Here is a 57,671-nt window from a genome sequence, read left to right as displayed (position 1 = left end):
GGGGCCGCCCTCCAGCGGTACGCCCGGGCCCGCGCTCCCGGCCGCGTCCCACAGGTGCGCGCCCTGGCCGTAACCGGCCGCCATCAGCCACACGCTGCCGCCCCAGACGTATCCGGCGAGGCCCCGGTCGCCCTTGGCGGTGGCCCACTCGTAGAGCGGCAGGACCGGTTCGTCGGGGCTGCCGAACAGGCGGCCGAACTCGGCCCGTACGTCGATCGCCTGGAGCGCGCCGGGGTTGGTCGGCATGCGCTGGGCCAGTTCGTAGAGCCTGCTCGGGGTGGAGCGGTCCAGCGCCAGCAGGTCGGGCTCGATGTTCGCGGTGAGGTGGTCCATGATCTCGGCGCGGGTCAGCTCGCCGAGGGTGACGACGGTGCCCAGGCTCGACGGGTCGCGAACGCCGTCGAGGGAGGCCACGGTGAACAGCACGGAGCCCCGGCCGTACGGGGGAAGGCATCCCTCCAGCGCCTCGCGCAGGCCCTCGCCGTAGGACCGGACCCGGTCGAAGATCAGCAGCCAGTCGCGGTGTGCGCCCAGGCGTGCCCACAGGTCCGTGGGGGGCGCGGAGCGGTGCTCCCGGTCCGGGGTGAGCGCGGACTCCAGCGCGGTCAGCCCTTCGCGCAGGCTCTGCCGGGTCCGTGCATCGATCCGGTGGACGAAGCTGTGCCGGGGCCCGTACTTGCGGACGTACTCCTGCACCAGGCGGGTGCGGCCCGACCCGTTCGCGCCGACGACGACGGCCACCGAGGGCATGCTCCAGCCGCGGTCCGCCGTGCGGTCGGCGGGGGAGGGTCGCAACGTCCTTTTCAGGGTGTCCAGTTCGGGGGCGCGGCCGATCATCCGCTCGGGATCGGGCGGGGTGGTGACCGGCGGGACGGGGAGGAGGTGTTCGGGGTGCGGGACGGTGGAGGCGTGCGGCGTCGCTGCCGCCCCCTCGTGCGGCCCGGCGTCGAGCACGTCCAGGGCGCGTCCCTCGGCCGCTGCCGTCAACTGCCGTGCCAGCGCCCGGTGCTGGCCGCCCGCGCCGCTGAGGACGGCGGCGGCGACCTCGGCGAAGGGGAGGCTGCGTTCGGGCAGGAGCCGGCTGGAGGCGCCGTTCTCGGGGGCCGCCGCCGGGGCCGAGGCGGCGTCGACGGCCAGGGAGGCCAGCGCCCGGAAGTCCAGGGTGCCGCCGAAGGTCGCGGCGACGCGGCCGGAGACGCGCGCGAGGACGTCGTCCAGGACGTGCAGGGATTCGGTACGGGTCAGCTCGGCGAGCAGCGCGTCGCGGACGCCGGGGGCGAAGTCGTAGACGACCTCGTCGGGGTCGGTGGGCGGTGCGGGCGCGGCAGCGTCATCGGGGGCCGGGCCGCGGCGCTCGATCAGGCCGGAGAGGAAGAGTTCGGCGAGGTCGGTCTGGCCCGAGCCGGGGACGGTGGCCTGCTGGACGAGCCGCATGACGGGCAGGCTCAGCGGGGCCGCCGCGAGGTGGCAGGCGAGGCGGAAGGCGTCGGGGGAGCAGCCGGAACGGAAGCGGGCGACGCGCTCCGCGGGGCCCGGCGGCTCCGAGGGGGCGGCGGCGCGCGCGGGCCGGGGCGCGCCGTGTACGGGCGCCGCCAGCATCGGGGACCAGCCGGGCACGCGGCCCGCGACCAGACCGGCCCAGGGTGCCAGCCAGGCGCCGTCCACCTCCATCACCGGCAGCCAGCGCACGCCGTGCGGGCGGGCGCCGCGCGGCAGGCCCGGCACGGCGGCGGCCGTCCGTACCTCGGCGACCGGCCGCGCCGCGTCGGGCACCCGCAATTCGACGGGCGCCGTACGCAGCGCGGTGCGGTGCCACAGCCTGCGCGGCAGGACCTGGAGCGCGGCCACCGGGCGTTCCCGGCCCGCGCGGGCCAGGAATTCGGGCAGCTCGTCGCCGTACCAGGCGGGGCCGACGCCGTCGGTGAGCACGAGCAGCAGCGTCCGGCCGGTGGGGTCCTCCAGGGCGCGGCTCCAGCGCGGGCCCGCGGGACCCGCCGGGGCCGCCGGGCGGGCGGACTTGCGGCGGCGGAAGGGGGACAGGCGCGGCGCGGGGCCGTCGGTCGACAGCGACCAGCACCGTACGTCGGCGAAGGCGCCGTGCCGCTCCAGCACTGTGCACAGCTCGGTGGCCAGGCGGTGCCAGACCGCCATCGTGGCGCCGGTGTCGATCAACAGGTCGACGGAGAACCGGCGTTCGCTCGCCGGCCGCCAGACCGGCAGCAGATACTCCGCCTCGCCGGTCGCCTGGGCGGTGGCCTCCTCGTCGAGGACCGCGGGTCCCGGCGCGGGCACGGACTGGCGCAGCGGGCGCAGGGCGCGGGCGAGGTCCAGGGAACCGCTGAGCGCAGGCGGCTGGGTGACCCGCACGACATGCGCGGCGGGGCCGCCGGGCGCGGGCGCGGCCTTGGTGAGCGAGTGCAGGCCGACGCGCGGGGAGGGGGTGGCGGGCGCGGCCGGTGGGCGGCGCGGTCCGGGTCCGGGGTCCGGTGCGCGCTCCCGCTCCGCCGGTTCGGGGCCCGGCCGTACGGGGTCCGGTTCCGGTGCGACCGCCCGCGACGGCTCCTCCGGGCCGCCGTCCACCTCGTTGGCCCCGTCTTCCGCCGTCAGTCCGGCCAGCCGTGCCAGCCACACCACATCGGCCATTTCGACAGCCGTGGGGCCGTCCTCGTGGCCGCCGAGGAGCCCGGCCAGTACGGCCCTGAGCCCGTCGGGGTGCTCGGGTGGCCGCGGCGGTGGGGGTGGGGGTGGGGGCATGGCGGGCGCGGGTCAGGACTCGTTGAGGGGGCGGAGGAGGACGCTCTCGATGAACTCGCGGTCCTGCCGGCCCGACCACAGGCCGCGGTCGGCCATCAACAGGGCGTTCAGGAGCTGGTCGTTGGCAAGCTCCGCGCCCTCCTCGCGCTGGCGGCGCAGGAACTCCGCGATGACCGCGGCGCGTTCGGCCGCCGCGCCGGGGGCGCCGGGTCCCAGGTGCGCGGTGACCATCGCGGCGAGCCGGTCCGCGTCCGGCGGCTGGATCTCCAGTCGGACGCAGCGACGCAGGAACGCGGCCGGGAACTCCCGCTCGGCGTTGCTCGTCAAGACGGTGAAGGGGAACTGAGCACAGCGCACCGTCCCGCCAGTGACGGTGGCCGTCCGCGCACCGTCCGCGGTCATGACTTCCTGATCACCCGGCCCCAGCCGGGCGAGTTCCGGAATCCCGAATTCGCCTTCCTCGAAGACGTTCAGCAGGTCATTGGGCAGATCGAGATCACTCTTGTCGATCTCGTCGATGAGCAGCACCCGCGGGTGCCGCCAGGGCAGCAGCGCCGTACCGAGGGGACCGAGCCGCAGATAGCGGCCGACGGGCGGCGGCTCCTCCCTGCCGGTGCCGCCCCCGGTGCCGTCCCTCCCCGCGCCGCCCGTGCTCCCCGCCGGACCGCGTCCCATGCCCGCGTCGTGCAGACGGCCGATCGCGTCGTACGCGTACAGGCCGTCGCGCAAGGTGGCGCGGCTGGTGATCGGCCAGCGCAGCACGGGACCGAGGCGCAGTTCGTGGGCGACCGCGTAGGCGAGTGTCGACTTGCCGACTCCCGGCTTGCCCGTGATGAGCAGGGGGCGGCGCAGGTGCAGGGCCAGGTTGACGAGCTGCACCTCGCGCCGGTCGGCTTGATAGGCGACGGCCTGGCGGTCGCGGCCGAGCCGCCGGGCGGTGGCGCCGTCCGCGCCCGGTCCCGTGCCGTCGGCGGGCGGCGGGGGCAGTTCGCCGGGGTCGCCGTACTCGGTGCCGAAGGCCCGCCAGGCGGGGGCCTCCGGCAGGCCGTCGATGCCGTCGTGCGGGGTGCCGGTACCCCGGTACACCCACCAGTCGTCGCCGTTCGCCGTCACCGCACCGCTCCTTGTCCTCTGCGTCCTGTGCGTCCTGTGCGCGTCGTCCGCATGTCAGGCCATCCCCGCGTACGGCGTGTCCTGGTCGGCGTCCACGCTGTCCGGGTCGTCCCAGAGCAGCGTGATGTTGTTCCGCACGTCGTCGGCGCCCGCCGTCCTGCCGTACTTGCGGCAACGGTGCACGGTCTCCGGCAGGTCGAGCAGCCGGGCCGGGGGGTGGGCGCGCAGCGCCGTCACCAGCTCGCGCGGGTCGCCGGGGTCGCGCCGCCACAGCATGACGGGCACGCCCTCGGTGTACAGCGCGTCCTTCACGGCCGCGAGCAGGTGCGCCGAGAGCCGGTCGTACGGCACGGTCAGGCCGAGGCAGGCCAACTCGGGCTGCCGTACGAGGGATTCGGTCAGCTCAGTCGCGGCGGACCGCCCGTGCAGCCGGGGCCAGGAGATCCTGCCGAGCGCGTCGTCCGCCGGGTCCGGCTCCCGAGCCCCGGTTCCGGCCGTGTCGCCGTTCCCGCCGCCGAGCGGGGCCGCCGCCGCTCGCTGCGGGTCCCGGCGCAGGTGCTGCCAGCGCTGCCGCCACGCGCCGATGACCCAGGAGTCGGTGTACCGCTCCAGGGACCGTACGACGACAGGGTGGTGCTGGCCGAGCGGGGTACGGGTCGGCCCGGCCGACCACAGCTCGGCGCTGTACCCCAACAGGGCCTCGGGCAGCAGGAATTCGACCCGGACACCGCCGCCCGCGCCGCGCACCTCGCGGGCCAGTTCCGTCCACGCCGACATCCGCGCGCTGCCCGCGCCGGTCAGCTCGCTGCGGCGGAAGGGCTCGCTGGGCGGCAGCGCCGCCACCCGGCGCAGCGGGCCGCCGTGCACGGCCTGCCGGTAGTAGGCGCCGCGCAGTTCGTAGCTGCCGTCCTCGACATGCTCGGGGCCCGCGGCCTCGACGCGGATCTGCACGATCAGCCGGTCGGCGGCCTCCGGGCTCTCCGCTCCGCCGCCGGCCGTCCCGGTGTCCCCGGCCCGGCCGCCGCCCAGCGCGCCGAGCAGGTCGCGCAGCGCCGCCCAACGGGCGTACGCGGCAAGGTCGGTGTCGGCCGTGACGGAGCCGAGGAAGCGCAGCAGCGGTACCGCCCGGCCCGCGTCGCCGCCGGGGCCGCCGCCCCGTAGGTCGGACAGGCGCACCAGGATCTCCGGCAGGGTCTCGCGGCCGGTGAGCAGCGCGGTGCCGGGCGCGCCGTGCGGGACATGGCGCGCGAGCTGGGCGGGGGAGGGGAGATGCGGGAGGTCCGCGCGCAGCGCGGTGAGGACGGCGAGCGAGGCGTCGGGCGGCAGGGGCGCCGCGCCGGTCAGGCCCAGGACGGCCAACTCCAGCCACGGCAGGGCCTTGTCGTACGGCGCCTGACCGCGCAGCGCCGCCCGCAGCGCGTCCAGTGCCGCGTCGGGGTCGGGGCGGGTCTCGATCGCGCCGACGAGATTGCGCAGGTGGGCGCGGGCGACGAACTCCTCGCGGACGTCGAGCCGGAAGCGGGCCCGGCGCGCGCCCCGCACGCCGCCCGGACCGTACGGCCGCGGCTCGTGGCGCTCCGCCGCCTCGTCCATCCGCTGGAGCAGGTCGAGCCGGTCGCCGTGCCGGGACAACTGCGGGAAGTCCTCCAGCAGTTCACCCAGCAGCTCGGCCGCACCGACCGGCCACGGACCCCCGTCGGCCGCCGGACCGGGACCGTCCCCGGCCCTGCCGACCTTGGCCAGCAGGCGCTTCGCCGTCCACTTCCCCTCCACGGAACCCATCGCGCTACGCGTCCCCCCAGCCGCCGATCGCCCGCCCGACCAGGTCGCGCAGCCGCTCCAGGGCCCGGTCGTCCGGCACGATCTCCTCCATCGCCGTGAACAGGGCACGCCACGCGGCCCCCTCGTCCCGGAACCGGCGGCAGCTCAGCACCAGCCGGAAGAGGTGGTCCCGGCGGCCCGGCCGCTCCTCCACCTCGAAGGAGTACGGCAGGCCGAGGTGGTCGCCCATCCGGTCGAGCAGGTCGTAGCGGTTGTCCGCGCGTCCCAGAGAGGGGAACGCCAGCAGGGCGTCGACCAGTTCCATGTCGGTGGGCGGCGGGCCGGGCGCGGCGGCCGTCGCGGCGGAGCCGGCCGGGGCGTCGGCGATACCGAGGAGGCCGCGCAGGGCCGAGACCGGGGTGCACCAGCCGCCCCGGTCGTCCCGGTACGAGCGGCTGCCCTTCACCACACCGACCACGAGACCGGCCCGGTCGAGCAGCATGCTGCCGCTGAAGCCCTCGCGGACGCCGTCGCCCAGCACCCGGAAGAAGTCGCCTGATCTGGCTCCTGTGCGCAGCGCGAGCGAGTCCGGCTGGACACCGGGGGAGGGGGTGAACTCCGAGTAGCCGAGCGCCGTCACCTCGGTGCCCGGCTCGGGGTCGCTGGTCGCGAGCGACGCGACGGGGTGCCCGGACCACCCGGCCACGGTCAGCAGCGCCAGGTCCGGATACGGGTGGAAGCGCCCGCCGTCGCTGTGCGGAGGCACCGCCCGTACGCCGTCCGCCGCCACGGGACCACCGCCGGACGGGTGACGTACGACGATTCCGGCCGCTCCGGCCACCACGTGCGCGGCCGTGACGACGAGCCCGTCCCGTACGAGGAAGCCGCTGCCCCGGAAGGTCCCGCCGATCTCCAGCCACACCGCGCGTAAGTGCGCCTCGCCGCCAAGCGGCCCGGCGCCCCACCAGGCGACGGCCCCAGCGCTCACGGCTGTCCGCCGGACCCGGAGCCCGTGTCCCCGGCCGGGCCGGTCCCGTCCGCGGCGGCTCCGACCACCGCCGTGACGGCCGCCCCAGCCGCCACGGCCGCCTCAGCCGCTTCCGCGCGGGCTCTGCGCGCCGCCAGGTCCCAGGAGAGCCGTACGGTCAGGCTGGCCTCGCTGCCCGCCTCCGCGATGATCCCGAAGAGCTGGCCGGACTTCACGGCCAGATTGAGGCCGAATTCGACCTCGAAGGCGTCGGGGGAACCGGCGGCGCCGCCCTCCGTCACCGTTTCGGCCGCCCAGCGGCCGACACTGCGGACGGTGTCGCGCACCTGGCCGAGGCTCAGGGCGACGGCCGAGCCCAGCGCGGCGGCGCGGCGGCCGACGTCGACACCGACGTCGCCGTACGCGTCGGCGCCGCCCGCGCCGGAGGCGGCCTCACCGGGCTGCCGGAAGGTGAGGTCGCCGATGACCTCGGCCTCCACCGTCGAGCCGTCGCCCAGGTCGATCGTCACGGTCTCCGTCATGGTGTTCCCTCCCCGTCCCGCCAGCAGGATAGAGGCGCCCGAGGGCACGCCGTGCGGCTTTCCCCACCTGCCCCCCCGACCGAAGCCGCTGCCGCCGACCGGCCGTACCCCGGCCCTCCTGGGGCCGTACCCGACGCCGTCCGCCCGCGCGGCCCCTGGCCGGAGACTCACCAGCCGCCGCCGAAAGCTTCCCGTCGCCCCGCCGGGCCGCTGCCGAACGCGGCCGGTCCCCATAAGCCCGGCCCCTGCCGTCCCCGGCACCGCCGCCGCCGGCCCCCGGCGGTCCACGTAAGCCCGGACCCCCTCGCAGCGCCGGGCCATTCCGGCCATTACGGCGCGCGTCAGTGGGCACGTACTACGTCGTGGACAACGTGCGGTGTCCGCGGGCGCGCCTACCGTGAGAGACGGGACGGCAGCACAATCGAACTTCTGAAGGGCGGGACCCACCGTGACAACGACAGGCGCAGCCGCGTACGCGTTCTGGCTGGCGGGCCGTGAGGCCACCGGTACGGACACCTTCGATGTGACCAGCCCGTGGGACGGCGCGGCGGTCGGCCGGGTGAGCGTGCCGACGGACGCCCAGGTCGAGGAGGCGGTGGCGGCGGCAGCGGCGGCGCAGGACGCGTTCTCGGCGACGCCCGCCCATGTGCGCGCGGCGGCGCTCGACCACGTGTCGAAGCGGCTCGCGGAGCGGTCGGAGGAGGTCGCCCGGCTGATCACGGCGGAGAACGGCAAGCCGATGAAATGGTCGCGCGGCGAGGTCGGCCGCGCCGTGTCCGTCTTCCGCTGGGCCGCGGAGGAGGCCCGCCGCTTCAACAGCGGCGAGGCGCAGCGGCTGGACACCGACGCCGGCGGCATCGGGCGGCTCGCGCTGACCCGCCGCTTCAGCCGCGGCCCGGTGCTGGGCATCGCGCCGTTCAACTTCCCGCTCAACCTGGTGGCCCACAAGATCGCCCCGGCCATCGCGGTCGGCACGCCGATCATCCTCAAGCCCGCCCCCGCGACCCCGCTGTCCGCGCTGCTGCTCGGCGAACTCCTCGCCGAGACCACCGGCCTGCCCGAGGGCGCCTGGAGCGTGCTGCCGGTGGCGAACGACCGGATGTCCTCGCTGGTCCAGGACCCGCGGCTGCCGGTGATCTCCTTCACCGGCTCCGACACCGTCGGCTACCAGATCATGGACTCCGTGCCGCGCAAGCACGTCACCCTCGAACTCGGCGGCAACGCCGCCGCCGTCGTCCTCGCCGACTGGTCGTCCGAGGCCGACCTGGACTGGGCGGCGAGCCGGATCGCCACCTTCGCCAACTACCAGGCGGGCCAGTCCTGCATCTCGGTGCAGCGCGTCATCGCCGACACCGCCGTCTACGACGCGCTCGCCGAGAAGATCGTCGCCAAGGTGCGCGCGCAGGCGGTCGGCGACCCCGCCGACGACGCGACCGACGTCGGTCCGCTGGTCAGCGAGGCCGCCGCCGAGCGCGTCGCCTCCTGGGTCGACGACGCCGTCGGCAAGGGCGCCAAGCTGCTGACCGGCGGGGTGCGGGACGGCGCGAGCTACGCCCCGACCGTCCTGGCCGACCTGCCCGCCGACGCCGTCCTCGCCTCGGCCGAGGCATTCGGCCCCGTCCTGTCGCTGCACCGGGTGAACGGCACCGACGAGGCTTTCGCCGCCGTCAACGACTCCCGCTTCGGCCTCCAGAGCGGCGTGTTCACCCACGACCTCCAGGCCGCCTTCCGCGCCCACCGCGAACTGGAGGTCGGCGGCGTCATCATCGGCGACGCGCCCTCCTACCGCGCCGACCAGATGCCGTACGGCGGTGTGAAGGACTCCGGCACCGGGCGCGAAGGCGTCAAGTACGCGATGGACGACTACACGTACGAGCGCGTGCTGGTCCTCACCGGCCTGGACCTTTAAACACAGGACCTCCAGACACGGAACCTCCAGGCGCGGGACCTCCAGACACGGGACCTCCAGGCACCGGCCTCCGGGGCCCGAGGGATTCGGCCGACCTCGCGCCGCGGATGGTCGGGTCGGCCGGATTCGGGTAGTACGGACAAGTAGCACCGGTTGGTAACCGGCTACCCGGAGGTGACGCAACCGTGTCCGCACCCACCGCACGCAAGGTCTCGGAGCGCGAAGCACGTCAGGTGGCGGAGGCCGCCAGAGAACAGGACTGGCGCAAGCCCAGCTTCGCCAAGGAACTGTTCCTCGGCCGCTTCCGCCTCGACCTGATCCACCCCCACCCGCTGCCCGCGGCCGAGGCGGTGGAGAAGGGCGAGGCGTTCCTCGACCTGCTCAAGGGTTTCTGCGAGACGAAGGTCGACGGCGCCAGGATCGAGCGCGAGGCGCGGATTCCCGACGAGACGATCGCGGGCCTGAAGGAAATCGGCGCCTTCGGGATGAAGATCGACACCGCGTACGGCGGCCTCGGCCTCACCCAGGTGTACTACAACAAGGCGCTGGCCCTCGCCGGTTCCGCGAGCCCCGCGATCGGCGCGCTGCTGTCGGCCCATCAGTCGATCGGCGTACCGCAGCCGCTGAAGATGTTCGGCACGCGGGAGCAGAAGGAGAAGTTCCTGCCGCGCTGCGCCCGTACCGACATCAGCGCCTTCCTGCTCACCGAGCCCGACGTCGGCTCCGACCCGGCGCGGCTGGCCACCAGCGCGGTCCGCGACGGCGACGACTACGTACTCGACGGCGTGAAGCTGTGGACCACCAACGGCGTCATCGCCGACCTGCTCGTCGTCATGGCCCGGGTGCCGAAGCCGGACGGCGGCGCCGACACCTACGAGGACCACAGGGGCGGCATCACCGCCTTCGTCGTGGAGGCCGACTCCCCGGGCATCACCGTGGAGAACCGCAACGCCTTCATGGGCCTGCGCGGTCTGGAGAACGGCGTCACCCGCTTCCACCAGGTCCGGGTCCCGGCAGCGAACCGGATCGGCGCCGAGGGCGCGGGCCTGAAGATCGCGCTGACCACCCTGAACACCGGCCGCCTGTCACTGCCCGCCATGTGCGCGGGCGCGGGCAAGTGGTGCCTGAAGATCGCCCGCGAGTGGTCGGCCGCCCGTGAGCAGTGGGGCAAGCCGATCGCCGAGCACGAGGCCGTCGGCGCGAAGATCGCGTACATCGCCGCCACCACCTTCGCGCTCGAAGCCGTACTGGACCTGTCGTCCCAGATGGCGGACGAGGACCGCAACGACATCCGGATCGAGGCCGCGCTGGCCAAGCTCTTCGGCTCGGAGGCCGCCTGGCTGATGGCCGACGAACTGGTGCAGATCCGCGGCGGGCGCGGCTTCGAGACCGCCGACTCGCTGGCCGCCCGCGGCGAGCGCGCCGTCCCGGCCGAGCAGATGCTCCGTGACCTGCGGATCAACCGGATCTTCGAGGGCTCCACCGAGATCATGCACCTGCTGATCGCCCGCGAGGCCGTCGACGCCCACCTGTCCGTGGCGGGCGACCTCATCGACCCCGACACCACCCTGGGCGACAAGGCCAAGGCGGGCGCCAAGGCAGGCGGCTTCTACGCCCGCTGGCTGCCCAAACTCGTCGCGGGCCCGGGCCAGCTCCCCCACGCGTACGCCGAATTCGGGCCGCTCGCCGGACACCTGCGGTACGTGGAGCGCAGCGCGCGCAAGCTGGCCCGCTGCACCTTCTACGCGATGTCGCGCTGGCAGGGCCGGATGGAGACCAAGCAGAACTTCCTCGCCCGGATCGTCGACATCGGCGCGGAACTCTTCGCGATGAGCGCCGCCTGCGTCCGCGCCCAGCACCTTGCCGCGACCGGCGACCACGGCCGGGAGGCCCGCCGTCTGGCCGACGCCTTCTGCCACCAGTCGCGCATCCGCACCGAGGAGCTGTTCGCCCGGCTGTGGACCAACACCGACAGCACCGACCGCCGCCTCACCCGCTCCGTGCTCAACGGCGACCTCACCTGGCTGGAAGCCGGAATCGTCGACGCCAGCCGCGAGGGCCCGTGGATCGCGGAGGCCGAGCCCGGCCCGTCGCGGGCGGACAACGTCCGCCGACCGGTGCACTGACAGCCGCCACGGCAGGACAGAATGGCCCCATGACGGACGCTCTCGCAGACCCGCACTACCGCCCGTACACGACCGGAGAGGCGGCGGCCGGCGGCCGACGGGACATCGTGATCCTCGGCTCGACCGGCTCTGTCGGCACCCAGGCCATCGACGTGGTGCTCCGCAACCCGGACCGCTTCCGCGTCGTGGCCATCTCCGCCGCGGGCAGCCGCGCGGAACTGCTCGCCGAACAGGCGCACCAGCTTCAGGTGCATACGGTCGCGGTCGCGGACGAGGCCGCCGTGGAGCCGCTGCGACAGGCCCTGACCAGGCACTTCGGCCCCGGCAACGGGCCGGAGCTGCTGGTCGGCCCGGAAGCCGCCACCCAGGCCGCGACCCTGGAGTGCCACGCGGTGCTCAACGGCATCACCGGCTCGATCGGCCTGCGGCCCACGCTGGCGGCGCTGGAGGCCGACCGGGTGCTGATCCTCGCCAACAAGGAGTCGCTGATCGTCGGCGGCCCCCTGGTGAAGGCCGTCGCGAAGCCCGGCCAGATCGTGCCCGTCGACTCCGAGCACTCCGCGCTCTTCCAGGCGATGCTCGGCGGCAGCCGCGCCGAGGTCCGCAAGCTCGTCGTCACCGCCTCCGGCGGCCCCTTCCGCGGCCGTACCCGCGAGGAGCTGGCCGACGTCAAGCCCGCCGACGCCCTCGCGCACCCCACCTGGGACATGGGCCCGGTGATCACCATCAACTCCGCGACCCTGGTCAACAAGGGCCTTGAGGTCATCGAGGCGCACCTGCTCTACGACATCCCGTTCGAGCGGATCGAGGTCGTCGTCCACCCCCAGTCCTACATTCACTCGATGGTGGAATTCGTGGACGGATCGACGCTCGCCCAGGCCAGCCCGCCCGACATGCGGATGCCGATCGCGCTGGGTCTCGGCTGGCCGGACCGGGTCCCGGACGCCGCACCCGCCTTCGACTGGTCGAAAGCCTCGACATGGGAATTCTTCCCGCTCGACGACGACGCGTTCCCGTCCGTCGCATTGGCGCGACATGTGGGTAGCCTCGGAGGCACCGCGCCCGCGGTGTTCAACGCGGCCAACGAGGAGTGCGTCGACGCCTTCCTCGCCGGCCGGCTGCCGTTCACCGGGATCGTGGACACCGTCGCGAAGGTCGTCGAGGAACACGGCGTGCCCGGGACGGGAACTCGACTGACCGTCGAGGACGTCCTCGAAGCGGAGGCGTGGGCCCGTGCCCGTGCCAGGGAACTCGCGAACGTGAACGGGAACAACGGGAGTGCGGACGTGAACGGGAACGTGAACACGAGCGCGTCGACATCGGAGGCAGCAGGCGTATGACCGCTCTCATGACGGTCCTCGGCATAGTGGTCTTCGCCGTGGGCCTGATGGTCTCCATCGCCTGGCACGAGCTGGGCCACCTCTCCACGGCCAAGCTCTTCAAGATCCGCGTGCCGCAGTACATGGTCGGCTTCGGCCCGACGATCTGGTCCCGGCACAAGGGCGAGACCGAGTACGGCTTCAAGGCCGTGCCGCTCGGCGGCTACATCCGCATGATCGGGATGTTCCCGCCGGGGGCGGACGGCAAGGTCTCCGCCCGGTCGACCTCGCCGTGGCGCAGCATGATCGAGGACGCCCGCTCGGCGGCGTACGAGGAGCTCCAGCCCGGCGACGAGACGCGGATGTTCTACACGCGCAAGCCGTGGAAGCGCGTCATCGTGATGTTCGCCGGACCGTTCATGAACCTGATCCTGGCCGTCGCGCTGTTCCTCGGCGTGTTCATGGGCTTCGGCATCAGCATGCGCACCACCGTGGTCAGCCAGGTCAGCGACTGTGTGATCTCGCAGGCGGACACCGCCAAGCGCGACGTGAACAACCCGTGCCTGCCCTCCGACCCGGTCGCGCCCGCCAAGACCGCGGGCTTCAAGGCCGGCGACAAGATCGTGGAGTTCAACGGCCACCCGGTCGGCGACTGGAACGCCCTGTCCAAGGACATCCGCGACGGCATCGGCCCGGCCAGCGTCGTCGTGGTCCGCGACGGACAGCGGCTCACCCTGCACCCCACGATCACCACCAACACCGTCGCCAAGACCGACAGCGACGGCAACTACGTGGACGGCACGGTCAAGGCGGGCTTCCTCGGCTTCAGCCCGGCCAGCCACATCCAGCCGCTGGGCTTCACCGATTCCGTGAACCACATGGGCGATATGGCCAAACAGGGCGTGAATTCTCTGATCAGCCTGCCCAAGCGGATTCCCGACCTGTGGAACGCGGCCTTCAACGGCGCGCAGCGCAAGCCGGACTCCCCGATGGGCGTCGTCGGCGCCGCCCGCGTCGGCGGCGAGGTCTTCGCGCTCCAGGAGCCCGCCATCAACCGCGTCATGACCATGGTCATGCTCGTCGGCGGCTTCAACCTCTCGCTGTTCCTGTTCAACATGCTCCCGCTGCTGCCGCTGGACGGCGGCCACATCGCGGGCGCGCTGTGGGAGTCCGTCCGGCGCAAGGCCGCCAAGGTCTTCCGCAAGCCGGACCCCGGCCCCTTCGACGTCGCCAAGCTCATGCCGATCGCCTATGTCGTGGCCGGAATCTTTGTGTCCTTCACCTTGCTTGTCCTGATCGCCGACGTGGTCAACCCCGTCAAACTGAGTTCGTAATGGGATGAGGGGCGTGTGGGTCGTGGGCGGGGTGCCGTAACCTCGGTTATCGGAGCCCGCCCACGCGGGACCTCGATCCACACCTTGGGGATGCCACGCAATGACCGCGATTTCGCTCGGGATGCCAGATGTTCCGATCAAGCTCGCCGAACGCCGCAAGAGCCGTCAGATCCAGGTCGGGTCGGTCCCGGTGGGCGGGGACGCGCCTGTTTCCGTCCAGTCGATGACGACGACCCGTACTTCTGACATCGGTGCCACTCTTCAGCAGATCGCGGAGCTGACGGCTTCGGGCTGTCAGATCGTGCGGGTGGCGTGTCCGACGCAGGATGACGCCGACGCGCTCGCGACGATCGCGAAGAAGTCGCAGATTCCGGTGATCGCGGACATTCATTTTCAGCCGAAGTACGTGTTCGCGGCGATCGATGCCGGGTGTGCGGCGGTTCGGGTGAATCCGGGGAACATCAAGCAGTTCGACGACAAGGTGAAGGAGATCGCGCGGGCGGCTTCGGACGCGGGGACGCCGATCCGGATCGGTGTGAACGCGGGGTCGCTGGACGCGCGGCTGCTGAAGAAGTACGGGAAGGCGACGCCTGAGGCGCTGGTGGAGTCCGCGCTGTGGGAGGCGTCGCTGTTCGAGGAGCACGGCTTCCGGGACATCAAGATCTCGGTGAAGCACAACGACCCGGTCGTGATGGTCAACGCGTACCGGCTGCTGGCCGCCCAGTCGGACTATCCGCTGCATCTGGGTGTGACGGAGGCGGGTCCGGCGTTCCAGGGGACGATCAAGTCCGCTGTGGCGTTCGGCGCTCTGCTGTCGGAGGGTATCGGGGACACGATCCGGGTGTCGCTGTCGGCTCCTCCGGCGGAGGAGGTCAAGGTCGGGATCCAGATTCTGGAGTCGTTGAATCTGCGGCAGCGGCGGCTGGAGATCGTGTCGTGTCCGTCGTGCGGGCGTGCGCAGGTGGATGTGTACAAGCTCGCGGACCAGGTGTCGGCGGGTCTTGACGGTATGGAGGTCCCGCTGCGGGTCGCGGTGATGGGCTGTGTCGTCAACGGTCCGGGTGAGGCCCGTGAGGCTGATCTGGGTGTGGCGTCGGGCAATGGCAAGGGTCAGATCTTCGTCAAGGGTGAGGTCATCAAGACCGTGCCGGAGTCGAAGATCGTCGAGACGCTGATCGAAGAGGCGATGAAACTCGCCGAGCAGATGGAGGCCGACGGCACCATGTCAGGCGAACCGCAGGTGAGCGTCTCCTGACTGCCGAGCAGCCCGCGCGACCGGCCGCCGGGCCACGCCCGAGCCCCGCGCCCGCCGCCCACCGGTGGCCGGACGCGGGGCGCGGCACGGCCCCGCGCGGTAAAGTGCGCAGATCATCCCAAGCCTGCTGCTCAAGCCAAGCCTGCTGCGGCCCGTACGGTGAGGCACCCACGTGTTGACCACATCGACTGCCAAGGTCCTCGAACCGGGCGACCTCGACGCCGCCCTCGCCGTACTCAACCGCGACCCGGTGGCCAACGCCTTCGTCACCTCCCGGGTCAATGTCGCCGGGCTCGACCCCTGGCGGCTCGGCGGCGAGATGTGGGGCTGGTACAGCGGCGGCAGACTCACCTCGCTCTGTTACGCGGGCGCCAACCTCGTACCGCTGTGCGCCACTCCCGAGGCCATCCGCGCCTTCGCCGAGCGCGCCCGCCGGGCCGGCCGCCGCTGCTCCTCGATCGTCGGCCCCGCGGAACCCACCGCCGACCTGTGGGCGCTCCTCGAACCCCACTGGGGCCCGGCCCGCGAGGTCCGCTCCCACCAGCCGCTGATGACCACCCGCGCGCTGCCCGCCGACATCACGCCCGACCCGCTGGTCCGCCGCGTCCGGCGCGACGAGATGGACGTGATCATGCCCGCGTGCGTGGCCATGTTCACCGAGGAGGTCGGCGTCTCCCCGCTCGCGGGCGACGGCGGCCTGCTCTACCAGGCCCGCGTCGCCGAACTGGTCTCCACCGGACGGGCCTTCGCCCGCATCGAGGACGGCCGGGTCGTCTTCAAGGCCGAGATCGGCGCCGTCACCCGGCACACCTGCCAGATCCAGGGCGTCTGGGTCGCCCCCGAACACCGCGGCAAGGGCCTGTCGGAGACCGGCATGGCCGCCGTCCTGCACTACGCCTTGCGCGATGTCGCCCCGGTCGCCAGCCTCTACGTCAACGACTTCAACGCCCCCGCGCGGGCCGCCTACCAGCGGGTCGGATTCTCCGAAGTCGGCGCGTTCATGAGTGTGTTGTTCTGACCGCGCTCGAAGGCCGCGGGCGCTGGGGGTAGTGTCCCGGCCCATGGAGAACGTGGTGGTCGGACCTGTCGACCTCGGCGCGCGGGTCGACGAAGCCCTCGCCGTACAGGCGCTCGCCTTCGGGCTCGGCCCCGGCGAGGTCGCCATCCGGCGGCAGATCGTGCTCCGGCACCTCAACTACCCCGGTGCGCGGGCCCTCGGCGCGCAGACCGACGACGGACGGCTGGTCGGCTTCGTCTACGGGCTGCCCAACGACCGCGGCCACTGGTGGTCGAGCGTCGTCCAGCCGTACCTGCGGCAGCGCGGCACCGACGGCTGGCTCGACGACTCCTTCGTCATCACCGAACTGCACGTGCTGCCCGACTTCCAGGGCCACCGGGTCGGCCGCCGCCTGATCACCGAGATCACCGACACCGCCACCGAGCCGCGCAGCATCCTCTCCGCGATCGACGGCGACAGCCCCGCCCGCCGCCTCTACCACGCCCTCGGGTACCAGGACCTGGCCCGCCCGGTGCACTTCCCGAGCGCCGCCCGCCCCTACGCCGTGATGGGCGCGCCGCTGCCGCTGCTGCGGTAGAGCGCGGCGCGGGGCGGGCGCGTGTGGGGGAAAAGGGTTGTGCGGGCGCCCGGCGGCCCGGCTACCCTCGCCGCACCCCCGACCTTCACGGAGAACGCCATGGTCCTGCGCATGTCCCGGCTGATGCTCAAGACGCTGCGCGACGCCCCGGCCGACGCGGAGACCGCCAGCCACAAGCTGCTGGTCCGCGCCGGATACGTGCGCCGCTCGTCCGCCGGGATGTGGACCTGGCTGCCGCTCGGCAAACGCGTCCTGGACAACGTCGCCCGCGTCGTACGCGAGGAGATGGAGGCGATCGGCGGCCAGGAGGTGCTGCTGCCCGCGCTCCTGCCCCGCGAGCAGTACGCGGCCACCGGGCGCGCCGACGAGTACGGCGACCTGCTCTTCCGGCTCACCGACCGCAAGGGCGCCGACTATGTGCTCGGCCCCACCCACGAGGAGGTCTTCACGCAGATCGTGAAGGACCAGTGCACGTCCTACAAGGACCTGCCCCTGACCCTCTTCCAGATCCAGACCAAGTACCGCGACGAGGCCAGGCCCCGCTCGGGCGTGCTGCGGGGCCGCGAGTTCCAGATGAAGGACGCGTACTCCTTCGACACCGACGACGAAGGGCTCGCCGCGTCGTACCGGCTGCACCGGCAGGCGTACATCCGGATCTTCGAACGCCTCGGCTTCGACTTCCGCGTCGTCTCCGCCGTCTCCGGCGCCATGGGCGGCTCCGCCTCCGAGGAGTTCCTGGCGCCCGCCGCCGCGGGCGAGGACACCTTCGCGGACTGCCCCGCCTGCGACTACGCCGCCAATACGGAGGCGGTCACCTTCACGGCCGCGCCCGGTGACGCGGCTGCCGCTGAGCACGGCCCCGTCGAGGAGCTGGACACCCCTGACACCCCCACCATCGAATCGCTCGCCGCCCGCCTCGGCGTGCCCGCCTCCGCCACACTCAAGAACCTGCTGGTCACGGTGGACGGCGAGATCACCGCGGTCGGCGTCCCCGGCGACCGCGAGGTGGACCTCGGCAAGCTCGCGGAACACCTCGCGCCCGCAGCCGTCGCACTCGTCACCGCCGAGGACTTCGCCGACCGGCCCGATCTCGTACGCGGCTACGTCGGCCCCCAGGGCCTGGGCGTCCGCTACCTCGCCGATCCCCGGATCGCCCCCGGCACCGCGTGGGTCACCGGCGCCAACAAGCCCGGCAGGCACGCCGCCAACGTCGTCTGCGGCCGGGACTTCACCGTCGACCGCTACCTCGACGTGGTCACCGTCCGCGCCGGTGACCCCTGCCCCCGGTGCGGCACCGGGCTCCGCCTCGACCGGGCCATCGAGATCGGCCACATCTTCCAGCTCGGCCGCAAATACTCCGACGTCTTCCAGCTCGACGTCCTCGGGCGCGACGGCAAGCCCGTGCGCGTCACCATGGGCTGCTACGGCATCGGCGTCTCGCGCGCCGTCGCCGCCCTCGCCGAACAGACCGCCGACGACGCGGGGCTGTGCTGGCCCGCCGAGGTCGCCCCCGCCGACGTCCACGTCATCGCCGCGGGCAAGGCCGAACAGACCGCTCTCGCGGAGGAGGCCGCCGCCGCGCTGCACGCCGCGGGACTGCGGGTCCTCCTCGACGACCGGCCCTCCCTCTCGCCCGGCGTCAAATTCACCGACGCCGAGCTCATCGGCGTCCCCACCCTCCTCATCGCCGGCCGCCGCGCCCGCGACGCCGTCGTCGAGCTCAAGGACCGCCGCACCGGCACCCGCCGAGAGCTCCCCCTCCCCGAAGCCCTCGCCCTCCTCACCACCCCCCACTGACGGCTCGCCGCCGTGGCTGATCGCGCGGTGACGGCTCGACCCCGCCGTGCGGTCGGCGCGCCGCCGCCGTGGCTGGTCGCCCGGTTGGGGCACGACCCCGTCGTGCGGTCGGCGCGCCATCGTCGTGGCTGGTCGCGCAGTTCCCCGCGCCCCTTCGGGGCTCGAACCCGCCGTGCGGTCGGCGGTCGCGCCGGTCCCCGCACCCCTGGAAAGGCGGCTCCTTGCGCGATCAGCCCCACCCCCCCGACTCAGCCCGTCCGGCGATTGAGGACTTGCGGGGAGGGGCGGGGGGCTAGAGCCAGGAGGCGAATTCGAGGAGGAGCTCGGCGGCTTCGCGGTCGCCGACGGAGAGGTACCAGACGCCGGCCTCGACGGCACGGAAGAGGGCCCAGCCGCGAAGGCGCTCGGGCTCGACCTCAAGAGAGGCGGCGAGCTTGGCGAGCCGCCGCCGGGCCGCGGCCCGGGAACCGGGCTGGGCGGCCAGGGTCGGAAGCCGGTCACGGACCAGCCACGCGAGATCGTAGGCCCGCTCACCGACCAGCGGCTTCGGGTCGATGGCCAGCCACGCCATCCGCTCCCCGGCCAGCACATTGCCGTGGTGATAATCCCCGTGCAGCAGCACCTCCTCGGCGCCCGAGGCGACCAGCTCCGCGTGCACCGACAGCGCCTCGTCGACGAGCCCGACCGCCTCGGCCGCCCAAGGCCGCTCCCGCCGCTCGCGCAGCAGCGCCACCAACGCACCGGTGTAGTCGGCGACCGACGTGAAGGGATGCCCCTCGGCCGGCGGCACCCAGAGCCGCTGAAGAACCCCGGCGGCCTCCAGCATCGCCTTGGGCTCGGCGAGCGACCGCAGCGACACATCCGCCTGAAGCCGCTCCAGCAGCATCGCCCCCTCGCCGGGATCGGCGTCGAGGAGGCGTACGGCGCCCCGCCCGTCCCAGTGCGCGAGCGCCGCGTGCTCGTGCTCGGTCTCCCGCGTGACCATGCCGACCTTCAGCACCGCCGGCACCCCGTCCGCGGTGCGGACCAGCACGATCATGCTGATCTGGCCCCCGGCCGCGAAGACCCGCTCGACGGTCAGCCCCCACCGCTCCAGGAACCGCGCCACCCGGTCGGGGAGTTCGGCCAGCCACACCCGGCCCGCCTCGCCCTCCCAGGCCCCGACGGTGCGGACCAGCCGCTCCGGCGGCTCCAGCCGTACGCCTTCCGGCCCCCCGTGGTGCGCTGCTGAAGCCATCCCTGTGCGTTCCCTCCGTGTCGTGTGCGGCGGGGAACGGTGATCAGCTCCGTTCCGCCAACCCCGGGAAGGCTACGCTGCCACCGCGCCACCGCACGGCACGCACCGCCGCCTCGCGCATGGCGCCCGCCGCGTCCCGCCTGATGTCCCCGATCGCGGACCGCACCACGTCGCCGTAGGCGCCCGCCACCCGCTCCTCCAGATACGCCGCCAGCCGCAGCGCCGCCGCCGCGTCCGCCACCGGGAACGGCAGCTGGTAACCCGCCGCCGCCGTCACCGGCACTCCGCCCAGATCGCGCACGGTACGGCCCAGCACGTCCCGCCGCGCGCGGTGCGCGTCGTACGCCTGCCGCGCCTCGGGCCGGCGGCTCCCGCCGATCAGGCCGCCCACGACGCCGTAGCCGTACACCGCCGCGTGCTCGGCGGCCAGCGCCGCCTGCGCCGCGTCCAGCACCGCGCTCATCGCACCGCCCCCTTCGTCCCGAGCAGCGCCACGTGCCCGGCGCCCGCCGCCGCCACCGACGCGAACAGCCGGGCCGTCTCGCCCGGCACATTGAGCAGCGCCGTCGCCCGGCTGTCGGCGAGCCGCCGCTCCTCGTCCGCCAGGGACTTCAGGGCCGCGGACGGCGAGGAGGCCGGGGGAGCGGACGGCGAGGAGGCGGGGGTCGCGGCGGACGTCGCGCCGGGGGACGGCGAGCCGGTCGGTACGGGCGCCGCCCGGCCGCCGAACGCGCCCACGTGCAGGGCCACTTCGGCCCGCAGCGGCGCCAGCCGACCGGCGAGCGCCGGATACGCGGCGGCCACCGCGTCGTACCGCGCCAGCAACGCCGCGCTGTCGCGGACCGCCTGGCGCAGCGCCAGCTCGCCCGGTTCGGGCAGCGTGGCCTTGTGTCCGGCCCCGTCCGAGCCCGCTGTTCCACCACCTCCGGAACACCCGGCACTGACGACAACGGCCGCCACCGCCACCACACTCCGCCTGCTGAGCCGAGGCACGTCCGGGATCATTGGGCGAGTGTAAGGGTGCGCGGGAGGGCGCTCGGCGCCGCCTCCCGGCGGCCCGCGATGGCGCGGCGACGTGTGGAAACTCGGGTAATCTCTCCTTTACACGCGACCTTCCACCACAACAGCACACGCGGCCGAGGAGTCACCCGGATGAGCACCACCCAGAGCGAGAGGCTGCGCGGGCTGCTTGAGCCGCTCGTCGTGAGGACGGGACTGGATCTGGAAGAGGTCACGGTGACGGCCGCGGGCAAGCGGCGGCAGTTGCTGGTCGTCGTGGACTCGGACGAGGGCGTGCAGCTCGACGCGGTCGCGGCGCTGAGCCGGGAGATCTCGCAGGCGCTGGACGCCTCGGACGCGATGGGCGACGCGGAGTACGTCCTGGAGGTCACCTCGCCGGGCACCGACCGGCCGCTGACCGAGCCCCGGCACTTCCGGCGCAACAGCGGCCGGCTGGTGAAGCTCCAGCTCAAGGAGCGCGGCGAGCTGATCGCGCGGATCATGACGGTGGACGACGCGGGTCTCGACCTGGAGGTCCCCGGCGTCAAGGGCCGCAAGCCCAAGCCCGCCCGCGCGGACTTCGCCGAGATCGAGAAGGCCCGCGTGGAGGTCGAGTTCAACCGCAAGAACGCGGCCGGTGACGACGTGCACGACGAAGACGAAGACGTACACGACGTACACGAAGACGACGAGAACGACGAGAACGACGAGGAGGCGTAGCCGTGGACATCGACATGAAGGCCCTGCGGGGTCTGGTGCAGGAGAGGCAGATCTCGTTCGACCTGCTGGTCGAGGCGATCGAGTCGGCGCTCCTCATCGCGTACCACCGCGAGCCCGGCAGCCACCGCAAGGCCCGCGTGGAGCTGGACCGCACCAGCGGACACGTGACCGTATGGGCGAAGGAGGACCCGGAGGAGGTCGCCGAGGACGCCGAGCCGCGCGAGTTCGACGACACCCCGACCGGCTTCGGCCGGATCGCCGCGTCGACCGCCAAACAGGTGATCCTCCAGCGGCTGCGCGACGCCGAGGACGACATCACCTTCGGGGAGTACGCGGGCCGCGAGGGCGACATCGTCTCCGGCCTGGTCCAGCAGGGCAAGGACCCGAAGAACGTGCTGGTCGACATCGGCAAGCTGGAGGCGATCCTGCCGGTCCAGGAGCAGGTGCCCGGCGAGGACTACCGGCACGGCACCCGGCTGCGGGCGTACGTGGTCCGGGTCGCCAAGGGCGTACGCGGCCCGTCGGTGACCCTGTCGCGGACCCACCCCAACCTGGTGAAGAAGCTCTTCGCGATGGAGGTCCCGGAGATCGCGGACGGCTCGGTGCTGATCGAGGCCATCGCCCGCGAGGCCGGACACCGTACGAAGATCGCGGTCCGCTCGACCCGCTCGGGGCTGAACGCCAAGGGCGCCTGCATCGGCCCGATGGGCGCGCGGGTACGGGCCGTGATGGCCGAGCTGAACAGCGAGAAGATCGACATCGTCGACTGGTCGGACGACCCGGCCGAGATGGTGGCGAACGCGCTGTCCCCGGCCCGCGTCTCCAAGGTCGAGGTGGTCGACGCCGGTGCCAGGTCGGCGCGGGTGACCGTGCCCGACTACCAGCTCTCGCTCGCCATCGGCAAGGAGGGGCAGAACGCCCGCCTGGCCGCCCGGCTGACCGGCTGGCGGATCGACATCCGCCCGGACACCGAGCAGCCGCAGAGCTGAGGGCCGGGCCCGGAACACGGACCGAAAGCGGTCGGCGGCGGGCGATGCATGCCCTCCGCCGACGGCGGGCAGGAAACGAACAACCGTGCGTCGGCACACTCGAAGGAGTGAGGTCGGTGCGGGGAGGTAGACTAAAGAGTGTCTGGTCGGACGCGAAGCCCAGCATGCCCGGAGCGAAGTTGCATCGGCTGCCGGGAGCGTGCGGCCAAGAGCGAGCTGCTGCGTGTGGCGGTGGACGGTGACACCTGTGTTCCCGATCATCGCGGTACGCTGCCCGGTCGGGGTGCGTATCTGCACCCCGCCCTTGCCTGTCTGGACCTGGCGGTCCGCCGCCGGGCGTTCAACCGGGCCTTCAAAGGCCCGGTGACGCCCGACACCGCGGAGTTGCGCCGGTTCGTCGAGCAGGCAGCCCCGTAAGAAGTAGGAAGAACGGCACGGGTCACCGTGCGGTCAGGTACCTCGCGAGATGGAAGTAGGTCGAGATTGCGATGAGCACTCGATGAGTACGCGATGAGTACGCCCATGAAGTAGCGACGGTCCGGCGGACGATCACCCCGGACCTAAAAGGAGCGAAGTGGCTAAGGTCCGGGTATACGAACTCGCCAAGGAGATGGGAGTCGAGAGCAAGGTCGTCATGGCCAAGCTCCAAGAACTCGGCGAATTCGTCCGTTCGGCGTCCTCGACGATCGAGGCGCCGGTAGTCCGCAAGTTGACTGACGCTTTCCAGGGGCCCGGTGGCAACACCAAGTCCGCTGCGAAGCCCGCGGCGCCGCGCAAGAGCGCGCCCGCCGCCAAGCCGGCCGCGCCCACCCCGGGTGCGCCGGCCCGTCCCGCTGCCCCGGCGCCGAAGCCGGCCGCCGGCGGCCCCGTGACCCCGGCCGCGCCCGCGGCCCCGGTCGCCCCGAGCGCCGGCCCGGCCGCCGGTGCCGGTACCGCACCGACCCCCGCGGGCTCCGGCCCGCGCCCGGGTCCGAAGCCGGCCCCCGCCGCGCCCGCCCCGAAGCCCGCTCCGGCGGCTCCGGTGCCCGCGGCGGAGTTCCAGGCACCCCCGTCGGCGCCCGCGGCCCCGGCCGCGCCGCGCAGCGGTGGCGCCACCCCCGGCCCGCGCCCGGCGCGCCCGGCCCCCGCCCAGAGCGGCGGCACCGGCCAGCGCGACACCCGTGACGGCGGGGCCCGCCCCGCGCGTCCCGCCGGTCCCGGCCAGGGCGGTGCCCGCCCCGGCGGCGCCCGTCCCGCGGGCCCGCGTCCCGGCAACAACCCCTTCACGTCCGGCGGCTCCACCGGAATGCAGCGCCCCGGCGGCGCCCCGCGTCCCGGCGGCGACCGGCGTGACGACCGTCCCGCCCGCCCCGGCGGCCAGGGAGCCCCGGGCGGCATGCCGCGTCCCGGCGGCGCCCCGCGCCCCGGTGGTCAGGCAGGCGGTCCCGGCGGACAGCGTCCGTCCCCCGGCGGCATGCCCCGCCCGCAGTCCTCGGGCCCCCGCCCGAACCCCGGCATGATGCCGCAGCGGCCCGCGCCCTCCCCGGGCGGGCGTCCCGGCGGTGGCCCCGGCGGCCGTAGCGGTGGTCCCGGCGGCCGTCCCGGCGGCGGCGGTCCCGGCGCGCGTCCCGGTGGCGGCGGCGGTTTCGCCGGCCGTCCGGCGGGTCCCGGCGGCGGCGGTCGTCCCGGTGGCGGCGGTGGCGGCTTCGGCGGCCCGCGCCCCGGTGGCGGTGCTCCCGGCGGTGGCGGCGGCTTCGGTCCCCGTCCCGGCGGCTTCGGCGGGCGTCCCGGCGGTCCGGGCGGCCGTGGTGGCACGCAGGGCGCGTTCGGTCGCGGCCCCGGCGGCCGTCCGGCGCGCGGCCGTAAGAGCAAGCGTCAGCGGCGCCAGGAGTACGAGGCCATGCAGGCCCCGTCCGTGGGCGGCGTGCTGCTGCCCCGCGGCAACGGCCAGACCGTGCGCCTGTCGCGCGGTGCCTCGCTCACCGACTTCGCCGAGAAGATCAACGCCAACCCGGCGTCGCTCGTTCAGGTGATGCTCAACCTCGGTGAGATGGTCACGGCGACCCAGTCGGTCTCCGACTCCACGCTGGAGCTGCTCGCCGGCGAGATGAACTACGTGCTGGAGATCGTCAGCCCGGAGGAGGAGGACCGCGAGCTGCTCGAGTCGTTCTCCATCGAGTTCGGTGAGGACGAGGGCGGCGAGGAGATGCTCGTCTCCCGCCCGCCGGTCGTGACCGTCATGGGTCACGTCGACCACGGTAAGACCAGGCTTCTCGACGCGATCCGCAAGACCAACGTGGTCGCGGGCGAGGCCGGTGGCATCACCCAGCACATCGGTGCCTACCAGGTCGCCACCGAGGTCAACGGCGAAGAGCGCGCCATCACCTTCATCGACACCCCGGGCCACGAGGCGTTCACCGCCATGCGTGCCCGCGGCGCCAAGTCCACCGACATCGCGATCCTGGTGGTCGCGGCCAACGACGGTGTGATGCCGCAGACGATCGAGGCGCTGAACCACGCCAAGGCGGCCGACGTGCCGATCGTGGTCGCGGTCAACAAGATCGACGTCGAGGGTGCCGACCCGACCAAGGTGCGCGGACAGCTCACCGAGTTCGGTCTGGTGGCCGAGGAGTACGGCGGCGACACGATGTTCGTCGACATCTCCGCGAAGCAGGGTCTCAACATCGACTCCCTGCTGGAGGCCGTGGTCCTGACCGCGGACGCCTCGCTCGACCTGCGGGCCAACCCGGAGCAGGACGCGCAGGGCATCGCGATCGAGGCGCACCTCGACCGCGGCCGCGGCGCCGTGGCGACCGTCCTGGTCCAGCGCGGCACGCTGCGGGTCGGCGACACCATGGTGGTCGGCGACGCGTACGGCCGAGTCCGCGCGATGCTCGACGACAAGGGCGAGAACGTGGAGGAGGCGACCCCGTCGACCCCCGTCCTCGTGCTCGGTCTCACCAACGTGCCCGGCGCGGGCGACAACTTCCTCGTCGTGGACGAGGACCGCACCGCCCGCCAGATCGCCGAGAAGCGGGCCGCGCGCGAGCGCAACGTCCGCTTCGCCCGCAAGGGTGTCCGGTTCTCCCTGGAGAACCTGGACGAGGCGCTCAAGGCCGGTCTGGTCCAGGAGCTCAACCTCATCATCAAGGGCGACGCGTCCGGTTCGGTGGAGGCTCTCGAGTCCTCGCTGCTCCAGCTCGACGTCGGCGACGAGGTCGACATCCGGGTCCTGCACCGCGGTGTGGGTGCGGTCACCGAGTCGGACATCGACCTGGCGACCGGCTCCGACGCCATCGTCATCGGCTTCAACGTCCGTGCGGCCGGCCGTGCCGCGCAGATGGCGGAGCGCGAGGGTGTCGACGTCCGCTACTACTCGGTGATCTACCAGGCCATCGAGGAGATCGAGGCGGCCCTCAAGGGCATGCTCAAGCCGGAGTACGAGGAGGTCGAGCTGGGCACCGCGGAGATCCGCGAGGTCTTCCGCTCCTCCAAGCTCGGCAACATCGCCGGTGTGCTGGTCCGCTCCGGCGAGGTCAAGCGCAACACCAAGGCCCGTCTGCTCCGCGACGGCAAGGTCATCGCGGAGAACCTCAACATCGACGGCCTGCGCCGCTTCAAGGACGACGTCACCGAGATTCGTGAGGGTTACGAGGGCGGTATCAACCTCGGCAACTACAACGACATCAAGATCGACGACGTCATCGCGACGTACGAGATGCGCGAGAAGCCGCGCGGCTGACGCGGCTGCCCGGCCGTGCGGTACGCCGTACGGCCGGGCGACGGTCCGGGGCCGGGGCCGGTCGGCGGGAGAAATCCCGTCGATCGGCCCCGGCCGTCGGCTGTAACGTCGTACCCATGTACGCAGGCACGCTGTGCTTCGACCTGCTCCTGGGTGACGTACGGTCCCTGAAGGAGAAGCGGTCCCTCGTCCGTCCGATCGTCGCCGAGCTGCACCGCAAATTCGCGGTGAGCGTGGCGGAGACCGGCGACCAGGACCTCTATCGCAGGGCCGAAATAGGAATCGCGGTGGTGTCGGGAGACCTCGGACACCTCAAGGACGTACTCGACCGGTGCGAACGCTGGATGATCGCCCGTCCCGAAGTGGAACTGCTGTCCGCACGGCAGCGTATCCACGGCGACGACGAGTGAGCAGAACGCCCAAGGACACAGAGAGAAGAAGACGATGACCGACACCGCGCGGGCGCGAAAGCTGGCCGACCGCATCCGGGTCGTGGTCGCGGAGACCCTGCAACGGCGGATCAAGGATCCGCGGCTGGGGTACGTGACGATCACCGACACCCGGGTCACCGGCGACCTGCGGGAGGCGACCGTCTTCTACACGGTCTACGGAGACGACGAGGAGCGGGCGGCCTCCGCCGCGGCCCTGGAGAGCGCCAAGGGTGTGCTGCGCTCCGAGGTCGGACGGCAGACCGGGGTGCGGTTCACCCCGAGCCTGGCCTTCGTCGCCGACGCCCTGCCCGACAACGCCAAGACCATCGACGACCTGCTCGCCAAGGCCCGCGCGGCCGACGAGGAGGTCCGCAAGTCCGCCACCGACGCGCAGTACGCGGGCGAGGCGGACCCGTACCGCAAGCCGTCCGACGACGAACTGGACGACGACGACCTCGACGTCCCGGCCGCCGCCGACCCGGACACCCGGCCCGACTCCGAGGGCGGTCCGGCAAGCGCATGACACATACCGGCTCTGAGCGACCGGAGGCGAGCCGGGCGCGGAAGGGGGCCCCGTCCGGGCTTGTCGTCGTCGACAAGCCCGGCGGGCTCACCTCGCACGGGGTGGTGTCGCGGATGCGGCGGCTGGCGGGGACCCGGCGGGTCGGGCACGCGGGCACGCTGGACCCGATGGCGACCGGGGTGCTGATCCTCGGCGTCGAGAAGGCCACCCGGCTGCTCGGCCACCTCGCGCTCACCGAGAAGGAGTACGTCGCCACGATCCGGCTCGGCCGGACGACGGTGACGGACGACGCCGAGGGCGAGATCACCGCCGTCGCCGACGCCACCGGGGTCACCAGGGAGAGCGTCGACGCCGGGATCGCCGCGCTGACCGGCCCGATCCAGCAGGTCCCCTCCAAGGTCAGCGCGATCAAGGTGAACGGCGTGCGGTCGTACACCCGGGTCAGGGAGGGCGAGGAGTTCGAGCTGGCCGCCCGGCCGGTGACGGTCCACTCCTTCACCGTCCAGGACATGCGCCGGGTCGACGAGCCCGAGGACGCCGTCGGCGCCGTCGACCTCGACGTGACCGTCGTCTGCTCCTCCGGCACCTACATCCGGGCCCTCGCCCGCGACCTGGGCGCCGGGCTCGGCGTCGGCGGCCATCTGACCGCGCTGCGCCGCACCCGCGTCGGCCCGTACGGGCTGGACACCGCGCGCACGCTGGAGCAGTTGGAGGAGTCCTGCACGGTCATGCCGATCGAGCAGGCGGCCGACGCGGCCTTCCCGCGCTGGGACGTGGACGCCGACCAGGCCCGGCTGCTGGCCAACGGCGTCCGCATCAAGGCCCCGGCGCTGCCCGACGGGCCGACCGCCGTCTTCGGCCCCGACGGCCGCTTCCTGGCCCTGGTGGAGGAGAAGGACGGCCAGGTGAAGATCGTGGCGGTCTTCCCGGAATAGCCGTCCGTCCCCCCTGCGTCCGTGCCCGGCCCGGTGTGACCGGGCCGGGCTCTGGACACCGTGGAGCGCGGCCGTCTGTCCCCTGAGCGGCCCCGCTCCACGATCCCCCTCGGTCCCCCCTCACGTCTCCCTATCCATCCGGAACCCGGAAATCACCCCAATGGGCGGGCGCTCGGAGTGAAGCGAGGGAGCACAGGGGGGCGCTTTTCCTCCGCGATCTAGGCGGGAGATCATCGGGCACCTACCGTCGAAGCGGGACGAAACGGGGCGCGGCGGTGGGGGAGGTGCCCGATGGCGGTACGCGGGGCCGACGTGGACGACGCGTTGGTGCGGGTCTGTGACCTGGCGGGACGGCCACGCGGGACGGGTTTCCTCGCGGACGCCGACGGCACGATGGTGACCAGTCACGAGGCGGTCGACGGGCTCGCCCGGCTGGTGCTGCACGCGCCGGGGGACCAGGTGTGCCTGGTCGAGGCGGAAGCGATCACCGTACTGCCCGAAGCCGGGCTCGCGCTGGTCGCCACCGAGGGGCTGAATCTGCCGCCGCTGCCGATCGCGCCCCGCGGCCCGGCCCACCCCGAGCGACGGGTACGGCTGAAGGTCCCGCAGTGGACCGACGGCGTCGTCCTCGGCACCGCGTCCGTCACGTACACCGCCACCGACCGCTTCCACCTGCTGGAGGAGGTCTACGAACTGGGCCTCGGCGCCACCGACATGAGCCGGGTCGCGCCCCAGTCCTCCGGCGCGCCGCTGATCGACGCGGCGACCGGCGCGGTACTCGCGGTCGCGGTCACCGCGCTGCACGCGGGACACCGGGCGGCCGGTTTCGCCGTACCGCTGCGGGCCGGACCCGGCACGCCGGAACCGCTGGCCGCGCTGCTGGCCAGGAACGCGGCGACGGTGCCCGCCTACGGTCCGCACCTCAACCTCGCGGGCGCGCTCCAGCTCACGGGTACGTCGGTCGGCTCCGCGGCCGGGCCCGGCCAGTGGCGGGAGCCGGTCGCCAGGCCCGAAGTCGCCGACGCGCTACGGGACTTCCTCGCGCCGCGGGGCGAGACCGCGCCGCTGGTGCTCGGCCTGGTCGGCGACCCCGGCAGCGGGCGCAGCACCGAACTGGCCGCGCTGGCGGCCCGCCGGGCGCGCGGCGCGGAACCCGCGCCGACCGTCTGGCTGCGCGGCGCCGAACTGCGGCCGGGCGACGGCGGGATCAAGGACGCCGTCGAACGCTCGCTGCGGACCGCCGCCCGGATCGTGTGCGCCGCCGCCGGGCGCGGCGGCGCTGTGGGCGGCGACCCGCCGTTCGCCTCGCCCGACGCCGTCGCGGCGCTCGCGCGGGCCGCGGGACGGCCGCTGCTCGTCCTGCTCGACGCGCCCGAGGAGATGCCCCCGGTCCTCGCGCACGCGCTCGCCGACTGGACGGCGGGCACGGCGAGTTGGCTGCGCGCGGGCGGGGTGCGGCTGATCGTCGGCTGCCGCCCGGAGTTCTGGGAACAGGCCGGGTCGCTGCTGCCCGCGGGAATGGCGTACGCGCCGCCGCCCGCCCCGTACGTCGCCGTCCGCGCCCTGCCGCCCTGCCTGCGGCTCGGCGACCTGACCGACGTCCAGGCGGTCCGCGCGCGGACCCGCCACGGCCTGGCGCCGGACGCCCTGCGGCCCGCCGACGCCGCGCACCCGCTGGCGCTGCGCCTGCTCTCCGAGATCCAGGCGTCGCTGCCCGGCGGCACCGCCACGGACGGCGCCGCGCCGACCCGCGCCGAGATCTTCGCCGCCCACCTGGACCTGGTGTGCCTGCGGATCGCGGTCCGGCTGGCCGCGAGCGCCGAGCGGCCGGTACGCGGCAACGGCGTACGGCGGCTGGCCACGCGGGTGGCCGGGCAGGTGCACGAGGCGGCGCGGCGCTGTCTGGGGCCGGGGCAGGGGGAGTTGGACCGCGAGTCCTTCGAAGACCTCTTCCCGTGGCGTACGGGGTGGGCGTCCGCCGTCCTCACCGAAGGGCTGCTGGTGCCCGCGGGCGCCGGATACCGCTTCGCGCACGAGGAGGTCGCCGACTGGCTCCAGGGCCTCCACCTCGACCTGGACGCGGCCCTGCACGCCCTGGTCCACCGCTGGTTCGCGGCACCGGCGGGCGGCACGGAGGCGCCGGTACGGCTGCCGCAGCGGCCCGCCGCCGTCCACGCGGGCGAGCCGCCCGTCCCGCCCGCCCCGGCCGTCGCCCCGCCCTCGGGGCCGCGCTCCCTCCCCGTCCCGCGCCACCGCCTCGGCCCGGTCCTCCAGGCCATGCTCGCCACCGACCCCGACACCCTGACCCGCCATCTGCGCCACCTCATCCACCGCCTCGACCACCAGGCCATCGCCCCCACCCGCCATGTCAGCGCCCCGGACCCGGACCCGGCCGCGCCGCCGCGCCGCTCGGCCCCCGTGCGCCGCCCCGCGTGGGACGCCTGCACGGACGCCTACCTCGACACCGAGACGGTCCCGAACCCCCGCTCCCGCCAGCGCCCCCGCCCGACGCCCGCGGGTCCGTGCCAGGGAGGCGGGGGCGGCGGAGGCGAGGGGGTGCCGGACGGGGATACGGGCGGGGGCGTTGGCGGCGGGCCGGTGGGGTTGCTCGCCGGGAGCGCGGGAGCGCCGGGCGGGGGAGCGGGCGTGGTGCCCGCTGGCGGTGCGGGAGGCGGTGCGGGGGTGTCCGGCGGCGGTCCTGCGGGGTGGTCGGTGGCGTGCGGCGGGTGGCCGAGTGGCGGCGGCGGTACGGGCGGGGCCGGCGGTGGTGTCGGCGGGCAGTGGGTCTCCGGCGGCGGTCCCGCGACGGTCGGTTCGGGGCAGCGGCTGGACGGCGGAGACAGCGCGCCGGGTCGGGGGCCGTGCGGGGGGCCGGACGAGGGCGGGGGCGCGGCGTGGGGGCACTCCTCGTGCGAAGGCGGAGGACCGTCGTACGCGAGCGGGCCGCGGGCCCGGCGCGGGGACGGGGTGTCGGCGCGGCGGGGGGATGCCGTGTGGTGGGCCGCGCATCTGGTGGGAGAGGTGGTGACGCGGCTTGGGGACGCGCGGAACTACCGGGGCGTGCTGCGGCTGTTGGCCGAGCGGGTCGCGGTGCGGTCGGTGGAGCGCGGAGGGTTCACGCCCGAAGGGCTCGGCGGGCTGGGCGAGTTCGGCCCGGCGTTCTGGCGGCGGGTGCCGTTGCCGCTGGGGGAACGGCTCGAACTGCTGCGGCTGCTGCTGCCCGCCGACCGGCCGCCCGTACCCGGTGAACCGGCCGACCCCGAGACCCGATTCCTGCCCGCCGTCGCGGAGCTGCTGCGGGAGGCGCCGGCCGAGGCCCTGGCGGCGGTGTGCGGGTGGTTCGACGACGACCGGCCGCTCCAGACGGCGCCGGGCGCGGACGGCCCCCGGCTGACCGTCGCGTCCGCCGCGCAGGCGCTGCTGCACACCCACCGGCGGCTCGCCGTGGACGAGTTGACCGAGGCGCTGGTGGCCGCAGGGCACCCCGGCGCCGACGAAGTGCTCGCCGCGCTCGCCGAGGACGAGCCGTCCGCCGTGTGCAGGGCCGTCGACCGGTGGGCGCACGACCCGCGCCCCGACCGCCATGTCGCGGCAGCCTCGTACGGCCGCCGCGCCGCCGCGTTCGTACGCTCGGAGGCCGACCGGGAACTGCTGCGGTACGCGGCCCTCGCGATCCTGGCCCGCCCCGGCGACTGCACTCTGCACGGCGCCGCGCTCGGCCTGCTGGTACGGGATTCGGTGACGCGTTCCCGCCATCTCGACGCGGCGCTGCGGCACTTCGCGGCGGGCGATCCCCACCTGCCCGCGGGCGCACTGGCGGCAGCCCTCGGCACGCACCCCGAACCCGTACTCGCCGCCTTCCAGACCCGGCTGCGCGCCCCCTACCCCGACGGGGGAGCCGCCGAGGTGCTGGACGAACTGGCCGGGGTCACCTCGCCCGCCCTCGCCCGGCGCGCCGCCGCCCTGGCCCAGGACCATCTGCTGCACCACCCGGACGGCGCGGCCGACGTCGCCCGCTTCCTGGACCGGCGGCTGGAACAGGGCCCCGGCGTCCGGGCCGTCCTGCTGCCGCTGGCCGCCGCGCTCATGACCGACCACCCGCCGGACGTCCGCCGCACGCTGCTCCCGGTTTTCGCCGCCCCCGGCACCCACCTGTCCCGGCCGCTGCGTCAGGAACTCCTCGACATGGCGCTCGCGGCGGAACGCGACCCCGGCGTCCTGGACGCCCTGCTCGCCGCCGCGGCCGACGGCTGCCACCGCAGGCCGACCGTCCTCACCCGCGACCTGGTCCACCGCGTCGGCCTGCTTCTCGGCCGTACGCCGGAGGGCGCCGCGCAGTTCGACCGCCGGGTCGTCGAACTGGCCGCTTCCTGGCCCGACTTCGGCCGCCTGGTGCGCGAATGGCTCAAGACGGGCGGCACATGGGACGCGGTGATCGGCCCGAGCGCGAGACGCCGTCTGGAGGCGGCGGCCTGACGGGAACGGCCGGGGATCTCCGCAGCGGCCACCTCGGATCGCCGGCCCATGACCGCCCGTCACCCTCTGGCGCTGGGGGGACAGCCTGCGCAGCCCGTCAGCGCGTCAACTGCCCGGTGACCGGCCGCTGTCAGGGCGGCCGGAAACCGCCGTTTCGAGGGTAGGCGGTCACCTATGAGGCGTTCCTCACGTCACGTTGGTGGATGGGGAAGGTCTCCAGGGTGAAGGGACGTTGTAGTCGAGGAGGCGCGTCCGCCGCGGGCCACGAGCCCGGCGGTGCACGCCTACCCGGGCGGCAGCCGCGGAAGGAGCGCAGATGCGCGTCGACGCTGAAGAGCTGGCAGTGGTGCCCTTGGAATCACCCTTGGCCCACGAGGCCGCGCTGGCCGGGGCCAAGGCGGCGAATCTGGCCCGGGCGGCGGCGCGGGGGCTGCCGGTGCTCCCCGGCTTCGCCCTCGTCCCGGCCGCCCGCGCGCCCGGTGCCCCGGCCGGGACGGCGGCTCTGCGCCGCGCCTGGCAGGAGCTGGGCGGACCGGACGGCGCCGCGCTGGTGGTCCGTTCCTCCTCCGCGCACGAGGACACCGCCGAGTCGTCCATGGCGGGCCGCTTCGAGTCCGTCCTCGACGTACGCGGCTGGGACGCCTTCACCGACGCGGTGCGGGCGGTGCTGGACTCCGCCGCGCGCGTGCCGTCGCCGCCCTGGCCGTCCGCGGAGGACATCTCCGGAACTGGACCCGGAGCCGGAACTGGACCCGGAACTGGACCCGGACCCGGAACCGGAACTGGAGCCGGAACTGGAGCCGGATTAGGAAGCGCGCCAGGACAGGGGCCCGGTCCTGGGCCAGGACGGGACGCCGACGACGCGGCCGAACCCGCAGTCCTCCCCGGAGACATGGCCGTCCTGGTCCAGCCCATGCTGCGGGCCTCCGCTGGCGGCGTCATGTTCGGCGCGGACCCCGTCGAGGGCCGCTACGACCGCGTCCTGATCAGCGCGGTCCCCGGCGGCCCCGACCGCCTCGTGGACGGCAGCACGCAGGGCGTCCGCTACCAACTGACCCGCCGTGGACGGCTGTTGCGCACCGAACCCGCGCCCTCGGGGCACGGCCGGGTGACCCGGCTGCTCGCACGGCCGCTGCCCGGCCGTCGGGAGCGGCGGCCGGAGCCGGGGACCCTCACCGCGCGGGAGCGGCAGCCGCTCACCCGGCGGCAGTTGGTCCGGCTCGTGCGGCTGGCCCGGCGCGCCGAGCGCGTGTACGGCGGGCCGCAGGACATCGAGTTCGGCTTCGCGGACGACGGGCGGCTGTGGCTGTTCCAGGCGCGGCCGATCACCGCGATGGCGGCCCGACCGCCGCGCGGGGCACGGCTGTTGGGGCCGGGACCGGTGAGCGAGACGCTGCCCGGTGTGCTCCAGCCGCTGGAGGAGGACCTGTGGCTGGCGCCGATGGCGCACGGGCTGACGCTGGCCCTGGACATCGCGGGCGCCGCGTCCCGGCGGCGGCTGCGCAAGCTGCCGGTGGCCCGTACCGTCGAGGGCCGCGCCGCCGCTGACCTGCGGCTGCTCGGCGTGACACCGCCCGCGCACCCGGTGCTGCACTTCATCAACCCGGCCCCCGGCGCCCGCCGCGCCGCCGCGGCCTGGCGGGTCGGACGGCTGCGCGGCGCGCTGCCGCTGCTCGCGCAGGACCTGATGGCCGACGTCGACCGGCAGCTGCACGACTTCAGAGCGCCCCGGAAGATGCTCAGCGGCGAGCTGCTGAACGCCGTCTCCTGGGGACGCAACGCCCTGTCCGCCCTGCACGCCCAGGAGTCCCTGGCGGGCGCGCTGCTGGACACCGGCACCGGTACGGGCGGCGGAGCGAGCGCCGGTACGGGAGGCGCCGCGAGCGCCGGCGCGGGCGGAGGGACGACGGCGGCGGGCGAGGCGCTGGCCGTACTGGCCGAGGGCCGCGGCCGGGGCGCCACCGACGCGGAGCTGATCGCCCACCACCCCGTCCTGCTCACCCTGCTGCCGCCCACCCTGGGCGAGCGCGGCCCGCTGCCCGAGCGCGTCGGCTGGAACGGAGTCCCGCGCGGTGTCGGCTTCCTGAGCGTCCGTGAGGGGCTGCGGCTGCGCATCCGCTGGGTGCAGGAGATGCAGGCCGCGATGGTCCGCGAGATCGGCACCCGGATGGACGCGTACTGCCTGGTCGGCGAGCGGCGCAAGATCGCGCTGCTGCGCTGGGACGAACTGCTGGGCGTCGGCGCGGGCCGCGGCCGTCCGGCCGACCTGGCCGAGCGCACCCCGCGCCCCGAGACCCCGCCGCTGCCCGCCGCCTTCCGGCTCGCCGACGGCGCACCGCAGGCGGTGAGCCTGGCCCGCGGCCGTACCGGTCGGGGACAAGGCGAGGGCCAGGGCGCGGGCGGCGGTCAGGGCGCGGGGACCGTCTGGGACGGGGCGGGCGTACGGCCGCCGGACGCCGTGCTCGTCGTCCGCTCGCTCGACCCGGCGCTCGCGCCGCTGCTGCCGGGCCTGTCGGGCCTGGTCGCCGAGACCGGCAGCGTCCTGTCGCACCTGGCGGTGCTGGCCCGCGAGTACCACGTGCCGACCGTCGTGGGCGTCACCGACGCCGTCGGCCGGTTCGCCCCCGGCTCCGGCCTCGCCGTGGACGGCGGTACGGGGGCGGTGGAGCCGACGGGCGGCGGTACGGGGACGGTGGAGCCGACGGGCGGCGCGTCCGACGCACCGGGCGCGGAGCCGGACGGGTCCGGCGACGCCCCCGCCCCCAGGGACGGGCGCGCCGCGCTCGAGGCGCGGGACGAACCGCGCAAGGGGGCCGTCGCGTGAAGTACGTCAGCTACCTCTTCGGCGGCCTGTCCACCCTCGCCGCGGGCATCTACCTGGTGATCTACCTCTACCGCTGGGAGTGGCAGCGCGCCGTCATCTGCGGGGTGCTGCTCCTCGCCGTCGAGGGCTTCCTCGTCTGCGTGATCCTGCTCGGCCGGATGGGCCGTCTGGAACGGCGGCTGAGCGACGCGGACGCCCGGATGGAGGAAGTACGGCAGCGCCTCGAACACGCCAGGGAGACCTCCGCGCACCCCTTCCGCTGGCTCGGCAACGGCAACGGCAACGGCAACGGCGGTGCGAGCGGCGGCGGTTACGGGGACAGCCGCGACGGCGTGGACGGCGGCAACCGTACGTTCGTCTTCGTACCGATCCTCATGGTCACCGGCGCGGCGCTGTCCGGTGTCGCCTGGGTGATCCAGCGGATCGCGGCGGTCACCGCGCGGCCGGGCGCGGAACGGCGGCTCGCGGGCCGCCTCGCGCCGCTCGCCGCCCCCTCGGGCGGCGTGCACGGCGTCATCACCCAACTGGAGGACAACCCGGCGGTGCCGCCCGCGCGCCGACGGCGCCCGCTGCTGACCGGATTCGGCGCGGCCGCCGGGGTCGTGCTGCTGGTCTACCTCGTCTATGTGCTGTCGGAGGCCACCGAGACCCGCGAGGAGTCCAGGCCCGACGCGGCGGCCAGCACCGTGGTCTTCCGGATCGACGTGCACGGCACCGACGACGCCAGGGCGCGTGAGCTGGCCGCCCGCGACCTGTGGGAGGGCTGCCGCCGCTCCACCTCCTCGCTCAACCCCGACGCCAGCCTCGGGCGGCTCGCCGACGGCGTCTTCGCGGGGGTCATCCGGCCCGCGCTCAGTCCGCACGACATGATGCGGCTGCGCGGCTGCCTCTCGGACGCGAGCGTGAACCGGGCCCACGCCAAGGTCCTGGGCACGGGACAGGCGGGAGTCCCGCACTGACCCGCCCTCTGCGCGGCCCCTGCGAGGGCCCGCGTGCCGGAATCGGGCACTGGCCCCGGAAGCAGCGGCTAGCCTGACGGGACGGCCGCTGCCCTCGGGGAGGGACGGCGGCACCTGTGCCCAGGTTTCCGCTCCCCAGGTGGTGAACCCCGCTTGTCCGAATCGGCCGCTCTCCCGATCCCGATCCCGATCCCGGTCCCTGCCCCGACGTCGTTACGGTGGCCCGTACGCGATCCCGTACGCGATTCCGTCCCCGGCCCGGCGCGCGGTCCCGGAACCGACCACGAACCCGATCCCGCGGGCGACTTCGGGCCCGGCTCCCTACCGCCCGCCGCCCCCGGCGCCCGGATCTGGGCGCGGCGGGTGACGAAAGTGCTGCTCGGCTGTCTGCTCGGCTACGGCGTGCTGTGGGCCGCCTCCGCGGGCGGCATGCTCGCGGTCTCCGCGTGGGCGCGGCACGGCGCCTCGGCCGGTTCCGGCGAGCGGACGGCGGGCATCAACCACTTCCTGGCCGTCGACCCGCACGTGTGGCGCGGGTCCGCGCCGACCGCCGCGGGCTACCGGGCGTTGGCCGACCGGGGCATCCGTACCGTCGTCGACCTCAGGGCGGAGGATCTGTCGCCCGCGGAACTGGCCCTGCCTTCCGCCGCGGGCCTGCACGCCGTCCGGCTGCCGATCCGCGACGGCCAGACTCCCACGGAGCGGCAGGTCGACACGTTCCTGCGGATCGTGAGGACCTCGCAGGGACCGGTCTTCGTGCACTGCGGCGCGGGCGTCGGCCGTACGGGCTCGATGGCCGCCGCGTATCTGGTCCGCACCGGACAGGCCGACAGCCGCCAGGCCGCGCTGCGCACCCTCGCGGTCGGCCCGCCCTCCATCGAGCAGGTCTATTACGTGCTCAACGTGTCGCGCGACGACACCGACCAGCCGCCGCTGCTCGTCCAGGGCGTGAGCCGGTTCCTGGACGCGCCGCGCCGCATCATGGCCTCGCTGTAGACCGCGCCGGCCGCGGACCGGGCCAGGCGTGCGCCGCGCTCGCCGCGGACCGGGCCCGCGCCCGCTCCGCCGGAGCCGTCGCGGAACCGATAAAGTCACGCCCGTGTCGGAGGTCGGCGAGCGGGCGGGATGTCGCGGTCCACATCACATTCGAACGGGCGCCGCAGGTGGGAAGGGCCGACGCCGTACGCGCGGACCGTGCCGATGGGCACGGCATCGCGGCGGCATGGCAGGCTTGGACCCGCAGGACAAGACAACACGGTCAGTGATTCGGCGAAGAAGCGGAGCGTCAAGGTGCAGCGCTGGCGGGGCTTGGACGACGTTCCCGGTGACTGGGGACGCAGCGTCGTCACCATCGGCTCGTACGACGGCGTCCACCGCGGTCACCAGCTCATCATGGGCCGCGCCGTGGAGCGCGCCCGTGAACTGGGGCTGCCCTCGGTCGTCGTGACCTTCGACCCGCACCCCAGCGAAGTCGTACGGCCCGGCAGCCACCCGCCGCTGCTGTCCGCCCACCACCGGCGCGCCGAACTGGTCGCGGACCTCGGCGTGGACGCGCTGCTGATCATCCCCTTCACCAGCGAGTTCTCGAAGCTGACGCCGAGCGAATTCGTCAAGACCGTGCTGGTCGAGGGGCTGCACGCCAAGCACGTGGTCGAGGGCCCCAACTTCCGCTTCGGGCACAAGGCGGCGGGCGACGTCGAATTCCTCTCCGCGCTCGGGCTGAAGTACGACTACGAGCTGGAGGTCGTCGACCTCTTCGTGCGCGGTGAGGCGGGCGGCGGCGAGCCGTTCTCCTCCACCCTGACCCGGCGGCTGGTCGGCGAGGGCGACGTCGAGGGCGCCGCCGAGATCCTGGGCCGCCCGCACCGCGTCGAGGGCGTCGTCGTCCGGGGCGCGCAGCGCGGACGCGAACTGGGCTACCCCACCGCCAACGTCGAGACCCTGCCGCACACCGCCATCCCCGCCGACGGGGTCTACGCGGGCTGGCTGCACGTCGACGGCGAGGCCATGCCCGCCGCGATCTCGGTCGGCACCAATCCGACCTTCGACGGCACCGCGCGCACGGTCGAGGCGTACGCGATCGACCGCGTCGGCCTCGACCTGTACGGGCTGCACGTGGCGGTGGACTTCCTCGCCTATCTGCGCGGGATGGAGAAGTTCGACACCATCGACGCGCTGCTGGAGCGGATGGCCGACGACGTGAAGCGGGCCAGGGACCTGGTGGACGCCGCCGACTCGGCCGCCGCCACGCCCCCGCCCACGTCCGCGCCCGAGCCCACGTCCGCGCCGACCGAGCCGTCGCCCGCAGCCGAATAGCCTCGGGCCAGGCCGTTCCACAGCCGCTCTGTCAGTGGTCGCTGCCAGACTTGGCGCATGTCCGAGCAGTACGTACCGTTCTTCGCGAACGTCCAGCTCTCCCCGACGGCGGAGGGTGACGACCGGCCGCCGCTGCCCACCACGGGCAGCGAGCGGGAGATCCTGACCGCCTTCCTCGACTGGCACCGCGCGACCTTCGAGCTGAAGTGCCGGGGCGTGGCCGCGGCCCGGCTGTCGGACCGGGCGATACCCCCGTCCGGGCTGAGCCTGCACGGCCTCGTACGGCACCTCGCGGGCATCGAGCGGTGGTGGATACGCCAGCACTTCGCGGGCGAGGACCTGCCGATGCTCAACTACTCGGACGAGGACCCCGACCAGGGCTTCGACCGGCTCGACGGGGACGTGGAGGCGGCCTTCGCGGCGTGGCGGGTCGAGCGCAACCGGGCCAGGACCATCGTCGCCGAGGCGCCCTCGCTGGACGCCACCTGCCGTTCGCTGGTCACCGGCAAGGAGATATCGCTGCGCTACATCCTGGTGAATCTCATCGCCGAATACGCCCGGCACAACGGGCACGCCGACCTGCTCAGGGAGCGGATCGACGGCGCGACGGGCCTGTGAGACAGCCACCTGACAGCGTTCGGGCGGGAGCGCGCGGGAGCCCCGGGCCTCAGGTGGGGCGGATCAGCCGGGTCTCGTAGGCGAAGACGACGGCCTGCACACGGTCGCGCAGCTCCAACTTGACCAGAATTCGGCTCAGATGGGTCTTCACCGTCGCCTCCGCCAGGTGCAGCGTGCCCGCGATCTCCGTGTTGGACAGGCCGCGGCCGACCTCCACCAGCACCTCCCGCTCGCGGGCGGTCAGCCGGTTCAGCCGCCCGTCGCCCTCGGAGCCGCCGGACGCCGAGGGGAGCTGGTGCGCGAAGTTCTCCAGCAGGCGGCGCGTGATGCGCGGTGCCACCACCGCGTCGCCCGCGGCCACCGAGCGGATGGCGCCCAGCAGTTCCTCGGGCAGCGCGTTCTTCAGCAGGAAGCCGGACGCGCCCGCCTTCAGCCCGGCGAAGGCGTATTCGTCCAGGTCGAAGGTGGTCAGGATCAGCACCTTGGAATCCGGGCAGCGCCGTACGATCCGCGTGGTGGCCTCGATGCCGTCGGTGCCGGGCATCCGGACGTCCATCAGCACCACGTCGGGCCGCAGCGACTCCGTGAGCCGCACCGCCTCCGCGCCGTCGCCCGCCTCGCCGACCGGCCGCATGTCGGACTGCGCGTCCAGCACCATCGTGAACGCCATCCGCAGCAACGGCTCGTCGTCCACCAGCAGCACCCTGATCACCCGCCCGCCCCCGTCCTCGTCGGCTCCGCTGTCGTCGGCTCCGCGCCCGTCGTTCCCGCTCCCGCCGGGCGCGGGCTCCGCCGCCCCGCCGGTCATATCGGCTCCGGGGCGCCGAGGACGAGCACCGCCGCGACCCGCCAGCCGCCACCGGGCAGCGGCCCCGCGACCAGCGAACCGCCGTACGCCGCCGCCCGCTCCCGCATGCCGGGTATGCCGTGCCCCGCCGAGGCCGCCGCACCCTCGGCGATCGCGCCGCCGTGCGCGGTGTCGGCCGCCGCGGGGTGCGTGCCCGGGCCGTCGTCGGTGACGGTCACGGTCAGCGCGTCGGGGGCGCAGCCGATCCGCACCTCCGCGCTGGTCCCGGCGGGCGCGTGCTTGAGCGTGTTCGTCAACGCCTCCTGGACCAGCCGGTAGACGGTGAGCTGCGCCGCCACGGGCACCGGGCCCGGATCGCCCGCCACGGACAGCACCGTCGGCAGCCCCGCCGCCCGTACCTGGTCCACCAGCGATTCGAGCTGCGCGATGCCCGGCATCGGATGCCGCAGCGCGTCCGGCTCGTCCGCCCGCAGCACCCCCAGGAAGCGCCGCATGTCCGTGATCGCCTGCCGCCCCGTCGCCGACACCTGCCGCATCGCGGTCGTCGCCCGCTCGGGGGTGCGCTGCTGCGCGAAGACCGCACCGTCCGCGAGCGCCACCATCACCGACAGATTGTGCGTCACGATGTCGTGCATCTCCCGTGCGATCCTGGCCCGTTCGTCGGCCACCGCCAACTGCGCCCGCTGGTCCCGCTCCCGCTCCAGCCGCACCGCCCGGTCCTCCAGGAAGGCCAGACGGTCACGGCGGCTGCGCATGTTCACGCCGAAGACCGCCGCCGCGACGGCCATCGCCGACAGCGAGACGAAGGTCCCCGCGCTCCGGTCGTGCATCGCCCAGCTCACCGTGGCCAGGACGACCCCGACCTCCAGCACGCCGAAGGCCATCATCAGCCGCCGCCGGTCGCAGTACGCGGCCACCGTGTAGAGCGCCACCAGCAGCGCCACGTCGGCCGGGACCTGGAAGTCCAGCAGCCACTGCACGAAGGCCGTCGCCGCGATGCAGGCGAAGACCGCGAGCGGTGCCCGCCGCCGCCACACCAACGGCGCCGTGAGCCCCGCCCCCAGCGCCAGGAACGGCACCGGATCGTCCCGCAGCGGCGCCCGCGCCAGCATGCTGAGACCCACGTAGAGCGTGGCGGCGAACAGCCCGTCCACCACCATCGGGGGCAGCCGCCGTCCCACCCGCCGCCGGGCCCGCCCGGCCAGCGCCCGCCACGCGGGGGCCGGTCCCGGCTGCCGCGGGGCGTTCCCCTGGGCAGCCGGGTCCTGTGCCGTCGCGGTGGACGGCAGCGGGTACGTCATCGCGTCCTCGTCACGCCGTCGTCACGCGTCGCGCCGCTTGAGCAGCACCGCCGCGCCCGCGAGCGCCACCGCCGCGTAGAGACAGAACACCAGGAACCCCGTCCAGGGCGCGAGGCTCGTGGCGTCCTGGTGCAGCGAGATCAGCGACTGTCCCGCGTTGCTCGGCAGGTACTTGTTGATGTGGTCGGCCCACGAGGTGGGCAGCGCCTCGGCGAGCACCGGCAGGACGAGCAGCAGGCCGAACACGGTGGCGATACCGCCCGCCGTGTTGCGGACCAGGGCGCCTATCGCGACGCCCAGCAGCCCCACGACCGTCAGGTACAGGCCCGCGCCCAGCACCATCCGGGTCACGCCGGGGTCGCTCAGCGAGGTGCCGATGTGCCGGGAGGACAGCAGCGCCTGACCGACCAGGAAGGCGATCAGCGCGCCCGCCGTCATCACCACCCAGGTCACCGCCGCGTACAGCCCGGCCTTCGCCCACAGCACCGGCAGCCGCCGCGGCACCGCGGACAGCGACGCCCTGATCATGCCGGTCGCGTACTCACCGGTGATCATCAGGACACCGAGCACACCGACCGCGAGCTGCGCGAGGAAGAAGCCGCGCAGACTGGTCAGCGCGGGCTCGAAGTCGGCCCGCTCGTGCGGCGACATGTGCGGCCAGCGGTTCGCGGTGACCGCGCAGAACAGCGCGCCGAAACCGATCAGCGCGACCATGCCCGCGATCAGCGTGTAGAAGGTGGACCGCAGCGTCCGCAGCTTGATCCACTCGGAGTGCAGCACGCGGGCGAGGGTGACCTCGCCGCGCGGCGCGGTCCGCCGCGCCTCGGGAGTCTCCGGCGCCTTGTCGATGGTGGCAGTGCTCATGCCGCCTGTCCTTCCCGCTCGCGCACGGGCGCCGGTGCCTGGTACTCCACGGTGTCCCTGGTCAGTTCCATGAACGCCTCTTCCAACGACGCCTGCTGCGGCGTCAGTTCGGCCAGCGCGACGCCCTGGTCGGCCGCGATCCGGCCGATCCGGTCACTGCTGAGCCCGGTCACCTCCAGCACACCGCGCTCCACCGACGCCACCGACACATCAGGGCCCGCCAGCAGCTTCCGCAGCCGCTCCGCCTCGTCGGTCCGCACCCGCACCGACGTCCCCGCCGCGGCCCGCACGAATTCCGCCACCGACGTGTCGGCGATCAGCCGCCCCCGCCCGATGACGATCAAGTGCTCGGCGGTCAGCGCCATTTCGGACATCAGGTGGGAGGAGAGCAGGACCGTACGGCCCTCCGCCGCCTGGTCCTTGAGGAGATTGCGGATCCAGAGGATGCCCTCCGGGTCCAGGCCGTTGACCGGCTCGTCCAGCACCAGCGTCGCCGGGTCGCCCAGCAGCGCGCTCGCGATGCCGAGGCGCTGCCCCATGCCGAGCGAGAAACCGCCGACCCGCTTGCGGGCCACCTCGCCCAGACCCACGATGTCGATCACCTCGTCCACCCGGCGGCGCGGAATCCCCGTGGTGGCGGCCAGCGACAACAGGTGGTTGTACGCGCTCCTGCCGGTGTGGATGGCGCGCGCCTCCAGCATCGCGCCCACCTCGTGCAGCGGCGCGCGGTGCTCCGCGTACTGCTTGCCGTTGACGGTGACACCGCCCGACGTCGGCGCGTCCAGGCCCAGGATCATCCGCATCGTGGTCGATTTCCCCGCGCCGTTGGGGCCGAGGAATCCGGTCACCACGCCGGGCCGGACGGTGAAACTGAGGTCGGACACGGCGGTGCGCTCGCCGTACCGTTTGGTCAGGGCGTGGGCTTCGATCATCGGATCGTCCTCGGCGGTGCGTCAGCGGGAAGGGATGATTCCATCCTTGTTCTCCGCGCCCGCCGCGGCGACGGTCCACGGGCGGATTCCCGCCCCGCCCGCGTGCGCCTCCGGGGGGACGCCCCGTACACCAACTGTTGTACGCGCCGCCCGGCCGCCGCTGCGGCCGGGGACGACCAGGGCCGCCACCAGCGACAACGCGTGGTGGCGGCCCCTGTGTCCGCGCTGTGCGCCCGTGCGGGCCCGCCTGCCCCCGGCTACTGCGGGGCGGGCGGCGGCGGGTAGCCGTACCCCGGCGGGAGCTGCGGCGCCTGCGGGTTCTGCGGATCCTGCGGCGGCCCGCCGTACGGCTGCTCGCCCTGCGGCGGCGCGGGCTGCTGCGGCCACCCCTGCTGCGGCTGCGGGGCCTGGGGCTGCGGCGACTGCGGCTGGAAGGGCGCGGGCGCCGCCTGCTGGCCCGGCGGGTACGGCTGCGGAGCCTGCGGCGGACCGCCGTACGCACCGGGCTGGCCGGGCTGTCCCGGCTGACCCGCCTGACCCGGCGCCGGGTAAACGCCGTGCTGCGGTGCCGGATAGCCGCCCTGCTGCGGTTGCTGGGGCTGCGGCGGCGGAGGGTAACCGCCCTGCTGCGGCGGTGGCGGCGCGGGGAAACCGCCCTGCGGAGCGGCGTAGGGGCCGTAGCCGGGACCGGCCTGGCCGCCGCCCTGGACCGGCATCGGCGGCGCCTGGTGCGGCGGCGGGTTGACCCCGTCGGCCGTCCACAGGCCCTGCGCCTGCTGGGCCCGCGTGAAGTCCTCCGCGACCATCGCCGACAGGTTGAAGTACGCCTCGCGGGTCTTGGGCCGCATCATGTCGAGGTCGACCTCCGCGCCCGCGGCGAGGTGTTCGTCGAAGGGCACCACCTGGACACCGCGGCAGCGGGTCTGGAAGTGCGCCACGATGTCGTCGACCTTGATCATCTTGCCGGTCTCCCTGACCCCCGAGATGACCGTGATGCTCCGCGACACCAACTCCGCGTACCCGTGCGCCGACAGCCAGTCCAGCGTGGTGCTCGCGCTGGACGCGCCGTCCACCGACGGCGTCGACACGATGATCAACTGGTCGGCCAGGTCGAGGACTCCGCGCATCGCGCTGTACAGCAGACCGGTGCCGGAGTCCGTGAGGATCACCGGGTACTGGCGGCCCAGCACGTCTATCGCCCGCCGGTAGTCCTCGTCGCTGAACGCCGTCGAGACCGCCGGGTCCACGTCGTTCGCGATGATCTCGAGCCCCGACGTCGCCTGCGAGGTGAACCGGCGGATGTCCATGTAGCTGTTGAGGTACGGGATCGCCTGTACGAGGTCGCGGATCGTCGCCCCCGTCTCGCGCCGCACCCGGCGGCCGAGGGTGCCCGCGTCCGGGTTGGCGTCGATCGCCAGGATCTTGTCCTGCCGCTCGGAGGCCAGCGTCGAGCCCAGCGCGGTCGTCGTGGTCGTCTTGCCCACGCCGCCCTTGAGGCTGATCACCGCGATCCGGTAGCACGACAGCACCGGCGTACGGATCAGCTCCAGCTTCCGCTGCCGCTCCGCCTCCTCCTTCTTGCCGCCGATCTTGAACCGCGACGGTTGCGCGTTCGCGCCCGCGCGCTTCGCCTTCGGCGGATTGCGCAGCAGCCGGTCCGACGACAGCTCCACGGCCGCCGTGTAGCCGAGCGGCGTGCCGCCCTGCGTCGTGGGCTGTCGCTGGTCGGGCCTGACGGTGGGCCAGCCGCCCATCCGCGGGTCGGCCGGTGCCTGCGGCTGCGGCTGCGGCTGCGGAGGCGGAGGCTGCGGGGCCTGCTGCTGACCCTGCGGGTCGGGCCGCGCGGGCTGGTGCGGCTGCCCCGGCTGCGGGAAGCCGTAACCGCCCTGCTGCGGCAGCGGCTGAAGCGGCGCCGCCTGGTCCTGGCCCGGCTGCGCGTGCTGCGGGAAGCCGTAACCGCTGCCCTGCGCGGGACCCGCGCCCTGCTGCGGCGCCACCGGCTCGTGCGGCAGTCCCGACGGTACGGGGCCCGCCGTGTACGGCTGCGGCCCGCCCTGCGGCGGCGCTCCGAAGCCGGTCGGCGCGGGCAGATTCCGCTCCGGGGCGTCCTGCGGCACCGCGTCGTTCGGCTCGGGCACCGCGTCCTGCGGTTCCGGTGCCTGCGGCGGCTGGACCTGAGCGGGCGCCGGGACTTGGGCGTGCGGCGCCGCGTGCGGCGGGAAGCCGTACCCCTGGCCCTGCGGCGCGTCCGGCGTCCCCGCGACCGGCGCGGGCGGCTGCGCTTGAGGCTGAGACTGAGGGTGGGGCTGCGGCTGCGGCTGGGCGTAGCCGGTCGGCGGCACGGGCTGGCCCGGCTGCTGGACCGGACCCGGCTGCGCGGCGGCCGGGGGCTCCTGACGGGCCGGGAGGTTCACCGGCTGCCCGGTCGGCGGCGGGAAGCTGTGCAACGGCGCCGCCGCCGCAGGACCCGCGTTCCCCTGCTGCGCGGGCCCGGCGGGCGCCGCGGGCGGGAAGCCGTAACCCTGTTGGGGTGCGGGCGGGTTGGGGCCGCCGGGGTGCAAGGGGGCGGCCGGAGGTGCCGCCGGAGCGTTGGCCGCCGGGGGATAGCCGTAACCCTGTTGGGGTGCGGGCGGGTTGGGGCCACCCGGGTGCAGGGGCGCGGCGGGTGCGTCGGCGGCGGGCGGGAAACCGTACCCCTGTCGCGGGGCGGCCGGGGAGCTGTCCGGGGCGGGGTGCGAGGGCTCCGCGCGCTCGAAGTCCGGGGGGAGCGGCGGTACGGGGCCGCGCGGTGCGCCGGGCGCCCACGGGAGTGCGTCCGCCGCGCCGGGCAGCGGCACCCAGACCGGGGCACGAGGCGCGGCCGGGGCCTCCTCGGCCTCGGGCTCCGACGGTGCCGACGGCTTCGCGGCAGCGGTAGCGGCAGGGGCAGCGGGAGCGGGCGCGGCGGGCTTGGCCTCCGCAGGCTCGTCATCGGCGGCGGACGAGGACGTAGAAGACGTAGAAGAGGACGTAGGAGAGGAGACGGCCGGCTCCGGCGGCTTCCGCTTGCCGGCCTCGCGCTCCTCGACCTCGCGCCGCAACGCGGCGGCGGAGAAGCGCACCGTGGCGTCGGGCGCGCCGTCCTCGCGGCCCCCGAAAGCGGGGAATCCCGAACCACCGGGCGTACCGGACCCCGACGCGGAAGCCCGTACCGGCTCCGGCTCCGACGTGGCCGCGGCCTCCGCCACAGGCGCGGACTCGGGCTCCCGCTTCGCCGCACCTTCCGAGCGGTCCGAGCCGTCCGAACGGTCCGCGCCCGCCGACGCGCCCGCCGACGCGCGCGCAGGCTCGCCCGCCGACTCGGCCGACGCGGCGCGCGGAACCGGGATCGACGGTACGGCCGCGGCCGACCAGGACGGTTCGGCCGCCGACGCCGAAGGGCCGGGCGTGGGCAGGGGCAGCGACGGCACGGCGGCGGCGGACCACGACGACTCCGACGACTCCGACGAACCCGCCGCGTCACCCGTCAGCCCCGCCCCCGGATCGGAGCCGGGAACAGAAGCAGGGGAGGAACCTGCGGCACCCGTATCCGAGCGCCGGTCCGACCGCGCGCCCGTCTGCGGACCCGAGCCCGTGAAGGACCCCGAATCCGTGACAGGAACGGAACCGGAATCGGCGCCCGCGCCGGAATCCGAGCCGCTGTCCGCCGCCTCATCGGCGTCGTCGGCGTCCGCGGAGCCGCCCGCGTCCCCCATGTACCAGGCGGGCGCCGCGTCGCCCAGGCTGAACTCACCCGTGTAGTCGGCGTCGCCCCGGTCCTCGACAGGGCCGGCCCCGCCCACGCGGCTGTCGTCCCGATCGCTGCTCACAATGCCTCCTGGTCTGCTGCTTCACCGTGTCCCCGCGACGAGTCCGGCCCGTAAAAAGCCGCTCGTCGGCGCGGGACACCGTCGCGGGACCGCACCGCTGCGCGCATACCCACGCATCCCATGTCCGATCCCCCTCCCCGTCAGGGGCAAGACTAATCGTCGGTAGCCTTCCGATGTCAGGCCCGCCCTCATGGGTGAGTGCCCCTCGCACACCACCCTCACGCGCCGGGCGGCGTCCCCGCCCGCGCCCGGAGATGACCCGCGGGTAAGCGGACCGCCGCGGGCTGGTACTCTGGGTGACGGTCACGTGTGTGTACACACCCCGTGATCCCGCGCCTCGCGAGTCAACGAAGCATCCCCCGCGATGAATACCGGGGGCGCTCGGAGGCCACTGATACCTGAGGAGTCCGTATGTCGCTCGACGTCGAGACGAAGAAGCAGATCATCGCCGAGTTCGGTACCAAGGAGGGCGACACGGGCTCCCCCGAGGTCCAGGTCGCTCTGCTCTCGCGCCGTATCTCGGACCTGACCGAGCACCTCAAGACCCACAAGCACGACCACCACTCGCGTCGTGGTCTGCTGATCCTGGTCGGCCAGCGCCGCCGTCTGCTGCAGTACCTGGCCAAGAAGGACATCACGCGCTTCCGTGAGCTCCGCGAGCGCCTCGGCATCCGTGCCGGCGCCGCGGGCGTTCGCTAAGACGCCGTGGAGGGGGAGCGGTACCCGCGAGTCGGGGCCGCTCCCCCTTTGCCGTATACGCGATACGCGCCGTGCACGGCGAGCATCGCCGTAGTGGCCATATACGCGCCGAGCGACGAAGCGCGCACATGAAGTGCGTGATGTCTCCGTCGTCTGGTGCAATGGTTATCAAGTATGAGGAGGAGCGTCCTCCTGATCGCCGAACAGCCGGTCCTCGGTAGTGGCCTCCGGAAGACACACGCCCCGGAGGCTTCGATCGAAGACCGGCACCGGTAACAGGACGCCCCTCCACCGATGGCCCGCCAGGGAAACGCCCTGCGGGCATGGACGAGGAGAATCCCCATAGTGGAGAACGAGACCCACTACGCCGAAGCCGTTATCGACAACGGCACGTTCGGCACCCGCACCATCCGCTTCGAGACGGGCCGCCTGGCCCGTCAGGCCGCCGGCTCCGCCGTGGCCTACCTGGACGACGACACCATGGTGCTGTCGGCCACCAGCGCCTCGAAGCAGCCCAAGGAGCACTTCGACTTCTTCCCCCTCACGGTGGACGTCGAGGAGCGCATGTACGCGGCCGGCCGGATCCCCGGTTCCTTCTTCCGCCGCGAGGGCCGCCCCTCCGAGGACGCGATCCTCACCTGCCGGCTGATCGACCGCCCGCTGCGCCCGTCCTTCGTCAAGGGCCTGCGCAACGAGATCCAGGTCGTCTGCACGGTCATGGCGCTCAACCCCGACCACCTGTACGACGTGGTCGCGATCAACGCCGCCTCCTGCTCCACGCAGCTCGCGGGCCTGCCCTTCTCCGGCCCGATCGGCGGCGTCCGCGTCGCCCTCATCAAGGGCCAGTGGGTCGCGTTCCCGACCCACAGCGAGCTCGAGGACGCCGTCTTCGACATGGTCGTCGCGGGCCGCACCCTCGAGGACGGCGACGTCGCGATCATGATGGTGGAGGCCGAGGCCACCGCCAAGACGATCCAGCTCGTCGCGGGCGGCGCCGAGGCGCCGACCGAGGAGATCGTGGCCGCGGGCCTCGAAGCCGCCAAGCCGTTCATCCGGACGCTCTGCAAGGCGCAGTCCGAGCTGGCCGCCAAGGCCGCCAAGCCCACCGGCGAGTTCCCGATCTTCCTGGACTACCAGGAGGACGTGTTCGAGGCCCTGGAGTCCGCCGTCACCGGCGAGCTGGCCCAGGCGCTCACCATCCCCGGCAAGCAGGCCCGTGAGGCCGAGCTGGACCGCGTCAAGGGTCTGGCCGCCGAGAAGCTCCTCCCGCAGTTCGAGGGCCGCGAGAAGGAGATCTCCGCCGCGTACCGCTCGCTGACCAAGAAGCTGGTCCGCCAGCGCGTCATCAAGGACAAGGTCCGCATCGACGGCCGCGGCGTCACGGACATCCGTACGCTGGCCGCCGAGGTCGAGGCCATCCCGCGCGTGCACGGCTCCGCGCTGTTCGAGCGTGGCGAGACCCAGATCCTGGGCGTCACCACCCTCAACATGCTCCGCATGGAGCAGCAGCTCGACACCCTGGCGCCCGAGACCCGCAAGCGCTACATGCACAACTACAACTTCCCGCCGTACTCGGTCGGTGAGACCGGCCGCGTGGGCTCGCCCAAGCGCCGCGAGATCGGCCACGGCGCGCTCGCCGAGCGCGCCCTGATCCCGGTCCTGCCGACCCGCGAGGAGTTCCCCTACGCGATCCGTCAGGTCTCCGAGGCGCTCGGCTCCAACGGCTCCACGTCGATGGGCTCGGTCTGCGCCTCCACCATGTCGCTGCTGAACGCCGGTGTGCCGCTCAAGGCCCCCGTCGCCGGTATCGCCATGGGCCTGATCTCGCAGGAGATCGACGGCGAGACGCACTACGTGGCGCTCACCGACATCCTCGGCGCCGAGGACGCGTTCGGCGACATGGACTTCAAGGTCGCCGGCACGAAGAACTTCGTGACCGCGCTCCAGCTCGACACCAAGCTCGACGGCATTCCCGCCTCCGTGCTGGCCGCCGCGCTGAAGCAGGCCCGTGACGCTCGCCTCCACATCCTCGATGTGATGAACGAGGCCATCGACGTCCCGGACGAGATGTCCCCCAACGCCCCGCGGATCATCAGCATCAAGATCCCCGTGGACAAGATCGGCGAGGTCATCGGCCCCAAGGGCAAGATGATCAACCAGATCCAGGAGGACACCGGCGCCGACATCTCCATCGAGGACGACGGCACGGTGCTGATCGGCGCGACCGAGGGCTCGCAGGCCGAGGCGGCCCGCGCGGTGATCAACCAGATCGCCAACCCGACGATGCCCGAGGTCGGCGAGCGCTACCTGGGCACGGTCGTGAAGACGACCACCTTCGGCGCGTTCGTCTCGCTGATGCCCGGCAAGGACGGCCTGCTGCACATCTCGCAGATCCGTAAGCTCGCCGGCGGCAAGCGCGTCGAGAACGTCGAGGACGTTCTCGGTGTGGGCGCCAAGGTGCAGGTCGAGATCGCCGAGATCGACCAGCGCGGCAAGCTCTCGCTGATCCCGGTCATCGAGGGCGAAGACGACGCCGAGGACGCGAAGGACGAGTCGGAGAAGTGACGACCCGCTCCACCGCAGTGACGGCCCGCCCCTCCACCAAGGGGCGGGCCGTCCGCACGCGGACCCTCCTCCCGGGCACCGACGGCATCGGCACCGTACGGCGCAGCGTCCTGCCCGGCGGGCTGCGCGTCGTCACCGAGACGCTGCCCACCGTCCGTTCCGCCACCTTCGGCATCTGGGCGGCCGTCGGCTCCCGCGACGAGACCCCGGTGCTCAACGGCGCCACTCACTACCTGGAGCACCTGCTCTTCAAGGGCACGGAGCGCCGCAGCGCACTGGACATCTCCGCCGCCGTGGACGCGGTCGGCGGCGAGATGAACGCCTTCACGTCCAAGGAGTACACCTGCTACTACGCGCGGGTGCTCGACACCGATCTGCCGCTGGCCATCGACGTGGTCTGCGACATGCTCACCGGGTCACTGATCCGCCAGGAGGACATCGACGCCGAACGCGGCGTCATCCTGGAGGAGATCGCGATGACCGAGGACGACCCCGGCGACCAGGTGCACGACCTGTTCACCACCGCGATGCTCGGCGACACCCCGCTCGGCCGCCCCGTCCTCGGCACCGTCGAGACCATCAACGCGCTCACCCGCGACCAGGTCGCCCGCTTCTACAAGCGGCACTACGACCCCACGCGGCTCGTCGTCGCCGCCGCGGGCAACGTCGACCACGCGGCCGTCGTCCGCCAGGTCCGCCGCGCCTTCGAGAACGCGGGCGCCCTGCACGACCCGGACGCCGTCCCGATGGCGCCGCGCTCCGGCAGCCGTACGCTCCGCGCCGCGGGCCACCTCGAACTGCTCGACCGGCGCACCGAGCAGGCCCATGTCGTCCTCGGCATGCCCGGCCTGTCGCGCAACGACGACCGGCGCTGGGCGCTCAGCGTGCTCAACACCGCGCTCGGCGGCGGCATGAGCTCCCGGCTCTTCCAGGAAGTGCGCGAGAAGCGCGGCCTGGCCTACTCGGTGTACTCCTACACCTCGTCCTTCGCGGACTGCGGCCTCTTCGGCGTCTACGCGGGCTGCCAGCCGCGCCGGGTGCCGGAAGTGCTCAAGATCTGCCGGGACGAGCTGCACCAGGTCGCGGAACACGGCCTGACCGACGAGGAGATCGGCCGCGCGATCGGCCAGCTCTCCGGCTCCACGGTGCTCGGTCTCGAGGACACCGGCGCCCTGATGAACCGGCTCGGCAAGAGCGAGCTGTGCTGGGGCGAGCAGTTGTCCGTCGACGACCTGCTCGGCCGGATCGCCGCGGTGACCCCGGACGACGTACGCGCGGTGGCCCGCGATGTACTGGGCCAGCGGCCGTCGCTGGCCGTCATAGGGCCGCTCAAGGAGAAGCAGAGCGCGCGCCTGCGCGAGGCGCTCGCGTAGCGGACCGGCTCGCGGGAGCCGCGGCGCGCGTGCCGTCAACCGATGTGAGATGCGAAGGACGAGGACAGGACAACGATGAGCAAGCTCCGTGTGGCCGTCATCGGCGCCAAGGGCCGGATCGGATCAGAGGCGGCACGCGCGGTCGAGGCGGCCGACGACCTCGACCTCGTCGCGGCGATCGACCGCGACGACCGGCTGGAGACACTGACCGAGTCCGGTACGCAGGTCGCCGTCGACCTGACGCACCCCGACGCCGTCATGGGCAATCTGGAGTTCTGCGTCGGCCACGGCATCCACGCGGTGGTCGGCACCACCGGCTGGACCCCGCAGCGGCTCGACACCCTGCGCGGCCGGCTCGCCGCCTCGCCCGCCACCGGGGTGCTCATCGCGCCGAACTTCTCCATCGGCGCCGTCCTCACCATGCGCTTCGCCCAGCAGGCCGCCCGCTGGTTCGAGAGCGTCGAGGTCATCGAACTGCACCACAACCGGAAGGCGGACGCCCCCAGCGGCACCGCCACCCGTACCGCGCAGCTCATCGCCGCCGCCCGCGCGGAGGCGGGCCGCGCCCCGCAGGAGGACCCCACCACCCACGCCCTGGACGGCGCCCGCGGCGCGGACGTCGACGGCGTCCCGGTGCACTCGGTACGGCTGCGCGGCCTGCTCGCCCACCAGGAAGTGCTCTTCGGCGACACCGGGGAGACCCTCACCATCCGGCACGACTCGCTGCACCACAGCAGCTTCATGCCGGGCATCCTGCTCGCGGCCCGTACCGTGCCCGGTGTCCCCGGCCTCACCTTCGGCCTGGAACACTTCCTCTCGGACGACCACCGCGCGCTTCAGCCGGACGAGGGCTGACGCGGAGGACCGAACCGGAGGACGGAACCGAAATGCGCGCCAAACTCAGCTACGCCGCGTCCGCGGTCGTGCTGGTCTTCTACTTCGTGCTGGTCGGCGACCGCGGGGTGCTGCTCATCGCGGACGGCCGCCCGGTCACCGTCGTCTTCGGCGTCGCCGTGCTCGTCCTGCCGCTGATCGGCGCCTGGTTCCTCTGGCACACCACCCAGTTCGCCCGCCACGCCGGACGGCTCGGCCGCGAACTGGAGGCCGAGGGCGGCCTGCCCGTGGACGAACTGGTCCGTACGCCCAGCGGCCGGATCGACCGCGACTCGGCCGACGCGGTGTTCGCCAAGCGGCAGGCCGAGACGGAGGCCGCGCCGGACGACTGGCGCAACTGGTTCCGGCTCGCCGTCGCGTACTTCGACGCACGCGACACCCCGCGGGCCCGCAAGGCGATGCAGCGGGCCATCGCGCTGCACGACGGGCGCGAGGTGCGCGAGCGGGTCTAGGCGGGCCGACCGGGCGCGACTCCACATACGGGTGTGCCCGGTCGATTTCATCCTGCCGTGCACCCGGGAGGGTGAAGCTGAGCGCGGTTCAGCGCAGTTCGGCGGCCCAGCCCTCGATGGCGTCGGCGGCGAGGTCGAACGCCTCGACCCGGCCGAGGAAGTCCGCGTTGTGGTCGGTCAGCATCGGCCGCAGCGGACGGCCGCCGCGCCGGGTGATCACCAGTGCCTGCCCCTGCACACTGCGTGGCAGCCCCAGCACCCGCACGGGCTGCTGCGCCGTGCGCACCGAGACCACCTGGCTCCACGACACCGTCGAGGTGGAGAAGAACTCCACCTGGCGCAGGCCCTTCCCGCTCACCCACACACCCACGCGCAGCAGCCGCAGGGTGACCGCGATGATCACGAACGCCGAGAGCAGGCACGTGACGCCGCCCTGCCCGCTTCCCGCGGCGACCATGATCAGCGCGGCGAACAGCAGGTACGAGGCGAAGACCAGCAGCAGCGCCGCGGTCGCGACCCGCCACGGTCCTGGACGGTAGGGCCGCATCCAGCGGTCCTGGTCGGCGTGCGGCAGCGCACGTCCGGGCGTGAACTCATCGACGAAGGCGGTGGTGGAATTGTGGGGGAGGGACACGCGGGGAATCCTCTTCGGGTCTCCGGCAGCTTCCGGCACGAGCGGGCTATGACGGGTGAGGCTAGCCGCCGTGCGGCGCCGCGGCTACCTCGGGTCGTCCGATCGGCCCTGGCCCGCCCGACGAACGCTGTCATACGGAGCGAATAGGCTGGCGCCGCACGGCGGAACAGCCGCCCGACCGCACACCGGCTCAACCGCACACCAGCTCAACCGCACAGCCGCCAAGCAGGAAGGACCTCGGGTGCCGACCGAGACCACCACCGGGACCACCGTCCCCGTCCAGTTCCGCGACGACGTGACCGTCGACCTCGTGAAGCACAGCGCCTCTGACGGCGACGTCCTGTGGGCGGCCCGGGTCTCCACCGCCGGAGAGCAGTCCCTCGAAGAGCTGACCAAGGACCCCGAGCGCTCCAAGGGCCTGATCAACTACCTGATGCGCGACCGCCACGGCAGCCCCTTCGAGCACAACTCCATGACCTTCTTCATCAGCGCCCCGATCTTCGTCTTCCGCGAGTTCATGCGCCACCGCGTCGGCTGGTCGTACAACGAGGAGTCGGGTCGTTACCGCGAGTTGCAGCCGGTGTTCTACGTGCCGGGGCCCGAGCGGAAGCTGGTGCAGCAGGGGCGGCCGGGGAAGTACGAGTTCGTGCACGGCACCGCGGAGCAGCACGAGGCGGTGCGGGGGGCGATGGAGGAGTCGTACGCGCATTCGTACGCGGCGTACCAGGAGATGCTGGCGGCCGGGGTGGCCAGGGAAGTGGCGCGGGCGACGCTGCCGGTCGGGTTGTTCTCGTCGATGTACGCGACGTGCAACGCGCGCTCGCTGATGCACTTCCTGGGGCTGCGGACGCAGCACGAACTGGCGGCCACGCCGTCGTTCCCGCAGCGGGAGATCGAGATGGTGGGGGAGCGGATGGAGGCCGCGTGGGCGGGTCTGATGCCGCTGACACACGCGGCGTTCAACGCGAACGGCCGGGTGGCACCGTAACGGCCGGAACCGATCGGCGCGACCGCAGTCAAATGTCCGAAGTGTTCAGATTGCAGGCATTCGTGAAGTTCATCTAGGCTGCTGAAACGGACTCCGGCGTTGCTTGAACCCCCGAGCAGGCACCGCCGGAGTCCTTTGCGCAGGTCCCGAGGCTGCATGCCCGTACACACACCGAGTAGCGTGGACCCATGGCTCCGACCTCCACCCCCACGGCCCCCTTCGGGCGGGTCCTGACCGCAATGGTCACGCCGTTCACCGCGGACGGCGCCCTCGATCTCGACGGCGCGCAACGGCTCGCCGCCCACCTCGTGGACGCCGGGAACGACGGTCTCGTCGTCAACGGCACGACCGGGGAGTCGCCCACCACGAGCGACACGGAGAAAGCCCGGCTCGTACGGGCCGTCGTGGAAGCCGTCGGAGACCGCGCCTTCGTCGTCGCCGGAGCCGGCACCAACGACACCCGGCACAGCACGGAACTGGCCCGCCAGGCGGAAAGCGCCGGCGCCCACGCCCTGCTCGCGGTGACGCCGTACTACAACAAGCCCCCGCAGGAGGGCCTGTACCGGCACTTCACCGCCATCGCCGACGCCACCGGGCTGCCCGTCATGCTCTACGACATCCCCGGCCGCAGCGGCGTCCCCATCGACACCGAGACCATCGTCCGGCTGGCCGAACACCCCCGGATCGTCGCCAACAAGGACGCCAAGGGCGACCTCGGCGCCGCGAGCTGGGCGATGTCCCGCAGCGGCCTGGCCTGGTACTCGGGCGACGACATGCTCAATCTGCCGCTGCTCTCCATCGGCGCCGCCGGCTTCGTCTCCGTCGTCGGCCACCTGGTCTCCGCCGAACTGCGCGCGCTCCTCGACGCGTACACCAGCGGCGACGTCACCAAGGCCGCCGAGATCCACCAGCGACTGCTGCCGGTCTACACCGGCATGTTCCGCGCCCAGGGCGTCATCACCACCAAGACCGCCCTCGCGCTGCGCGGACTGCCCGCCGGTCCCCTCCGGCTCCCCCTCGTGGAGCTGGACCAGGCCGCCACCGAACAGCTCAGGAGGGATCTCGCCGCAGGCGGGGTAGACCTCTGACCACAGACTTCACAACTTAATAGGTCCGAACACGCACAACCGCACAACCGAACGACTGCACAACCGCACAGCCGAAAGACCGCACAGCCGACGATGCGCACTGCCGCATACGCACGGAAAACACGATGTCACGCGCGCCGCGACCCAGGAGGGTCCGGCGGCGCGCGTGGTAGGGAGAGACTTTTGAGCCATCCGCACCCCGAACTCGGCCCCCCGCGGACCCTGCCCGACGGCGGCCTCCGGATCACCCCGCTCGGCGGCCTCGGAGAAATCGGCCGCAATATGACGGTCTTCGAATTCGGCGGCAAGCTGCTGATCGTCGACTGCGGAGTGCTCTTCCCCGAGGAAGAGCAGCCCGGCGTCGACCTGATCCTGCCGGACTTCACCTCCATCAGGGACCGCCTCGACGACGTCGTCGGCGTCATCCTGACCCACGGCCACGAGGACCACATCGGCGCCGTCCCCTTCCTCCTGCGGGAGAAGGACGACATCCCGCTGATCGGCTCCAAGCTGACCCTCGCCCTGATCGAGGCCAAGCTCCAGGAGCACCGCATCCGGCCGTACGTGCTGGAGGTCAAGGAGGGCGAGCGCGAGCGCATCGGCCCCTTCGACTGCGAATTCGTCGCCGTCAACCACTCCATCCCGGACGCGCTGGCCGTCGCCATCCGCACTCCGGCGGGCATGGTCGTCGTCACGGGCGACTTCAAGATGGACCAGCTCCCGCTGGACGGCCGCCTGACCGACCTGCCGACCTTCGCGCGGCTCGGCGAGGAAGGCATCGACCTGCTCCTCGCGGACTCCACCAACGCCGAGGTCCCCGGCTTCGTCGCACCCGAGCGGGACATCTCGCAGGTGCTCAGGCAGACCTTCGCCAAGGCGGACAAGCGGATCATCGTGGCGAGCTTCGCCAGCCACGTCCACCGCATCCAGCAGGTCCTGGACGCCGCGCACGAACGCGGCCGCAAGGTCGCCTTCGTCGGCCGCTCGATGGTCAGGAACATGGGCATCGCCCGCGACCTGGGCTACCTCAAGGTGCCCAGCGGTCTCGTCGTGGACGTCAAGGTCCTCGACGACCTGCCCGACGAGAAGGTCGTCCTCGTCTGCACCGGCTCCCAGGGCGAGCCCATGGCCGCCCTGTCCCGGATGGCGAACCGCGACCACCAGATCCGGATCGTCGAGGGCGACACCGTCATCCTCGCGTCCTCCCTCATTCCGGGCAACGAGAACGCGGTCTACCGCGTGATCAACGGCCTCACCCGATGGGGTGCCAACGTTGTCCACAAGGGCAACGCCAAGGTCCACGTCTCCGGCCACGCCTCGGCCGGCGAACTGCTGTACTTCTACAACATCTGCAAGCCGCGCAATCTGATGCCGATCCACGGCGAATGGCGACACCTGCGCGCCAACGCCGATCTCGGCCAGCTCACCGGCATCCCCAAGAACCGCTGCGTCATCGCGGAGGACGGCGTGGTCGTCGACCTCATCGACGGCGTCGCCAAAATCGCGGGCAAGGTCCAGGCCGGTTACGTGTACGTCGACGGTCTCTCCGTCGGCGACATCACGGAGTCGTCGCTGAAGGACCGCCGCATCCTCGGGGAAGAAGGCATCGTCTCGGTCTTCGTGGTGGTCGACTCGACCACCGGCAAGATCGTCGGCGGCCCGAACATCCATGCCCGCGGTTCGGGTATCGAGGACGACGCATTCGCCGCCGTCATCCCCAAGATCGAGGAGGGGCTGTCCCGTTCGGCCTCCGACGGGGTGATGGAAGCACGCCAGATCCAGCAGCTCATCCGCCGCTCGGTCGGCAAATGGGTCTCCGACACCTACCGTCGGCGACCGATGATCCTCCCTGTGGTGGTTGAGGTCTGACGCCTCGTCAACCACTGGACCAGGAGCGGGGGGGGGGGGGGGGGGGGGGGGGGGGGGGGGGGGGGGGGGGGGGGGGGGGGGGGGGGAGGGGAAAGGGGGGGGGAGGGGGGGGGGGGGGGGGGGGGGGGGTGGGGTA

General features: G+C 73.4%; 43 protein-coding genes and 1 pseudogene (1 of these 44 running past the window's edge). 30 read left to right on the top strand and 14 right to left on the bottom strand.

Going from position 1 to position 57,671, the window contains the following annotated elements:
* The 5 genes in view from ACZ37P_RS23110 to ACZ37P_RS23090 are tightly spaced (at most 54 nt apart) and all read right to left on the bottom strand, a layout consistent with a single transcriptional unit that may run on beyond the window.
* On the bottom strand, window positions 1-2,754 hold the 5' portion of the coding sequence (locus ACZ37P_RS23110) for an SAV_2336 N-terminal domain-related protein (RefSeq protein WP_467348415.1). It extends 2,394 nt beyond the left edge of the window; 2,754 of the gene's 5,148 nt are visible here — the first part of the coding sequence; the start codon lies at window positions 2,752-2,754; the stop codon falls past the left edge of the window.
* A gap of 12 nt (window positions 2,755-2,766) precedes the next feature.
* The gene (locus tag ACZ37P_RS23105; protein ID WP_467348413.1) at window positions 2,767-3,867 is read right to left on the bottom strand and encodes an AAA family ATPase; all 1,101 of its coding nucleotides are present in this window, start codon (window positions 3,865-3,867) and stop codon (window positions 2,767-2,769) included.
* Between the two features lie 54 nt (window positions 3,868-3,921).
* The gene (locus ACZ37P_RS23100; RefSeq protein ID WP_467348412.1) at window positions 3,922-5,649 is read right to left on the bottom strand and encodes a VMAP-C domain-containing protein; all 1,728 of its coding nucleotides are present in this window, start codon (window positions 5,647-5,649) and stop codon (window positions 3,922-3,924) included.
* Window positions 5,650-5,653: 4 nt separating this feature from the next.
* Window positions 5,654-6,616, bottom strand: coding sequence for a trypsin-like peptidase domain-containing protein (locus ACZ37P_RS23095; protein ID WP_467348411.1), 963 nt, complete (start codon window positions 6,614-6,616; stop codon window positions 5,654-5,656).
* A complete protein-coding gene (locus tag ACZ37P_RS23090; RefSeq protein WP_467348410.1) occupies window positions 6,613-7,137 on the bottom strand; it encodes a CU044_2847 family protein in 525 nt (174 codons plus the stop codon). The genes ACZ37P_RS23095 and ACZ37P_RS23090 overlap by 4 nt, the downstream gene beginning before the upstream one ends.
* Window positions 7,138-7,585: 448 nt before the next feature.
* On the opposite strand from ACZ37P_RS23090, the gene ACZ37P_RS23085 reads away from it, so the two are divergent.
* The 8 genes from ACZ37P_RS23085 (at window position 7,586) to ACZ37P_RS23050 (ending at window position 18,472) form a co-directional block, all read left to right on the top strand.
* On the top strand, window positions 7,586-9,046 hold the full coding sequence (locus tag ACZ37P_RS23085; protein ID WP_467348409.1) for an aldehyde dehydrogenase family protein: 1,461 nt from the start codon (window positions 7,586-7,588) through the stop codon (window positions 9,044-9,046).
* Window positions 9,047-9,231: 185 nt separating this feature from the next.
* Entirely contained in the window at window positions 9,232-11,172 is a 1,941-nt protein-coding gene (locus ACZ37P_RS23080) for an acyl-CoA dehydrogenase family protein (RefSeq protein WP_401723043.1), read from the top strand.
* 29 nt (window positions 11,173-11,201) lie between these two features.
* On the top strand, window positions 11,202-12,512 hold the full coding sequence (gene dxr / locus ACZ37P_RS23075) for a 1-deoxy-D-xylulose-5-phosphate reductoisomerase (protein WP_355346589.1): 1,311 nt from the start codon (window positions 11,202-11,204) through the stop codon (window positions 12,510-12,512).
* Window positions 12,509-13,825, top strand: coding sequence for a M50 family metallopeptidase (locus ACZ37P_RS23070; protein ID WP_391050317.1), 1,317 nt, complete (start codon window positions 12,509-12,511; stop codon window positions 13,823-13,825). Before dxr ends, ACZ37P_RS23070 begins: the two co-directional genes overlap by 4 nt.
* Before the next feature lie 100 nt (window positions 13,826-13,925).
* Window positions 13,926-15,080: a flavodoxin-dependent (E)-4-hydroxy-3-methylbut-2-enyl-diphosphate synthase gene (gene ispG, locus ACZ37P_RS23065; RefSeq protein WP_391050316.1), complete on the top strand. Its 1,155-nt coding sequence runs from the start codon at window positions 13,926-13,928 to the stop codon at window positions 15,078-15,080.
* 172 nt (window positions 15,081-15,252) lie between these two features.
* On the top strand, window positions 15,253-16,098 hold the full coding sequence (locus ACZ37P_RS23060) for a GNAT family N-acetyltransferase (protein ID WP_401306076.1): 846 nt from the start codon (window positions 15,253-15,255) through the stop codon (window positions 16,096-16,098).
* Window positions 16,099-16,141: 43 nt separating this feature from the next.
* The gene (locus ACZ37P_RS23055; protein WP_355350329.1) at window positions 16,142-16,675 is read left to right on the top strand and encodes a GNAT family N-acetyltransferase; all 534 of its coding nucleotides are present in this window, start codon (window positions 16,142-16,144) and stop codon (window positions 16,673-16,675) included.
* 99 nt (window positions 16,676-16,774) lie between these two features.
* Entirely contained in the window at window positions 16,775-18,472 is a 1,698-nt protein-coding gene (locus ACZ37P_RS23050) for a proline--tRNA ligase (RefSeq protein ID WP_401306074.1), read from the top strand.
* Window positions 18,473-18,764: 292 nt separating this feature from the next.
* Here the strand turns inward: ACZ37P_RS23050 and ACZ37P_RS23045 are convergent, their stop codons facing one another.
* Genes ACZ37P_RS23045 through ACZ37P_RS23035 form a run of 3 tightly spaced genes read right to left on the bottom strand, consistent with a single transcriptional unit; the run spans window position 18,765 to window position 20,714 of the window.
* Complete coding sequence (locus ACZ37P_RS23045; RefSeq protein ID WP_355350323.1) at window positions 18,765-19,709, bottom strand: aminoglycoside phosphotransferase family protein; 945 nt, start codon at window positions 19,707-19,709, stop codon at window positions 18,765-18,767.
* Between the two features lie 43 nt (window positions 19,710-19,752).
* Window positions 19,753-20,172 carry a ferritin-like domain-containing protein gene (locus tag ACZ37P_RS23040; RefSeq protein WP_467348404.1) on the bottom strand — a complete coding sequence of 140 codons (420 nt, stop codon included), beginning with the start codon at window positions 20,170-20,172 and terminating at the stop codon, window positions 19,753-19,755.
* Window positions 20,169-20,714 (bottom strand): hypothetical protein, encoded by a 546-nt coding sequence (locus ACZ37P_RS23035; RefSeq protein ID WP_391050313.1) that lies wholly within the window; start codon window positions 20,712-20,714, stop codon window positions 20,169-20,171. The genes ACZ37P_RS23040 and ACZ37P_RS23035 overlap by 4 nt, the downstream gene beginning before the upstream one ends.
* A gap of 147 nt (window positions 20,715-20,861) precedes the next feature.
* On the opposite strand from ACZ37P_RS23035, the gene rimP reads away from it, so the two are divergent.
* The 14 genes and pseudogenes from rimP to ACZ37P_RS22965 all read left to right on the top strand — a co-directional run bounded on the left by rimP (window position 20,862) and on the right by ACZ37P_RS22965 (window position 39,220).
* Complete coding sequence (gene rimP, locus ACZ37P_RS23030) at window positions 20,862-21,428, top strand: ribosome maturation factor RimP (RefSeq protein ID WP_355350314.1); 567 nt, start codon at window positions 20,862-20,864, stop codon at window positions 21,426-21,428.
* 2 nt (window positions 21,429-21,430) lie between these two features.
* On the top strand, window positions 21,431-22,417 hold the full coding sequence (nusA, locus tag ACZ37P_RS23025; protein ID WP_188279440.1) for a transcription termination factor NusA: 987 nt from the start codon (window positions 21,431-21,433) through the stop codon (window positions 22,415-22,417).
* Between the two features lie 138 nt (window positions 22,418-22,555).
* Window positions 22,556-22,834 (top strand): YlxR family protein, encoded by a 279-nt coding sequence (locus tag ACZ37P_RS23020; RefSeq protein ID WP_467348402.1) that lies wholly within the window; start codon window positions 22,556-22,558, stop codon window positions 22,832-22,834.
* Window positions 22,835-22,991: 157 nt separating this feature from the next.
* Window positions 22,992-26,138, top strand: a complete 3,147-nt coding sequence (infB, locus tag ACZ37P_RS23015) for a translation initiation factor IF-2 (RefSeq protein ID WP_366823806.1) — start codon at window positions 22,992-22,994, stop codon at window positions 26,136-26,138.
* Window positions 26,139-26,254: 116 nt separating this feature from the next.
* Window positions 26,255-26,548: a DUF503 domain-containing protein gene (locus ACZ37P_RS23010; protein ID WP_355349778.1), complete on the top strand. Its 294-nt coding sequence runs from the start codon at window positions 26,255-26,257 to the stop codon at window positions 26,546-26,548.
* A gap of 34 nt (window positions 26,549-26,582) precedes the next feature.
* The gene (gene rbfA / locus ACZ37P_RS23005) at window positions 26,583-27,092 is read left to right on the top strand and encodes a 30S ribosome-binding factor RbfA (RefSeq protein WP_391050311.1); all 510 of its coding nucleotides are present in this window, start codon (window positions 26,583-26,585) and stop codon (window positions 27,090-27,092) included.
* Window positions 27,089-28,027: a tRNA pseudouridine(55) synthase TruB gene (truB, locus tag ACZ37P_RS23000; protein ID WP_355349784.1), complete on the top strand. Its 939-nt coding sequence runs from the start codon at window positions 27,089-27,091 to the stop codon at window positions 28,025-28,027. Before rbfA ends, truB begins: the two co-directional genes overlap by 4 nt.
* A 291-nt stretch (window positions 28,028-28,318) precedes the next feature.
* Complete coding sequence (locus ACZ37P_RS22995) at window positions 28,319-32,503, top strand: serine protease (RefSeq protein ID WP_467348400.1); 4,185 nt, start codon at window positions 28,319-28,321, stop codon at window positions 32,501-32,503.
* A 316-nt stretch (window positions 32,504-32,819) separates the two neighbouring features.
* Window positions 32,820-33,122 (top strand): annotated as a pseudogene (locus tag ACZ37P_RS22990) (PEP/pyruvate-binding domain-containing protein); the annotation flags it as partial.
* 273 nt (window positions 33,123-33,395) lie between these two features.
* On the top strand, window positions 33,396-35,327 hold the full coding sequence (locus ACZ37P_RS22985; RefSeq protein WP_467348566.1) for a PEP/pyruvate-binding domain-containing protein: 1,932 nt from the start codon (window positions 33,396-33,398) through the stop codon (window positions 35,325-35,327).
* Window positions 35,324-36,286 (top strand): hypothetical protein, encoded by a 963-nt coding sequence (locus tag ACZ37P_RS22980; protein ID WP_467348399.1) that lies wholly within the window; start codon window positions 35,324-35,326, stop codon window positions 36,284-36,286. The genes ACZ37P_RS22985 and ACZ37P_RS22980 overlap by 4 nt, the downstream gene beginning before the upstream one ends.
* Window positions 36,287-36,439: 153 nt before the next feature.
* On the top strand, window positions 36,440-37,282 hold the full coding sequence (locus ACZ37P_RS22975) for a phosphatase domain-containing putative toxin (RefSeq protein WP_467348398.1): 843 nt from the start codon (window positions 36,440-36,442) through the stop codon (window positions 37,280-37,282).
* Between the two features lie 294 nt (window positions 37,283-37,576).
* Window positions 37,577-38,602 (top strand): bifunctional riboflavin kinase/FAD synthetase, encoded by a 1,026-nt coding sequence (locus ACZ37P_RS22970; protein WP_401852049.1) that lies wholly within the window; start codon window positions 37,577-37,579, stop codon window positions 38,600-38,602.
* Between the two features lie 57 nt (window positions 38,603-38,659).
* Complete coding sequence (locus tag ACZ37P_RS22965; protein ID WP_401306055.1) at window positions 38,660-39,220, top strand: DinB family protein; 561 nt, start codon at window positions 38,660-38,662, stop codon at window positions 39,218-39,220.
* Window positions 39,221-39,269: 49 nt separating this feature from the next.
* Here ACZ37P_RS22965 and ACZ37P_RS22960 read toward each other — a convergent pair whose 3' ends face one another.
* The 5 genes from ACZ37P_RS22960 to ACZ37P_RS22940 all read right to left on the bottom strand — a co-directional run bounded on the left by ACZ37P_RS22960 (window position 39,270) and on the right by ACZ37P_RS22940 (window position 46,973).
* The gene (locus ACZ37P_RS22960; protein ID WP_391161731.1) at window positions 39,270-39,890 is read right to left on the bottom strand and encodes a response regulator; all 621 of its coding nucleotides are present in this window, start codon (window positions 39,888-39,890) and stop codon (window positions 39,270-39,272) included.
* A gap of 134 nt (window positions 39,891-40,024) precedes the next feature.
* Window positions 40,025-41,329, bottom strand: coding sequence for a sensor histidine kinase (locus ACZ37P_RS22955; protein WP_467348396.1), 1,305 nt, complete (start codon window positions 41,327-41,329; stop codon window positions 40,025-40,027).
* Window positions 41,330-41,350: 21 nt separating this feature from the next.
* Entirely contained in the window at window positions 41,351-42,193 is an 843-nt protein-coding gene (locus ACZ37P_RS22950; protein ID WP_391161407.1) for an ABC transporter permease subunit, read from the bottom strand.
* Complete coding sequence (locus tag ACZ37P_RS22945; RefSeq protein ID WP_467348395.1) at window positions 42,190-43,125, bottom strand: ATP-binding cassette domain-containing protein; 936 nt, start codon at window positions 43,123-43,125, stop codon at window positions 42,190-42,192. The genes ACZ37P_RS22950 and ACZ37P_RS22945 overlap by 4 nt, the downstream gene beginning before the upstream one ends.
* A 257-nt stretch (window positions 43,126-43,382) precedes the next feature.
* Window positions 43,383-46,973: an SCO5717 family growth-regulating ATPase gene (locus tag ACZ37P_RS22940; RefSeq protein WP_467348393.1), complete on the bottom strand. Its 3,591-nt coding sequence runs from the start codon at window positions 46,971-46,973 to the stop codon at window positions 43,383-43,385.
* Window positions 46,974-47,384: 411 nt separating this feature from the next.
* Between ACZ37P_RS22940 and rpsO the strand changes: the two genes are divergently transcribed.
* From rpsO to ACZ37P_RS22915, 5 genes are all read left to right on the top strand, one after another.
* The gene (rpsO, locus tag ACZ37P_RS22935) at window positions 47,385-47,672 is read left to right on the top strand and encodes a 30S ribosomal protein S15 (protein ID WP_033173003.1); all 288 of its coding nucleotides are present in this window, start codon (window positions 47,385-47,387) and stop codon (window positions 47,670-47,672) included.
* 345 nt (window positions 47,673-48,017) lie between these two features.
* Window positions 48,018-50,237: a polyribonucleotide nucleotidyltransferase gene (locus ACZ37P_RS22930; protein ID WP_355349816.1), complete on the top strand. Its 2,220-nt coding sequence runs from the start codon at window positions 48,018-48,020 to the stop codon at window positions 50,235-50,237.
* Entirely contained in the window at window positions 50,234-51,610 is a 1,377-nt protein-coding gene (locus tag ACZ37P_RS22925) for a M16 family metallopeptidase (RefSeq protein ID WP_391161402.1), read from the top strand. The genes ACZ37P_RS22930 and ACZ37P_RS22925 overlap by 4 nt, the downstream gene beginning before the upstream one ends.
* A 75-nt stretch (window positions 51,611-51,685) precedes the next feature.
* Window positions 51,686-52,465, top strand: coding sequence for a 4-hydroxy-tetrahydrodipicolinate reductase (gene dapB, locus ACZ37P_RS22920; protein WP_355349822.1), 780 nt, complete (start codon window positions 51,686-51,688; stop codon window positions 52,463-52,465).
* Between the two features lie 32 nt (window positions 52,466-52,497).
* The gene (locus tag ACZ37P_RS22915) at window positions 52,498-52,956 is read left to right on the top strand and encodes a tetratricopeptide repeat protein (RefSeq protein WP_391161401.1); all 459 of its coding nucleotides are present in this window, start codon (window positions 52,498-52,500) and stop codon (window positions 52,954-52,956) included.
* Between the two features lie 88 nt (window positions 52,957-53,044).
* Here the strand turns inward: ACZ37P_RS22915 and ACZ37P_RS22910 are convergent, their stop codons facing one another.
* Entirely contained in the window at window positions 53,045-53,590 is a 546-nt protein-coding gene (locus ACZ37P_RS22910; protein ID WP_355349828.1) for a hypothetical protein, read from the bottom strand.
* Between the two features lie 241 nt (window positions 53,591-53,831).
* Here ACZ37P_RS22910 and thyX point away from each other — a divergent pair, with 241 nt between their 5' ends.
* From thyX to ACZ37P_RS22895, 3 genes are all read left to right on the top strand, one after another.
* Window positions 53,832-54,578, top strand: coding sequence for an FAD-dependent thymidylate synthase (gene thyX / locus ACZ37P_RS22905; protein ID WP_355349831.1), 747 nt, complete (start codon window positions 53,832-53,834; stop codon window positions 54,576-54,578).
* Window positions 54,579-54,766: 188 nt separating this feature from the next.
* Window positions 54,767-55,666 (top strand): 4-hydroxy-tetrahydrodipicolinate synthase, encoded by a 900-nt coding sequence (dapA, locus tag ACZ37P_RS22900; RefSeq protein ID WP_355349834.1) that lies wholly within the window; start codon window positions 54,767-54,769, stop codon window positions 55,664-55,666.
* Window positions 55,667-55,849: 183 nt separating this feature from the next.
* Window positions 55,850-57,535, top strand: coding sequence for a ribonuclease J (locus tag ACZ37P_RS22895; protein ID WP_355349837.1), 1,686 nt, complete (start codon window positions 55,850-55,852; stop codon window positions 57,533-57,535).
* The last annotated feature ends 136 nt before the right edge of the window (window positions 57,536-57,671 follow it).

The organism is Streptomyces sp. NPDC024632 (assembly GCF_055559175.1).
This window is presented reverse-complemented; position numbering and strand designations above follow the sequence as displayed.

What these genes read in the sequence shown, in the direction of transcription:
- ACZ37P_RS23100 (WP_467348412.1), bottom strand. Translation starts at nt 5,649, where the DNA reads ATGGGTTCCGTGGAGGGGAAGTGGACGGCGAAGCGCCTGCTGGCCAAG.
- ACZ37P_RS22955 (WP_467348396.1), bottom strand. Translation starts at nt 41,329, where the DNA reads ATGACGTACCCGCTGCCGTCCACCGCGACGGCACAGGACCCGGCTGCC.
- rpsO (WP_033173003.1), top strand. Translation starts at nt 47,385, where the DNA reads ATGTCGCTCGACGTCGAGACGAAGAAGCAGATCATCGCCGAGTTCGGT.
- ACZ37P_RS22995 (WP_467348400.1), top strand. Translation starts at nt 28,319, where the DNA reads ATGGCGGTACGCGGGGCCGACGTGGACGACGCGTTGGTGCGGGTCTGT.
- ACZ37P_RS23050 (WP_401306074.1), top strand. Translation starts at nt 16,775, where the DNA reads ATGGTCCTGCGCATGTCCCGGCTGATGCTCAAGACGCTGCGCGACGCC.
- ACZ37P_RS22950 (WP_391161407.1), bottom strand. Translation starts at nt 42,193, where the DNA reads ATGAGCACTGCCACCATCGACAAGGCGCCGGAGACTCCCGAGGCGCGG.
- ACZ37P_RS23045 (WP_355350323.1), bottom strand. Translation starts at nt 19,709, where the DNA reads ATGGCTTCAGCAGCGCACCACGGGGGGCCGGAAGGCGTACGGCTGGAG.
- ACZ37P_RS23040 (WP_467348404.1), bottom strand. Translation starts at nt 20,172, where the DNA reads ATGAGCGCGGTGCTGGACGCGGCGCAGGCGGCGCTGGCCGCCGAGCAC.
- truB (WP_355349784.1), top strand. Translation starts at nt 27,089, where the DNA reads ATGACACATACCGGCTCTGAGCGACCGGAGGCGAGCCGGGCGCGGAAG.
- dapA (WP_355349834.1), top strand. Translation starts at nt 54,767, where the DNA reads ATGGCTCCGACCTCCACCCCCACGGCCCCCTTCGGGCGGGTCCTGACC.
- ACZ37P_RS23010 (WP_355349778.1), top strand. Translation starts at nt 26,255, where the DNA reads ATGTACGCAGGCACGCTGTGCTTCGACCTGCTCCTGGGTGACGTACGG.
- ACZ37P_RS23070 (WP_391050317.1), top strand. Translation starts at nt 12,509, where the DNA reads ATGACCGCTCTCATGACGGTCCTCGGCATAGTGGTCTTCGCCGTGGGC.
- ispG (WP_391050316.1), top strand. Translation starts at nt 13,926, where the DNA reads ATGACCGCGATTTCGCTCGGGATGCCAGATGTTCCGATCAAGCTCGCC.
- ACZ37P_RS23090 (WP_467348410.1), bottom strand. Translation starts at nt 7,137, where the DNA reads ATGACGGAGACCGTGACGATCGACCTGGGCGACGGCTCGACGGTGGAG.
- ACZ37P_RS22945 (WP_467348395.1), bottom strand. Translation starts at nt 43,125, where the DNA reads ATGATCGAAGCCCACGCCCTGACCAAACGGTACGGCGAGCGCACCGCC.
- ACZ37P_RS22960 (WP_391161731.1), bottom strand. Translation starts at nt 39,890, where the DNA reads ATGGCGTTCACGATGGTGCTGGACGCGCAGTCCGACATGCGGCCGGTC.
- ACZ37P_RS23035 (WP_391050313.1), bottom strand. Translation starts at nt 20,714, where the DNA reads ATGATCCCGGACGTGCCTCGGCTCAGCAGGCGGAGTGTGGTGGCGGTG.
- rimP (WP_355350314.1), top strand. Translation starts at nt 20,862, where the DNA reads ATGAGCACCACCCAGAGCGAGAGGCTGCGCGGGCTGCTTGAGCCGCTC.
- ACZ37P_RS22965 (WP_401306055.1), top strand. Translation starts at nt 38,660, where the DNA reads ATGTCCGAGCAGTACGTACCGTTCTTCGCGAACGTCCAGCTCTCCCCG.
- dapB (WP_355349822.1), top strand. Translation starts at nt 51,686, where the DNA reads ATGAGCAAGCTCCGTGTGGCCGTCATCGGCGCCAAGGGCCGGATCGGA.
- dxr (WP_355346589.1), top strand. Translation starts at nt 11,202, where the DNA reads ATGACGGACGCTCTCGCAGACCCGCACTACCGCCCGTACACGACCGGA.
- ACZ37P_RS23055 (WP_355350329.1), top strand. Translation starts at nt 16,142, where the DNA reads ATGGAGAACGTGGTGGTCGGACCTGTCGACCTCGGCGCGCGGGTCGAC.
- rbfA (WP_391050311.1), top strand. Translation starts at nt 26,583, where the DNA reads ATGACCGACACCGCGCGGGCGCGAAAGCTGGCCGACCGCATCCGGGTC.
- ACZ37P_RS22915 (WP_391161401.1), top strand. Translation starts at nt 52,498, where the DNA reads ATGCGCGCCAAACTCAGCTACGCCGCGTCCGCGGTCGTGCTGGTCTTC.
- ACZ37P_RS22985 (WP_467348566.1), top strand. Translation starts at nt 33,396, where the DNA reads ATGGCCGTCCTGGTCCAGCCCATGCTGCGGGCCTCCGCTGGCGGCGTC.